42 protein-coding genes, 1 tRNA gene and 2 pseudogenes are annotated in these 43867 nt (G+C 39.9%); 17 read left to right on the top strand and 28 right to left on the bottom strand.

Annotated elements, in window-relative coordinates:
* A pseudogene (locus ACFINW_RS08075) lies at positions 1-303 on the bottom strand (ABC transporter substrate-binding protein); the annotation flags it as partial.
* A 1090-nt stretch (positions 304-1393) separates the two neighbouring features.
* Here ACFINW_RS08075 and ACFINW_RS08070 point away from each other — a divergent pair.
* A complete protein-coding gene (locus tag ACFINW_RS08070; RefSeq protein WP_375621636.1) occupies positions 1394-1675 on the top strand; it encodes a DUF6460 domain-containing protein in 282 nt (93 codons plus the stop codon).
* Positions 1676-1697: 22 nt separating this feature from the next.
* Here ACFINW_RS08070 and ACFINW_RS08065 read toward each other — a convergent pair whose 3' ends face one another.
* From ACFINW_RS08065 to ACFINW_RS08055, 3 genes are all read right to left on the bottom strand, one after another.
* Positions 1698-2507 (bottom strand): TIGR02186 family protein, encoded by an 810-nt coding sequence (locus ACFINW_RS08065; protein ID WP_273790722.1) that lies wholly within the window; start codon positions 2505-2507, stop codon positions 1698-1700.
* A 2-nt stretch (positions 2508-2509) separates the two neighbouring features.
* A complete protein-coding gene (locus ACFINW_RS08060) occupies positions 2510-3430 on the bottom strand; it encodes a sulfite exporter TauE/SafE family protein (RefSeq protein ID WP_375621635.1) in 921 nt (306 codons plus the stop codon).
* Between the two features lie 178 nt (positions 3431-3608).
* Positions 3609-4427 carry a hypothetical protein gene (locus ACFINW_RS08055; RefSeq protein ID WP_375621634.1) on the bottom strand — a complete coding sequence of 273 codons (819 nt, stop codon included), beginning with the start codon at positions 4425-4427 and terminating at the stop codon, positions 3609-3611.
* 513 nt (positions 4428-4940) lie between these two features.
* On the opposite strand from ACFINW_RS08055, the gene ACFINW_RS08050 reads away from it, so the two are divergent.
* From ACFINW_RS08050 to ACFINW_RS08040, 3 genes are read left to right on the top strand one after another with little or no spacing between them, the layout of a single operon-like run.
* The gene (locus ACFINW_RS08050) at positions 4941-5687 is read left to right on the top strand and encodes an electron transfer flavoprotein subunit beta/FixA family protein (RefSeq protein WP_375621633.1); all 747 of its coding nucleotides are present in this window, start codon (positions 4941-4943) and stop codon (positions 5685-5687) included.
* 51 nt (positions 5688-5738) lie between these two features.
* A complete protein-coding gene (locus ACFINW_RS08045) occupies positions 5739-6659 on the top strand; it encodes an electron transfer flavoprotein subunit alpha/FixB family protein (protein WP_375621632.1) in 921 nt (306 codons plus the stop codon).
* A gap of 3 nt (positions 6660-6662) precedes the next feature.
* On the top strand, positions 6663-8327 hold the full coding sequence (locus tag ACFINW_RS08040; protein ID WP_375674098.1) for a 4Fe-4S dicluster domain-containing protein: 1665 nt from the start codon (positions 6663-6665) through the stop codon (positions 8325-8327).
* 616 nt (positions 8328-8943) lie between these two features.
* Here the strand turns inward: ACFINW_RS08040 and ACFINW_RS08035 are convergent.
* The gene (locus ACFINW_RS08035; RefSeq protein ID WP_375621630.1) at positions 8944-9081 is read right to left on the bottom strand and encodes a hypothetical protein; all 138 of its coding nucleotides are present in this window, start codon (positions 9079-9081) and stop codon (positions 8944-8946) included.
* A 1313-nt stretch (positions 9082-10394) separates the two neighbouring features.
* Here ACFINW_RS08035 and rsmI point away from each other — a divergent pair.
* From rsmI to ACFINW_RS08015, 4 genes are all read left to right on the top strand, one after another.
* Complete coding sequence (rsmI, locus tag ACFINW_RS08030) at positions 10395-11282, top strand: 16S rRNA (cytidine(1402)-2'-O)-methyltransferase (protein WP_375674096.1); 888 nt, start codon at positions 10395-10397, stop codon at positions 11280-11282.
* Positions 11283-11286: 4 nt separating this feature from the next.
* Positions 11287-11655, top strand: a complete 369-nt coding sequence (locus tag ACFINW_RS08025; RefSeq protein ID WP_375612280.1) for a YraN family protein — start codon at positions 11287-11289, stop codon at positions 11653-11655.
* Positions 11656-11756: 101 nt separating this feature from the next.
* Positions 11757-12002, top strand: a complete 246-nt coding sequence (locus ACFINW_RS08020) for a hypothetical protein (RefSeq protein WP_375612261.1) — start codon at positions 11757-11759, stop codon at positions 12000-12002.
* Positions 12003-12058: 56 nt separating this feature from the next.
* Entirely contained in the window at positions 12059-12853 is a 795-nt protein-coding gene (locus tag ACFINW_RS08015; RefSeq protein WP_375621628.1) for a pyrroline-5-carboxylate reductase, read from the top strand.
* A 308-nt stretch (positions 12854-13161) separates the two neighbouring features.
* On the opposite strand, the gene ACFINW_RS08010 is transcribed toward ACFINW_RS08015, so the two are convergent.
* Positions 13162-14223: an Mrp/NBP35 family ATP-binding protein gene (locus tag ACFINW_RS08010; protein WP_375674094.1), complete on the bottom strand. Its 1062-nt coding sequence runs from the start codon at positions 14221-14223 to the stop codon at positions 13162-13164.
* A 604-nt stretch (positions 14224-14827) separates the two neighbouring features.
* Between ACFINW_RS08010 and rpmH the strand changes: the two genes are divergently transcribed.
* The 8 genes from rpmH (at position 14828) to ACFINW_RS07970 (ending at position 21542) form a co-directional block, all read left to right on the top strand.
* A complete protein-coding gene (gene rpmH / locus ACFINW_RS08005; protein ID WP_005864709.1) occupies positions 14828-14962 on the top strand; it encodes a 50S ribosomal protein L34 in 135 nt (44 codons plus the stop codon).
* Positions 14963-15079: 117 nt separating this feature from the next.
* Positions 15080-15472 (top strand): ribonuclease P protein component, encoded by a 393-nt coding sequence (gene rnpA / locus ACFINW_RS08000; RefSeq protein WP_375612257.1) that lies wholly within the window; start codon positions 15080-15082, stop codon positions 15470-15472.
* Complete coding sequence (gene yidC, locus ACFINW_RS07995; RefSeq protein WP_375612256.1) at positions 15462-17300, top strand: membrane protein insertase YidC; 1839 nt, start codon at positions 15462-15464, stop codon at positions 17298-17300. The genes rnpA and yidC overlap by 11 nt, the downstream gene beginning before the upstream one ends.
* On the top strand, positions 17297-17941 hold the full coding sequence (yihA, locus tag ACFINW_RS07990; RefSeq protein WP_375641029.1) for a ribosome biogenesis GTP-binding protein YihA/YsxC: 645 nt from the start codon (positions 17297-17299) through the stop codon (positions 17939-17941). Before yidC ends, yihA begins: the two co-directional genes overlap by 4 nt.
* Before the next feature lie 139 nt (positions 17942-18080).
* Entirely contained in the window at positions 18081-18773 is a 693-nt protein-coding gene (locus ACFINW_RS07985) for a glutathione S-transferase family protein (protein ID WP_375612254.1), read from the top strand.
* Between the two features lie 1108 nt (positions 18774-19881).
* Complete coding sequence (dapB, locus tag ACFINW_RS07980; protein ID WP_375621625.1) at positions 19882-20694, top strand: 4-hydroxy-tetrahydrodipicolinate reductase; 813 nt, start codon at positions 19882-19884, stop codon at positions 20692-20694.
* Positions 20695-20722: 28 nt separating this feature from the next.
* The gene (locus ACFINW_RS07975; protein WP_375630331.1) at positions 20723-21343 is read left to right on the top strand and encodes a 2,3-bisphosphoglycerate-dependent phosphoglycerate mutase; all 621 of its coding nucleotides are present in this window, start codon (positions 20723-20725) and stop codon (positions 21341-21343) included.
* 114 nt (positions 21344-21457) lie between these two features.
* A tRNA-Leu gene (locus ACFINW_RS07970) sits at positions 21458-21542 on the top strand.
* 102 nt (positions 21543-21644) lie between these two features.
* Here the strand turns inward: ACFINW_RS07970 and ACFINW_RS07965 are convergent.
* The 22 genes and pseudogenes from ACFINW_RS07965 to ACFINW_RS07860 form a co-directional block, all read right to left on the bottom strand.
* Positions 21645-22430: a DNA adenine methylase gene (locus tag ACFINW_RS07965; protein ID WP_375637229.1), complete on the bottom strand. Its 786-nt coding sequence runs from the start codon at positions 22428-22430 to the stop codon at positions 21645-21647.
* Between the two features lie 26 nt (positions 22431-22456).
* Positions 22457-22687, bottom strand: a complete 231-nt coding sequence (locus ACFINW_RS07960) for a hypothetical protein (protein ID WP_375637227.1) — start codon at positions 22685-22687, stop codon at positions 22457-22459.
* A 116-nt stretch (positions 22688-22803) separates the two neighbouring features.
* Positions 22804-23031 carry a hypothetical protein gene (locus ACFINW_RS07955; protein WP_375611041.1) on the bottom strand — a complete coding sequence of 76 codons (228 nt, stop codon included), beginning with the start codon at positions 23029-23031 and terminating at the stop codon, positions 22804-22806.
* Positions 23028-23690: a lysozyme gene (locus ACFINW_RS07950; protein ID WP_375630756.1), complete on the bottom strand. Its 663-nt coding sequence runs from the start codon at positions 23688-23690 to the stop codon at positions 23028-23030. Before ACFINW_RS07950 ends, ACFINW_RS07955 begins: the two co-directional genes overlap by 4 nt.
* Before the next feature lie 63 nt (positions 23691-23753).
* On the bottom strand, positions 23754-24083 hold the full coding sequence (locus tag ACFINW_RS07945) for a hypothetical protein (protein WP_375674091.1): 330 nt from the start codon (positions 24081-24083) through the stop codon (positions 23754-23756).
* Positions 24084-24092: 9 nt separating this feature from the next.
* Entirely contained in the window at positions 24093-28046 is a 3954-nt protein-coding gene (locus ACFINW_RS07940) for a hypothetical protein (RefSeq protein ID WP_375674089.1), read from the bottom strand.
* Between the two features lie 17 nt (positions 28047-28063).
* Positions 28064-28297, bottom strand: a complete 234-nt coding sequence (locus ACFINW_RS07935) for a hypothetical protein (protein WP_375674087.1) — start codon at positions 28295-28297, stop codon at positions 28064-28066.
* A 9-nt stretch (positions 28298-28306) separates the two neighbouring features.
* A complete protein-coding gene (locus ACFINW_RS07930) occupies positions 28307-29440 on the bottom strand; it encodes a phage tail protein (protein ID WP_375674085.1) in 1134 nt (377 codons plus the stop codon).
* A 7-nt stretch (positions 29441-29447) separates the two neighbouring features.
* Entirely contained in the window at positions 29448-30461 is a 1014-nt protein-coding gene (locus ACFINW_RS07925; protein WP_375621736.1) for a phage tail protein, read from the bottom strand.
* Between the two features lie 8 nt (positions 30462-30469).
* On the bottom strand, positions 30470-31474 hold the full coding sequence (locus tag ACFINW_RS07920) for a phage tail protein (protein WP_375621735.1): 1005 nt from the start codon (positions 31472-31474) through the stop codon (positions 30470-30472).
* A 12-nt stretch (positions 31475-31486) separates the two neighbouring features.
* Positions 31487-32137: a transglycosylase SLT domain-containing protein gene (locus tag ACFINW_RS07915; protein ID WP_375621734.1), complete on the bottom strand. Its 651-nt coding sequence runs from the start codon at positions 32135-32137 to the stop codon at positions 31487-31489.
* Complete coding sequence (locus ACFINW_RS07910) at positions 32134-34284, bottom strand: glycine zipper family protein (protein ID WP_375637171.1); 2151 nt, start codon at positions 34282-34284, stop codon at positions 32134-32136. The genes ACFINW_RS07915 and ACFINW_RS07910 overlap by 4 nt, the downstream gene beginning before the upstream one ends.
* Positions 34285-34292: 8 nt before the next feature.
* Positions 34293-35750, bottom strand: a complete 1458-nt coding sequence (locus ACFINW_RS07905) for a hypothetical protein (RefSeq protein WP_375628930.1) — start codon at positions 35748-35750, stop codon at positions 34293-34295.
* Between the two features lie 7 nt (positions 35751-35757).
* Positions 35758-36594 carry a hypothetical protein gene (locus ACFINW_RS07900; RefSeq protein ID WP_375632654.1) on the bottom strand — a complete coding sequence of 279 codons (837 nt, stop codon included), beginning with the start codon at positions 36592-36594 and terminating at the stop codon, positions 35758-35760.
* Position 36595: 1 nt separating this feature from the next.
* The gene (locus tag ACFINW_RS07895; protein ID WP_375610955.1) at positions 36596-37021 is read right to left on the bottom strand and encodes a hypothetical protein; all 426 of its coding nucleotides are present in this window, start codon (positions 37019-37021) and stop codon (positions 36596-36598) included.
* Positions 37021-38478: a hypothetical protein gene (locus ACFINW_RS07890; protein ID WP_375674082.1), complete on the bottom strand. Its 1458-nt coding sequence runs from the start codon at positions 38476-38478 to the stop codon at positions 37021-37023. Before ACFINW_RS07890 ends, ACFINW_RS07895 begins: the two co-directional genes overlap by 1 nt.
* 1 nt (position 38479) lies before the next feature.
* Positions 38480-39187 carry a hypothetical protein gene (locus tag ACFINW_RS07885; RefSeq protein WP_375674080.1) on the bottom strand — a complete coding sequence of 236 codons (708 nt, stop codon included), beginning with the start codon at positions 39185-39187 and terminating at the stop codon, positions 38480-38482.
* A gap of 11 nt (positions 39188-39198) precedes the next feature.
* Complete coding sequence (locus ACFINW_RS07880) at positions 39199-39579, bottom strand: hypothetical protein (protein ID WP_375674078.1); 381 nt, start codon at positions 39577-39579, stop codon at positions 39199-39201.
* A gap of 11 nt (positions 39580-39590) precedes the next feature.
* Positions 39591-39971, bottom strand: coding sequence for a hypothetical protein (locus ACFINW_RS07875; RefSeq protein ID WP_375637190.1), 381 nt, complete (start codon positions 39969-39971; stop codon positions 39591-39593).
* A gap of 20 nt (positions 39972-39991) precedes the next feature.
* On the bottom strand, positions 39992-41119 hold the full coding sequence (locus ACFINW_RS07870) for a N4-gp56 family major capsid protein (protein WP_375648013.1): 1128 nt from the start codon (positions 41117-41119) through the stop codon (positions 39992-39994).
* A gap of 92 nt (positions 41120-41211) precedes the next feature.
* Positions 41212-42105, bottom strand: a complete 894-nt coding sequence (locus ACFINW_RS07865) for a hypothetical protein (protein ID WP_375674076.1) — start codon at positions 42103-42105, stop codon at positions 41212-41214.
* 13 nt (positions 42106-42118) lie between these two features.
* Positions 42119-43384: pseudogene (locus ACFINW_RS07860) on the bottom strand (phage portal protein); the annotation flags it as partial.
* 175 nt (positions 43385-43559) lie between these two features.
* Here ACFINW_RS07860 and ACFINW_RS07855 point away from each other — a divergent pair.
* Positions 43560-43867, top strand: a 308-nt coding sequence (locus ACFINW_RS07855) for an Arm DNA-binding domain-containing protein (protein ID WP_375674074.1), incomplete at its 3' end; no start/stop codon positions are given.

Below are 43867 nucleotides of genomic sequence, written 5' to 3'. Positions count from 1 at the left end.
AGTAATCACCGTACTGTGATCATCACCTGAAACATCCCAATGTGTTGCTAAAGCGGGAACCATTTTAGCAGGATCATTTGTCGCAGTACTGACCAAATTATCACAAACATTGCGAACAATTTCACTTCCATAAACATCATTAAGTTGTGCGGGATCAAATGTACTAATTGCATCAAGATTCCAAGCCATCACAAGGGTATCAGCGGGTGTTTTTGCTGAAACTTGTTGTGCAACCATCGCCAATGCCATAAGAGCAGAAACAAGAGAGCTGCTATTTTGTAATATTTTTTTCTTCAAGTTCATAGACTTTTCCTTTTAAAGTTTACTATATAAATTTCCCACACAACAAGCACATGCTTAATAATAAGGTTAGATGATCCATAAGCGCCTCAAACAAAGTATTATTAAAACCTTCAAACAACACCACTTACCAACCACGGACTTCTACCCATGGCTACAAGCCAAGACAAACCAAAACATGCAACAACAAACACTCTGACATACAATGAATGCTCCCCATAACAGAGCCTATTCATGATGTCATAACGCCTACGATTGAAGACTATAAAACCACTATTTTCTCTCTTTTGTCGGGTAAGCTTGTCTCTTCTTTCCTCTCGCCTTTTTATGCCATCAAAAGACTCTTCTTTGTTAGCTTAAGCGCCTTAATAACAAAGAGCTCTACTAACAATTTGACATTTTAACAAAACAGGAAAATTCACCCATCAACCGACATGATCTCCTCCCCCTACAAGAGGAATTTTGAATTTTTCCATAATCCTCTGCCAAATAACAGCTTTTAAATTATATTTTATTTCTAAATAAAAGGAGCATAGGCTCCCCCTGATATTCCTTTACGCACCCACACATAACAAAACTTTTTTTCACATCGTATTTTTAATATCTTTGCTCCTTTAACAACACTCAATTCATTGCTTACATTTTTTCAGAAAAAAAGATCTTTTCAATGCACTAAGGTTGAAATATCTAAATATAATACCTATATAAGCACACCCTTATTAGAATAGATAGTCTTTTTTTAAGTAAACTGTCTTGAAATATTATTTCTATACACGACAATAATAAGTTCGTTACAAAATCTTCAATATACTAGAACTCTCACTCTGATAAGAAATGCTGAAACGTTATAAAATTTCTCTACAAATTCTCGAGACGAAAGGATATCCCTTCATTTAATAAAAGAAGCGCCATGAAAATATCGCAAAAAATGCAATAAAACATGTGTATATTTCAAAAACCAGCACCGTTAACCAGACTAAGGTGATAAACTCAAAAAGTAAGAAAAAATAAAAAAATGTTTTTCCTTTATGATAATAACATCGCTGTACCATGATAATACAATAAAAAACACGATCTTTGAAAGTATATTAAAATGAAGCGAAAAAAAAAATTATTAGATTCTTTTCATGCGTTTCTTGGAGGAAAATCACGCCGCGTTAGTCTAAAATTGCTTATCCTTTCATTCTTCATTGGTATCGTAATGAATTTTTTGGGATGGACACCTCGAAACCTCATACAAAAAATAGTCGATTTTTTTCAATCACTATGGGAAGCAGGATTTATAACGCTTACAAATTTCTTCCATATAACTATGACAGGAGCTATTGTTGTTGTGCCTATTTTTCTTATCTTACGAATTTTTCATAAAAAATAAAAGCCTTAACATTTTCCTTGCGTTAATCTTTTCGAAAAATCAAACGACACAAAAATCCTGTAGTAATAGCAATAATCACTGCAACAATACCGTATAAAAAACGATACTTGTGCGCTGCATAAAAAATTGTATAGGTGATATGTGCTTTAACAATTTCAAGAGTCGTTGTTGCACTATCAATAAACTGTCCATCACGAAAAAGATAAGCACGAACTTTATAATGTCCAACTGGGATATTTGCTGGCAAACGAAAATGCGCTGTGAAAAGTGTGTCAGAACCAAAACGAACCCCACCCACTTCCTCATAATAAAGGCTTTTAGCTTTTTGCAATTTTATAAGTTCATCGCGAAAGATTTGTATTTTTTTCTGATCTTGTTCATCCGTCTGCAATGGCAAATAGAGTAATCCTAACCCTAAGCGTTTATAATCTTCAATGCTCGTAATATCGTCAATTTCACGTGTTGTGACCATAGAGTAAAAAAGAGGAACCTTTTTAAAAATAAGAGAATCTGTATTGACCCATACACCGGCATTGCGTTTTTTTTCTCGCATCACCATTGTCCGATCTTGTCCCTCCAAGCTTACAACAATATCATAACGGTTCTGTCGAGAATATAACGGATCAATATTTTCTAAAACACCAGCAATATAAAGATCACGACCAGCAAAATTTGCATCCACAGTAATCGTATTCGTTGTTACAATAATTTGGACAGTTTCGTGGTCAACTTGATCAATGAATGTAGCTGGCGTCCCAACATGTGACCATGTAGAAAAAGAAATAAAACAAAAGCAACCTGTAATGATGTATAAAGAAAATAATCTACCCATTTTTATCTCATAAGAATATCCAGAGAGAAAAGATTATCAGGGCGTATAAATAATTGAAAAGCAAGACGCATACACACAATCAACACTAAAAATGCAAGTGCCATACGCAATTGTTCAGCCTTTAACTTCCGTCCAACCCGTGTTCCATATTGCGCACCAATACTTCCTCCAAGCATTAACAAAAAAGCCAAGACAATATCAACGGACTGATTAGTCATACTTTGCAAAACTGTCGTGAAAGAAGACACAAATGTAATCTGAAAAAGTGAAGTCCCAATCACCACACTGGTTGGAACACGCAGAAGATAAATCAATGCTGGGATCATAAAGAACCCCCCACCAATTCCCATAATAGAAGACAACAACCCCACGATGAGACCAATCCCTAAAACTGGAATAATGCTAACATATATCATAGATGTCCGAAAACGCATTTTTAAGGGTAAGCGATGAATCCAGTTATGTCGACCAGCAAGACGAATATTGGCTTTTCCTACCTTACGCTTGCGCATCATATCATACCAACTTTCAACGATCATCAAGCTTCCTACACTTCCAAGAAGAATCACATAAAGAAGCGAAATCATTAAATCTAATTGACCTAACTTTTTCAAAACAGAGAAAACCTGAATCCCGATTAAAGAACCAATCCCTCCTCCAAGCGCCAAAAGAATACCAAGTTTAATATCGAGCGTACGTCTTCTAAAATGTGTAATTGCTCCTGTTACAGATGACGCAATCATCTGGTTGGCACCTGTTCCAACAGCAATAGCAGGAGGAATATTATAAAAAATCAATAACGGCGTGATGAGAAACCCACCACCGATTCCAAAAAGTCCTGAAAAAAAACCAGCAACGACTCCCATACCAATCAAGATCAGCATATTGAGTGACATTTCAGCAATTGGTAAATAAATACTCACTTACAGAACCTTCAAGATAATTTGAGGTTTTTTTACAATTAGAGAATCCTTCTCCAATTATCCTCTTTTCCAATAATCTCTGTTGCGTGTTTAAAAGGATAATTTTAGTTGCTATAGCTTCCGCACAAACACGAATGCGCAATACATTTCACATCTATTAACATCAACATCATAAAAATTAAAAAAAACGAGCTCCTTTTAAAAAGCTATAAAAACATAACGTTATCGCTACCACAAATGCAACGGTTAAAAAACAAAGAACACCTTTTTTTAGCAAATAAGATAAAAACGACACATGTTCCCGAGACTGCGTCCTTAAAGAAGAAAAATCATTCTCAATGCAATGATTAGATGCCTGAGCACCCATCATCCCCTTTTCTTTTATCACAGCATGCTTCACTACTCCCTCAACCTTTTTAAAAGAAGATTGCAGAGCATCACTGGGCAAAGGGCTTCTATTTTCTTGCTGCAACGTATTTTCAACATTTGTTTGGAGTGAAATTATGCTGTTTTCTTTCGAATAATTTTGCACCTTTTGAAGTAATAAGCATTCTTGATTTCCCTCACATTCCATGTGAGCAAGTTTTTGTACAACAGAATCAGGTGATTTTGAACGAGACACCCGTCGTGTTACCGCTGCTTCTTCTAAGCTTTTTTTTTCACTCTGCAAACTTTGAACAATTGTTTTAATCTGCTCTAAAGACTGGAAAAGCTTTTTTTCTCTTTGACGTCGTATATAATGTTCAGCCAAAATGGCCCGACTAATATCATCTAAGTAAGATTTAAAATGCTCTTCTACAGAACTCTGCTGCATTAAAGAACGAGGCGAATGCTTCATTTGCATTTGCGCATAAACGGTGCGTAATTTTTGAGCAATATCCGACATCGTTACTTCTACAGAAGTATCCATTCTCTCTTTCTGTTCAACAAAAGAAAAGACTTTATCGTTCCTAACCTGTTTGGTCGCTTGGTCGATCGTATGACCCTTCGTATTCACAAACGCCTACCCCTCATTAACCTTTTTGAAAAGAATCGCAACAAATGATGAGAAAGTGTGCTCTATTTTAGTAAATAGAGCTTTAAGAACTCCCAAAAACTTTTTTGTTAGAAATATTTTCCCCAATCTTTATCTAAAATATTTGAAAGAAAGATCTTTAATTTTTCTGTCTTCAAGATTTGAAGAGCAAAATCATTCCCCCATTTTTATCTTTTTCACTTAATTTTTCATTGCATAAAGGACCTATTGCACCATCATAAATAAAGCATAAGAAACTAAAAAAGAATATTCTCACAAGACAGATTGATTTTTTTACTTTTTATTCAAGCAAATAAGGCAATTATGGCAATGCAAAAATATGAAGATTGAAAATAACGACGAGAAAGTACAAGTAAACATAAAAAAGCTTATACGAAAGAGAACACAAGTTATAAATTGAGACTTCATTCTAAACAATTTGGTTTCTTATGAGTATTGCTATAAACTTGTAACATACAAACAAAGAGGATCATTATGAAGATAATTGTCGCTGTCAAACGTGTTGTTGATTATAACATCAAGATACGCGTCAAACCGGATAGTACAGGCGTTGATCTTTCTCACGTAAAAATGTCTATGAATCCTTTTGATGAGATAGCCGTGGAGGAGGCCATTCGCCAAAAAGAATCCGGTAAAATTTCAGAAGTTCTTCTTGTTTCAATTGGCCCAGAAGCAGCTCAAGAAACTCTACGAACAGGACTTGCAATGGGAGCTGATCGCGCACTTCTTGTCACAACGGATCAAACACTTGAACCCTTAGCAATTGCTAAGATTCTCAAAACCATTGTTGATGAAGAAAAACCCGACATGGTCTTTTTAGGAAAACAAGCAATTGATGACGATAGCAACCAAACAGGACAAATGCTCGCTGCTCTTCTTGGGTGGGGACAAGCAACTTTTGCCTCACATCTTAACATAGAAAATGGGCATGCTACAGTTACTCGTGAAGTTGATAATGGAACACAAACCCTTTGTCTTCCCCTTCCCATGGTTATGACCGCCGATCTACGGCTCAATGAACCGCGTTACACCTCTCTCCCCAATATCATGAAAGCAAAAAAGAAAATCATTGAACAAAAATCTCTTACTGATCTTGGCGTCGATACGAAAGCACGCTTAACAATTTTAAGCGTTGAAGAGCCAAAACCCCGTCAATCCGGTATAAAAGTGGCAAATGTAGTAGAACTTGTCAGAGCCTTAAAACAGAAGAACTGCATTTAATATTCTCACCACTAGAGTAAAAGCAACACTCACATAAAAGGGCAAAAACTTATGGCAATTCTTTTATTGGCCGATCATAATACAGAAGAAACAGCAAAAGTACTCACCGCTGCACGCGTACTCAGTAATGATATCGATATTCTGGTTTGCGGAGAAAAAATCCAAACGATAGCGGAAAATAGTGCTAAACTTAATGGTGTGCGGCAAGTTCTTATTGCAAAAGCAGACTATTTAGCCCATCAACTTGCCGAGCCTATGGCAGATACAATTCTCATGTTAGCAAAGGATTATGATGTGATCATGGCAGCATCCAGCAGTACTGGGAAAAATGTGATGCCGCGCGTAGCAGCTCTTCTTGATCTTATGCAAATTTCAGATATTACCGCCATTCTTTCACCCAACACCTTCAAACGACCAATTTATGCAGGTAATGCATTTGAAACTGTACGCACCAATGATTATAAAAAGATTATAACAGTTCGCACCGCTTCTTTCACCCCAACGCCTTCCCAAAATAATTCTGCTCCCATTAAAACAATAACACCAGCTTCCAATCCAAATCTTTCTTCTTTCGTAAAAGCAGAAACAAACAAAAGTGATCGTCCTGAGCTCACCTCAGCACGTGTTATTATATCAGGCGGGCGTGGTCTTGGTTCTCAAGAGAAATTTATGGCCCTGCTTCTTCCTCTTGCAAACAAATTAAATGCTGCTTTAGGTGCCAGCCGCGCAGCAGTGGATGCAGGCTATGCTCCCAATGATTGGCAAATTGGACAAACAGGAAAAGTCGTTGCCCCTGAACTTTATATCGCCGTTGGCATTTCCGGTGCAATCCAGCATGTAGCCGGTATAATGGATGCACAAATTATTGTTGCCATTAATAAAGATGAAGAAGCTCCCATCATGCAAATTGCCGATTACACCCTTGTAGGTGATCTCCACCAAATTATTCCAGAATTGGAGAAAGCTTTATAAGCCATGAAAGCACTTCTGCATGACCAACGTGAAAGTATGGAGTTTGACATAGTCATTGTCGGAGCAGGACCAGCAGGGCTTTCTGCCGCAATTCGTTTTAAACAAATTAATCCTGAGCTTTCTGTCACAATTGTTGAAAAAGGGACCGAAGTTGGTGCACATATTCTCTCTGGCGCAGTTGTTGACCCCATTGGTATCGATACACTCTTACCAGAATGGCGAAATGATAACGACCATCCCTTTACAACCCCTGTCACACAGGACCAATTTTTTTTTCTAAAGCCTCAAAAGTCCACAATATTTCCCAATATTTTGCACCCTAAAATCTTATCAAATAACGGATGTTATATCGTTTCGCTTGGGAGCGTCTGCCGCTGGCTAAGCAAAAAAGCTGAAGCGTTGGGTGTTGAAATCTATCCTGGTTTTGCAGCAACAGAACCCATCATCCAAAAAGATAACGGAGCTATCATTGGTGTTCTCACCGGTGATATGGGGCTTAACAAAGATGGAACTCCTGGAAAAAATTATATGCCTGGGATGGCTTTATTGGCAAAATATACTCTGATTGCGGAAGGAGCACGCGGCTCAATTGCAAAACAACTGATACAACATTTTAATCTTAGCAAAAATCGAGAACCACAAAAATTTGGTCTTGGTCTCAAGGAGCTCTGGGAAATTGCCCCCAACAAACACCAATGCGGTTTAGTACAACATTTCACTGGTTGGCCCTTAGACAATAATACCGGTGGCGGTGGCTTTATTTATCACCAAGAAAACAATATCATTTCTGTCGGTTTTGTTGTGCACTTAGATTACAAAAATCCTTATCTTTCTCCCTTTGAAGAATTTCAACGTTTTAAAACACATCCAAAACTCTATAAAATCTTTAAAGGCGCAAAACGTCTTTCCTATGGTGCACGTGTTATCAGCGAAGGAGGTTGGCAATCTGTACCAAAACTCACCTTTCCTGGTGGGGCGCTTATTGGCTGCTCTGCTGGATTTGTCAATGTTCCTCGTATCAAAGGATCACACAATGCCATCTTATCTGGCATATTAGCTGCCGATAACATGGCTACCGCTCTTGCACAAGGGCGTGCCCATGATGAGGTTAAAGAAATCGAAGAACAGTGGCGAAAAGGGCTCATTGGCAAAGATCTTTATAAAGTGCGAAATGCCAAACCGCTCTGGGCAAAATATGGGACAAAATATGGAATTAAACTTGCTGGTTTTGATATGTGGTGGCAACAACTGTTCGGATTTTCCTTATTTAAAACACTCTCCCACGGAAAGGAAGATTATGCATGCCTTGAACCAGCAGAAAAATTTCAACCCATTTCTTACCCAAAACCAGATGGCGTTGTAACCTTTGATCGCCTTTCAAGTGTTGCCCTTTCCAATACGCATCATGAAGAAAATCAACCTTGTCATTTAAAAATAGCCTCATTAAAAAAGCAAAAGGACTCTGAATATGCAATCTATGGAGGACCCTCTACACGCTATTGTCCCGCCGCTGTCTACGAGTGGCTAGAGGATAATGATCATCTGACTTATATGATAAACGCTTCAAATTGCATACATTGTAAAACATGCGATATCAAAGATCCAAACCAAAATATCACTTGGATCTGTCCGCAAGGCAATGAGGGCCCCTTCTATCCCAATATGTAATTCCCCAATGTATAATCATTGTTCATTTTCCTAAAATTGAAATATACAAAACGCAATGGATAAAAATATTTCCCTCAGATCAGAAATCTATCAATCACCTTCCTGCATACGTTCTTTCACAATGTAAAAAGAACTCTATTCTCATATAAAATACTCTCTTCACCGTATGAATTTTTTCAATAGAAAAACATAACATATTTTTATCAAAATTTTTTTATTTAAATGACAAAACAATAATAAATATATTCTTGACAATTCTGCGATAAAGGAACAGCCGCGGTTCTCGAAAACCTGAAGGAAAATAAGCCCGTTCTACGTTACCCCCTCTCCCATATGATCCAAAATGCTTTTAGCCCTCTCATAAGAAACATCAATCGTTTTAACTAGCCAAGAGCCCCCTGAAGATGCGCTTCACATTTATTTTTTCTCCTACACTTTGCCAAGTAATGCTCACTCAAGAAAACCACGAATGAATGTAGAAAAAACATCGTGAGATAAAGAGATAAAGAGCATGCTCGTTCAAGCCCTTTATAATGTTTCTACTGATAATGACACGACAAAATCTTTAATCTCACATTAACCTTTTATTTTTGCATTAAAGATAATCGCCTTGCATCTAACCTTTACCAATATACTGCCCTTTACCAATATACTGCAATGAATGTGTACAAATACCGTAAAAATAAGCAGATGCCAAGCCATGGAGACTATCGCTATTAGCAAAACACCTGATAAAAAACAAAATAGCTTTCATGACCACTCTATGACGCGTTTTATAGAGTTGTTTTTTTATAAAGCTTGTGCTTTCGCTATTGCTTGTAAATCAACATCCAAATTGAACACAAGTGGTATATTTAAAAGAAAGATTAAGGTGAATGAAAGCTCTGCACGCCGTTCCAGCTTTTGTAGCTAGAGCAAAAATATTGCATATTCTATTTGAGTAATCTCTGAAACGAAAATACAGCTTCATTTAGCAAGAACATCAAATCTGAAAGGAAAAAACTGTTTTCCTCTTTACTATCATCTGTCCATTCGGTTTTAAAACTTTCAAAAGCATCACAATATCCTCTAAAAAGAAGAGATAACGTATTGTCCCCGCTTTTATTACTTACGTTTTTTTATGGGAGCATATCCTTCAGAAAAAATAAGGTATCCAAAATTAAAGCAGACTTGTGTTGTTCAGTCATGGGCTTGTTTTTAAGAGATAGCTCTCATATCAAACAATAATTTTGCGACACTATTCGAAAAAGATATAACGCAATCCTGTGAACGAACAGTTCCATATTTATGAAATAAAAAGTACAAGCTAACAGCATTATTTTCTCTGCGATCTCCAATGAGGCGATAATCTTTGTTTTAAGGAGGTTTCAAGATGCACAAAAATGATTTTGATTAATTGGCTATAAGAAGAGCTGAGATAATGTTACGATATTTAAAGCTCCTAATTAATAGGCAAAATAATAAATTTTCCATTATAAATCAAATCTTTAAGATAAAATTTAGCCTTAAACTTTTCTAAGGTACTCATTATACTGTTAAAGCTGTAGAGAATATGAAAAAATAAAGTATTTTGCTGATAAGAGCTTATATTTGATCAATAACAATACAGTCAGCTGCCAGTTAACTGTATGTGTTTCAAAAGGGGCTGTTTACATTTGCTCAGAAAAACAGTTTGGATATCAATAGATATATTTGAAAAATCGGCGTTATGGAAATAATCTAAAAAGCTTAGCTTTTCAAAGAGCACAAAGAAGCATGAGATTATAACATGAGTAAAGTTGTTTTTTGGTTCTCGAAGGAAAAACTTTATAGAAAATCATGGGGCTGATAGAATATTGGTTACATTTGGAATTTGTTTTACTGGAAAAAATAACGCGGATCAAAATAGATAATAATGTTAAATTAAGACGTTAAATATGAAATTATCTTATTGTAGTGTAATCGATTATTCGAGTAAGGTAAGCCTTTGTAATGATAAAAAATGTGCTGGTAAAAAATGAGCCAAAATGGCTTATGAGTATGGATAAAAATCTTGTGGTGAGGAGAATTTAATGAAAAGAAAAGAGCATGTGTGAAAAAGCATATTTTATAGGTGCGCATGCTTATTCTGCACCCGTTATAGAATCAGGGCTTTATCTTGTGGCAACACCTATCGGAAATCTTGCAGATATTACGCTTCGTGCTTTGCAAGTGCTTGCAGGAATTGATATTTTAGCGTGTGAGGATACGCGAGTAACACGTGTTTTGTTGGAACGTTACGGCATTCAAAAAAAACCTTTTCTCTATCATGAATATAATGCGCAAAAAGCGGGTCCGAAGCTCTTAGCGGCTTTAGCAGAAAACAAAACAGTAGCACTTGTTTCAGATGCCGGAACACCACTTATTTCTGATCCTGGATTTCGATTGGTAGAAGAGGCCCGTAAAGCTGGTCATAAAATTATTCCTATTCCTGGAGCATCCGCTCTTTTAGCCGCTCTTATACCGACAGGGCTTCCTACGGATAGCTTTTTTTTTGCAGGTTTTTTGAGTGCACGAAAGCTACAGCGCCGAAAACGGTTGGAACAATTAAAAGAGATTCCAGCAACTTTGATTTTTTATGAATCACCGCATCGTCTTGTTGAAACTTTACAGGATATGGTCACACTTTTTTCGGCTAATCGACCTGCTGCCATTTGTCGTGAATTAACAAAAAAGTTTGAAACAGTAGATGTTTCCAATTTGGGAAATTTGTTAGAAAATTACAGAAAACAAGCACATATTCGTGGGGAAATTGTTGTACTTATTGGAGAATCATCTTCTTCTTTAAATGTGATAAGTGATCAAGAAATTGATGAAATGCTATTAGAACGCGCACGGATACATTCTGCTGCTCAAGCGGCAGCTTTTGTTGCAAAAAAAACCGGTTTAAAAAAGCAAGAACTTTTTCAGCGATTAATCTTTTTAAAAAATGCGTAAAATAATACAAAAAAAACGCAGACAAAAGTCTTTTTATCGAGGGATTCGTGCAGAAAAATTGGCAGCTTGGTGGCTACGTTGCAAAGGGTTTCACATTGCCGAAAGGCGTTTTAAAACAAAATGTGGAGAAATTGATTTAATTGCACGACGCGGAAATCTTGTGTTAATCGTTGAAGTTAAAGCACGTTCAACGTTGGCTGAAGCAATGGAAGCGGTTTCCCGAATGAATGAAAAGCGAATTGAGGCAGCTGCCGATATTTGGCTCGCACGGCAAAAAGATTATGCCCTTTTGTCTGTACGCTTTGATTTAATTGCAATTTTACCTTGGCGTTGGCCACAGCATATCCCTGCATTTTTTACATCTGATCAATAAAAGGCCTCCCCGTTTTAACCATATTCAATAAAAAACATTTCGTTTTTATGTGCATATGCGTTAAAAAGTGTGTAATAATTGAGCGCTATAAGGAGCGAAATATGGATGATTATGAAAAGTTTGCAACAGGTTTGCTCATCATTTTTGGAGCGCTAATTATTGGTGGGTTAATGGCAATGCATATTGTGCTTATGAATAAACCAGGTTTTTTATTTGCATTAGCCGCAGCTGTTGTTGGTTGGTTTTCTGCTTTTGCCGTTCTCTTTGACAAGCCCAAAATCTATTTGGTTTTGATTATTCTTGCTATGTTATGTGTTGCTTCTTCAATTAGCGTTTATGTTAGTTAAAACACCTGAGATGTTGATTGAAATTCCTTTTAAAATATGAAACTGAGAAATAGATAATGAGACTTGGCTTTTTGGGAACGGGTACAATCAGTGCTTCAATGGTGAATGGCTTAATGACAAGCAACTTTGATGTTTCTTCCATTATTGTTTCGCCTCGCAATGCACAAACAGCAAAGCGCCTTTCACGTACTTATGATAAAGTTATGATTGCTGAAAATAACCAAGCGTTGCTCGATGTTAGTGATTGTGTTTTTCTTTGCTTGCCCAACCAAATTGCAGAAGACGTTTTGTGCTCTCTTCGTTTTCGTCCAGAACAGCTGGTTATTTCCGTACTTGCTATGGTAAAAGCAGCAGAAATAGAAGAGTGGATTAATCATAAAGTTTATCGTGCTGTTCCATTACCTTTTGTTGCAGAATGCAAAAATTTGACACCAATCTATCCCAATCATCCCTTTTTACGCACTTTATTTGATGCATTGGGGGGCACATTGGTGCTGGATAAGGAAGAGCAGTTTAATCTTTTTATGACAGCTGGTTCACTTATGGGAGTATATTTTAATTTTATAGAAACTGCCCATCAATGGTTTATAACACAAGGGTTAAAAAAACAACAATCAGCAGAATTCCTTACCATGATGTTTGGAAATCTTACAGATGAAATGCGTAAAACTATAGCAACGGATCGTTCTGTATCTCTCGATTTTTCACTGCTTGAAAAAGAGTTTTCAACAAAGGGTGGAACAAATGAATTTTTGTCAAATTACTTTTCTCAACAAGGGGGAAGGAATGCTTTAACAATGGCTCTTGAAGCTACTTTGCAAAAAATGAATGCTTCTAAAAAGAAATTTTAAGATTTATATCAAAAAAACTCGTATCAAAAAATGATTTTTAAAATATTTTTTACAACCTTTTACAATTTTTCTAAATTATTTTTATTGTCGGTCTTCTTCTTTTTGCCTCAAGTCCAATATTTTTTCTACCTCACGGCTCTAGCTCTTCAATTTTGTTCCCCTTCAGGTTATCCAAACGCATGAATAATTTTTTGTTTATTTAACCTATATATTCCATTCACACATTAAAACTTCCTCTTACAAAGAAGCGACTATTTTTATGTCTTTCATGATTGTGTTTTAATAAACTCTCTTAAACACCCCCCCATTCAAAAGAGTTGATTTTTTATTTGATCAACAATTTTACGATATAGTTTAGCATGCTCTTCACTAGGCTTAGCAACAAAAATAGGGATTCCCTCATCTGAAGAAAATCGTAAAGCTGCATCAAGCGGTATTTCCCCTAAGAAAGGGAGTTCTCGACGTTCCGCTTCTGCCCGTGCACCACCATAGCCAAAAATATCATAGCGTTTTCCCGTATCAGGAGCGATAAAATAACTCATATTCTCAATGAGTCCTAGAATAGGAACATTAACTTTCATGAACATTTCTATTGCTTTACGCGCATCCACTAAAGCAAGATCTTGGGGCGTAGAAACAACCAACGCACCTGTTAATTGTACCTGTTGGGCAAGCGTTAATTGTGCATCCCCTGTACCGGGCGGCATATCAACGACTAAAACGTCCAAAGGGCCCCATACAACATCTCGTAACAATTGCGTTACAGCTGCCATAACCATAGGACCGCGCCAGACCACCGGCTTTTCTTCCTCCACCAAAAATCCCATCGACATCAATTTCAGTCCAAATTTTTCAAGAGGTTGAAGCTTTTTTTCTCCAATAAGCTGTGGTTTTTGATTAACAAGTCCTGTCAAACGTGGCAACGAAGGACCATAAATATCAGCATCCATCACCCCCGTCTTGAAACCAGAATCTTGTAAAGCTAAGGCGATATTTATTGCCATCGTAGATTTCCCGACCCCTCCTTTTCCAGAAGCAACAGCAATCACATGCCTCACACCTTCTATGGGCATTTTGATCGGTAAGAGATTGGCTCTCCGACTAGGTGCTGTCTTTGTTATTTTTTCTGCTGTAAGTGTAACAACAGCAGATTTCACTCCCTCCAAAGCACATACCACCTTTTCAGCAGAACGACGCAATGATTCCCATTTTTGCACACCTCCATCAGGAACTGTAATGGAAAAGAAAACCTTACCATCAGCAATCAATATTTCTGAAAGAAGACCCAACGACACAATATCGCTTTCAAGATCTGGTCCTTTGATTGTACGTAATACGTTGCGGACAGCCTCACTTGTGATAAGATCCATGTTCTTTCCTCTCTATAAAAATACTAGCAAATATAAGCATAAGAACGAAAAATACTTACAAGGTTCATCACCTGATAATTTTGTTCATCACTTGATAATTTTCTACTTTACTCAGCATTATAAAGTATACATCTCTTATCTCTTTAAAAATATGAAACCATCCTTAAAATAAAGAAGCTCAAACATAAAATCTGCTATAAAATCCTATCAATCACGTTTGTGTTACAACCACTTTAATGAATATTCTGATAAAAATTTTGTAAAAATAAAAACTGAAAAAAACTCTTAATCTTAAAGGATATTTTAAATTGAGCATAGCAGTAATTAGTCACACCTTCTTTAATTATTTAAGGCCCTAGCCATTTATGTTCTGTAGATTCAATCGTTATTTTCTAACACTCCTACAGTATTGTAAAAAGCGTTACAGATAGTTATAAGGTGTTTTGTATTCTTTCAAGAGAGAGAAAAACAATCTAAGATTGACTTTTTTTATATTTTTCCTTATGGGTTAACAGCCATATGATAGGATAAAATTGTTTATCTCGCGCATAACTACTCATAAAACGAAGATTAAGAAGGGCCGCACTCCGCGGTATTTAAATAAATGAAACGTACTTACCAACCCTCTAAACTTGTCCGTAAACGCCGCCATGGGTTTCGTGCACGCATGGCCACAGCTGGAGGACGTAAAGTTATTGCTGCAAGACGTGCTCGTGGACGTAAGCGGCTTTCTGCTTAACCATTTAAATTTTCACAACCGTTGAGGATTGCTCATCGTTTCTTCGTTGTGAAACTTTTATTATGAACCTACAATGTCTGCTTGCAGGCATTTAATGAAATTGCGAAATATTCTTTTATGAAGAAAAAACATCCCTGCCGTATTCGCAAAAGAGCAGACTTTTTGGCTGTCCGTACAGGAGAAAAACGACGTGGTCCTTTATTTTTGCTCGAAGTTAAATCTCGTGAACAAACAACAGAAAGAAAAGATTCTCTTTTTGCACGTGTAGGCTTCACTGTTACCCGTAAAAACGGTAACGCTGTGAAACGTAATCGTATCAAAAGGCGCTTGCGTGAGGCCGTGAGAGTTGGTGTAACAAACCACATGGAAGCAGGAACAGACTATGTCATTGTAGCGTACCGTGATGTGTTACATGCACCTTTTACATCCTTGATTAGTGAATTAAATCGGCGAATAAAACCAAAAATTAAACATCAGCAACAACAACAAGGGTGTACGGATGGAATATAATCGCAATTTCTTTATCGCTATTGGCTTATCTTTCGTAGTGCTCATCGCATGGCAATTTCTTCATGTTGCTCCCAAACAAGCAAAGTTACAAAAACAACAAGTCATCGCACAGCAATTGTCAAAACAACAATCAGCCCTTTCTACTACCACGACAGATTTTTCTGATGATACCTCAACGTATCAAGCTACATCTATCATCGAACAGCCCATGACACCTGAAATCCGGAAAGCTGTATTGGACAAAACAGAGCGTATTGCGATCAAAACCAATGAACTGGAAGGCTCTATTAATCTTGTTGGTGCACAATTTGATGATCTTCACCTCAAAAAATATCGTTTAACAGTCGATAAAAAATCACCGGAAATCGATTTGCTAAATCCTAAAGGTTTCAAAACAACCTACCTTGCTGAATTTGGTTTTGCAAGTGCGTCTTTGCCAGCAAAAGCCTTGCCACAATCGGATACAAAATGGCAAATAGAGGGAAACAATACAATCCTGACTCCTTCAACACCCATCACTTTAATTTATAATAATGGACAGGGACAAATCTTCCGGCGGACCCTTTCTGTTGATAATCATTTCATGTTTACCATTGAGGATTCTATCAGCAATGAAAGTGATCAACCAATACATCTCTCGTCCTATGCCCGCGTTGCACGTGCTGCACCACCAGAACATACAAATGCAACCTATTTACTTCATGAAGGTATGATAGGTATTGCAGGAGATTCGCTCAAAACTGAAAAATATAAAACCTTAGCAGAGCTTGACCCAAATCCTGATAATGGGCAAAAAAGCATGACTTTTTCCAAAGTAACAGGAGGTTGGATTGGTATTACCGATAAATATTGGGCTGTAGCAGTTATTCCCCCGCAAAATAAAGAATATACAAGCCGTTTTATTTATTTTGATCGTTTGCAAACGCATTATCAGTCTGACTTGCTAGGGTCGCTTTTAACGATTGCCCCAAATGAAACAAAAACTGTTACAAATCGTCTTTTTGCTGGTGCAAAACAAGTTGAAATTATTAATAATTATCAAAATGACCTAAAAATAAAAAAGTTTGCTCTTTTAATTGATTGGGGCTGGTTTGATTTCATCACCAAACCAATGTTTTCCCTCATTGATATTCTTTATAAACAAACAGGGAATTTTGGTATCGCCATCCTTCTTGTCACAGTTCTCTTAAAAACTCTTCTTTTCCCTCTAGCCAATAAATCTTATAAATCTATGGCACGCATGAAGCTTTTACAACCGCGGTTGCTAGAAATAAAAGAAAAGTATCCCGATGACCAAACCAAACAACAAAAGGCAATAATAGATCTATATAAAACCGAAAAAATAAATCCCCTTGCAGGCTGTTGGCCAATGTTGGTTCAATTCCCAATATTCTTTGCTCTTTATAAAGTTCTCTATATCACTATTGAAATGCGCCATGCCCCTTTCTTTGGCTGGATTAAAGATTTAGCGGCACCCGATCCAACTTCTCTTTTTAACTTGTTTGGTCTCTTGCCATATACAACGCCAACATTTCTTATGATTGGTGCATGGCCTTTGATTATGGGAATAACGATGTTTTTACAAATGCGTATGAATCCTGCTCCTCAAGACCAAACCCAAGCGATGATATTCACATGGATGCCTGTTGTCTTTACTTTTATGCTCGCCTCTTTCCCTGTTGGTCTCGTCATCTATTGGGCATGGAACAATATATTATCAATCATTCAGCAAGGTATCATGATGAAGCGCCAAGGAGTTAAAATTGAGCTTTTTGATAATCTGAAAGCCATCTGGAGAAGATCACCCAAAAAAGAAGTGCATGAATGACAAGAGATTCTTCCCTTTCTGGAATTTTTTCTCGCAATTGGATTTTTATTCGTGGTGTACCAGAAATACGCTTTCTCCCCCCTGAAGGACCACCAGAAATTGCATTTGCAGGTCGTTCCAATGTTGGAAAATCATCTTTAATCAACGCACTCGTCCAACAAAAAAGCTTAGCACGTACCTCAAATACACCAGGACGGACTCAAGAGCTTAATTATTTTGTCCCCGATGGATTCAGTGGGCAACTAGGAGACCTTCCCCCTCTAGCATTAGTAGATATGCCTGGTTATGGTTTTGCTGCTGCTCCTAAAAATCTTGTTGATGCGTGGACAAATTTGATTTTTAGCTATTTACGGGGGCGCACAACGTTAAAACGTGTATATATCTTGATTGATTCACGGCACGGAATCAAAAATAATGATGAAGGTGTTCTTGCTCTCCTTGATAAAGCAGCTGTTTCTTATCACATTGTTTTGACAAAAAGCGATAAAATCAAATCAAATGCTTTGGAAAAATTAATTATGAGCACACAAACAAAGCTTCTTAAACGCCCAGCAGCTTATCCTGAGCTTCTTGTAACCTCTTCAGAAAAAGCTATCGGTTTAGAAGAATTACGTGCTGCCATTTTGCAAACCATCGCATAAGAGAACAATTCCTAGTCATTAACAATTTATTAATTATAATTACTAGCAACTACTAATGATCTTGTACTTCTAGTCAAGCATCTTTATAAAAATGATTACTTGAAAGAATTCTCTTCAACTCTATTTGATAGTGTAAATTATGCTGACACTTTTTCACTCTCCCCTATCCTCTGCCTCGCGCTTCATACGCCTCATTCTTGGGGAATATGGTGTAACCACTCAACTGATTGAAGAATATGAATGGGCAAGAAGACACGAATTTCTAGCCCTCAATCCCGCTGGTCATGTTCCTGTTTTTCTCGATGAACACGAGGTTCCATTATCAGGTCCTCTTGTTATCTGCGAATATTTAGACGAAACACATGGAAGTTTACGACAAGAAAATAAGCTCTTTCCAGAAAATCCTTTAGATCGTGCGGAAGTACGCCGTCTCAATGACTGGTTCTTAAATAAATTCGAAAATGAAGCAACGCGCCATATCGTACGAGAACGAATCCATAAACGTGAAATGCCACTTGCCATTGGCGGTGGTGCTCCTAATTCACAAATTTTACGCAATGCACGTGCCAATATTTTACCACATATGAACTATCTCAATTGGCTCTGTGCCTCTCGCGATAGCTTAGTCGGTTCTGCCTTGTCCTATGCAGATCTAGCAGCAGCAGCCTCTATTTCTGTACTTGACTTTCTAGGGGAAATTGACTGGGAACAATCTCCTGCTGCCAAAGACTGGTATATGAGAATTAAATCACGCCCTTCTTTTCGTTCTCTTTTAACAGATCGCGTCCGCGGAATTGTTGCAAGTGCTCACTATGCAGATCTTGATTTCTAGCCTTCTCTCACAAACAAAAATAAAAGTGATATTTTATCTAAAGGATATTTATAGGTTTATGAATTTTTATGCATGCGTATAAACAATATAATAATACATTGATTTATGATCGTATTAAACAGAGAATAAAACCCATTATAATTGAATCACAAAAATCACTTTCTTATCGTGTCACAAAAAAGATCAGCACAGGGATAAGAAATACTTAAGAAAGGATTTTAAAGACTCTCTTTAAATACAAGAGCTGTAGCATCATTAGAAGCTAGGCAAATAAAATAACAATACTTAACGCATGTTATACTCCATTCTCCCCAATATATGAAAAAACGCATTGCATAATATATATCCTATTTTCTTTATAATAAACAAAGCCTCATCATGCGTTTTTACAACATAACAATTTTTTCAACTGACTTTCCTAAAAGATGAAGAATCCGCCCAACTCTCGTGTGTAAATAATCCAACTTCTTGTTAGCCCCTTGTTTTTACCCCTTTTTACGTGATTTTATTTATGGATAACGTATTGATATACAATGATAAATAATCGTTTTCTTATGCGTCACAAATGGAATTGATGAGTGAAAATGACTAAGTTAAAACATTAAAGGCTAACAAAACGTATGATAATGTTGATTTGCTCTATTTATGAAGCATAAAGATAGTGGCGCAGAATAGATTTTATATTATTCATGGATATTCTCTCGTGATACCACTCACGAGCACTATCATAAAATAAGTTTAGAAGAATTGATAAATATTTCTTTAAGAAAAGCGCATGAATTGACAACATAGGTCTATTTTGTTTGGGAGATCTTATTTTGCATGAAGAACGCTCCCCTTTAAAGAACGAAAAAAAAGCGTAAAGTAATACACAATCTTCATAAGGTTTCATAAGCAAACCTTACTTAAGAATATTCATCTCACACTCTAACGAAAAACATCTCTATTTAAATTTGTAGATCTTATATCACTTGCTCTAAACAACAGTGTTTTACAGCACAACAAGATAAATTAAAGAAGGAAAAAATTTCTATAAAGAAAAAGAACCATTGGAAAGAAGGCAAGAATTTGCCTATACTGCACAGTAAAGTATCATAAGGAGATAAAAATGCGCCTTACAGTTGTTGGTGCAAATGGAAGAATGGGACGTGAACTCATTACAGCAATCCAGCAGAGGAAAGATGTAGAGCTTTGTGCTGTTCTTGTACGTAAAGGCTCACCGTTTGTAGGAAAAGATGCCAGTGCCTTAATTGGTTCAGATTCTCTTGGGATTAGTATCACTGACAATCCCGAAAATGCCTTTTCTAATACAGAAGGTATTTTAGATTTTTCACAACCAGAAGCCAGTATTCTTTATGCTAACTACGCTGCTCAAAAAAGCCTTGTCCATATTATTGGCACCACAGGATTTAGCAAAACAGAAGAAGAAAAAATTGCAGATTTTGCGAAATATACAACTATTGTCAAATCCGGAAATATGAGCCTTGGAATAAATCTTTTAGCCAACCTTGTAAAGAAAGCCGCTAAAGCATTAGAAGCCGATGATTTTGATATCGAAGTTTATGAAATGCATCACGCTAACAAAGTTGATGCTCCTTCTGGAACAGCCCTTCTTCTTGGCCAAGCAGCAGCTGAAGGCCGCAATGTTATGCTTAAAAATGTGTGTGTCAATGAACGCAATGGTCATATAGGTAAACGCAAAAAAGGCGCCATTGGCTTTTCCTGTTCACGTGGTGGGACAGTTGTTGGAGAACACAGTGTCATTTTTGCTGGTTCCAATGAGCGCATTGTTCTTTCACATACAGCGCAAGAACGCTCTATCTTTGCCAATGGCGCATTAAAAGCAGCTTTATGGGCACAAAATCATGAAAGCGGTCTTTATTCAATGTTCGATGTTTTGGGATTGAACGATGAATTTTAAACAATCAATAGAATAGAGGCAATTTATAATGGGACGCATACTTACACTAATTCGTCATGGACAAAGTGAATGGAATCTCAAAAACCTTTTTACCGGTTGGAAAGATCCCGATTTAACAGAAAAAGGTCATGCAGAAGCGATAGCAGCAGGAAAAAAACTGAAAGAATATGGTTTGAGGTTTGATATCGCTTATACATCTGCCTTACAGCGAGCTCAAAAAACCGCTCAGCACATTTTAGAGCAAATGGGACAATCAGATTTAGAAGTGATAAAAAATCCCGCATTAAATGAACGTAATTATGGTGATCTTTCTGGTTTAAATAAAGATGAAGTACGCCAACAATGGGGGCAGGAGAAAGTGCAAATGTGGCGCCGCTCCTATACGATTGCGCCGCCGAATGGGGAAAGCCTACGCGATACCGGTGCACGCATCTGGCCTTATTATCTTTACCATATCCAGCCTTATATTTTGCGCTCCCAAACTGTTTTGATCGCAGCACATGGAAATTCTCTTCGTGCTCTTATTATGGCGCTTGAAGGTCTCTCCGGTGAGGAAATTATATCTCAAGAATTAGCGACCGGCATTCCTATTATTTACACATTTAATCCGGATTCAACAATTTTATCAAAGACAGTCCTCACACCTTAAACTTCTAAAATCATGATCTCCCTCAAAAGTTCAATGCTATCGTTTTAAGCTGAAAAAATAAATTCTATAATTTTATTGACAGAGTTGCTTCATGCGCTTAGATGAATTTTATAAGCCCAAATGGCGGAATTGGTAGACGCGCAGGTTTCAGGTACCCGTGCCGTAAGGCGTGGAGGTTCGAGTCCTCTTTTGGGCACCATACTCTTTTTTATCCAAAATAATTTATTGATTTTCCATATATTTTTTACAGTGAGGGACGCGTAAATAAAAGTGAGGGAATAGGATTTTGCAACACGTCTCTCTAATTATTACGAATCAAGAGTTCTTTTCGGGGTGGTTTTTTAGCAAAACCAGAGGTCCAAAGGGTCTCTAATTCTAAAAAGTCAAAATCCTTAAAAATCTCTCGAACCGCATCACAATCATTCAGACTCAAGACAAATTTGCCTTGTATGCTTTTGAGAACTTTTGCCATACTCACAAAATCATCTTCAACAAAATTCCCAGAGCTGTAACACTTCTTCTTTACAAGATAAGGCGGGTCTAGGTAAAATAAACTGTCGGGTGCATCAAATAGCTCGATAACCCGTTCCCACGACAAATTTAAGATTGTTGTATCAAGAAGCTTCTGTCTAACACGTCTCATCCTTGATAACAGCTTTTCGGGATTAAATGCTATAGGCTTTTTCCTTCCAAAACTAAAAGAGACATAATCTTTTTTCCCATACATCACACAACGTTGGAGAAACAAAAAACGGGCGGCTCTTTCAACTTTGGAAAGGCTTTCTGGTTCAATCGCCGCAAGTTCAAAAAACAACTGTCTTGAACAAACAAACCACTCCAATCGTTTAGCTAAATCATCAAAGTCATTTTGAACGCATTGAAACAGATTCGTGATCTCTCCATTCAAATCATTAATGACAGAATATTTTGCTGGTCTTTTATTTAGGAAAATAACACCAGAGCCTAAAAACGGTTCAACATAGGTTTCGTGGTCAATATTATTTAAAATCGGTATAATTTTCTTACGCAGATAGTGTTTACCACCCATCCACGCAAACAATGTTTGTGTAAATTCTTGTTTCGTCATGTTTTAAAGGAAAGATTTTGTGAGTTCTAACTTTTTGTTATCCATCTTTTAAGATGTGAGAAGCTATTCTCTATGGCGTCCACGCAACGGGAAAAATCGATAATAAACATAAAGAGAATGAAGGCAATCCACTTCATAAAGCGTGACATCATCTTTAAGCCTTGATAGGTCTCTATCATCTCGTGAAGGAGCTGTTGTTCTGTTTCTGTAAGATCTTTATCTTTGCTGCTTCGTTTCTTGACCATCTTTCCAACCACATAAATGGGCTCCCTGCTTGTTATGCTTCAAAATATCTCTTGCAAGGTTGGAACTGATGACCGCAACATCCTTATTATCCAAATAAATGGGCAACCAGCCACCACAAGAAACAGACCTATTTGCCGCGCACCCAACGAGAAAGTTCAGAGCGCACACCAGCATCACTTTTTCGATTAACTTCATTTTCTACCTCAAGACGGGTTGTTGCTGTCTTTAAAGCATTCTCTGTTTGCTTTTGCCGTTCGCTTTGCTTGCCAAGCTGAAATGCCTTGGCTAAAGCCATAAAAAAAACGGCTAAAGCCGCTGTAAACATAAGAGAATATTTCTTTAGCCAAAAAATCATAAGCGTTGCTCCCCAAACCGCTTGGCGACAATCACTATGCCCGTTACAGCCGCTAAAACCATGATACCTGCTAAAGCCCATTGCACCGGACCATTGCCAACCAACAAGCCTCCAAACCCCGAACAAGACCCTATAATCGGGGCAAGTGCTTCTATCTTTAAAAGACCGCTTGCTGTTTTCGTTTCTACCCTTTGATAATTCGAAGAAACATAAGCCCCTTTTACCCATAATCCCGCTTCTGCTGCTCGACGGTTGGCTAAACCCGCAAGAGGCTTCCCACCGACCTTATTCCATTTCTGTAATTCTAAGGGTACGGCTTCATAATCCCCTTGATTAAGCTTCTTCAATAAGGTTGACTTGCGAAAAGCAGCTGTTCCTACATTATAGCAAAATGAGACCAATGCCGCGAATTGGCAATCCGTTAACGAAACCGTCACCGATTCCTCTACCGTCTGCTCAAATTGCTTTAAGTCTTCACAAAGGATTTCTTCTGCTTGCTTTTGGCTAATACACATGCCTTTTTTGACAAGGGGGTGACCCGCATTGCTGGTGTGACCATAACCAATCGTCCAGACACATGCCGTATCTCGATATGCCTCTAAACGCAAACCTTCCCATTGTTTGATAAGCTCTAATCCTTCTTGCGATATCTTTCTCATCTGACGCTCCATAAAAAAAGCCCCACAAAAGTGAGGCGGCATAAAAATGTTTTCTTATGATCTCTATTGGCTATGCTCTTTGATCAGCTGCTCGACTTCTTCAACACGAAAGCCAAGTTGAAAGAGCGGCGCATAGTCGCTTTCCTGTAATTCATACTGACAACGCTTTTCTACAAAATCACCATTTGAATCAAACGGCATGGTTGTTGTTAGACAAACCTTATGCGTGTCATCTTCAATCCCCTCTTCTCCCTCTCCAAGCTCTTTAACAAAAACCCAATAAAAACGTGTTGTTAAAAGATTCCCTAGCCTTCTTACTGTTTCAACTTTGTCAAAAGAAAGCATGTTCAGATAATCTTGCTTGCTATTTAAATGTTCTGGATATTCTATCATCTCTCCCTCCTAAACAAAATGACGCGTATGGCTACATCCACGCGCCGCAACTTGTTCATTTCCACCATTGACGATCATGGTGGCTCGAGTAAAACGCCCATTATCCGTTGTATTACTCCAGCTACCACCCCCTAAAAATGCTCTCATTTCAAACGTATTTTGCGTACGGCTTATGGGTATAGGAAACGTGCCCGATAAAAATTGCCAAACATAACCGCAACCATCCTCACAACCGATATGCGAGATCATTCGACGATTCGCCGTATCCTTATATCCACCTGAAACCTTAGAGGTTGGTTCTTTCTTGCCAACAATATGTGTCTTTTCATTGCTTCCATACATAGCAGAAGCAAACGCTTCATCACTCAGTAAAGATTTTTTAACACGCGCCATATCTGTTACATGTTCGGTATAATTACGGTTTGTTGTTATATTGGTACGATACATTGATTTCGTATTTTCACCCGTCCCTGACTGAAGATAAATATCAACCCAAAGATCTGTAGAGGGGTCATAAACCATACCTTCTGGTGAACTATGCGGACGGTGATTGAGACACCAAACTGAATTGGGTAAAATATCCCCTGCTCTATAACCAGACAATGGATGACCGGAAATCGTACCAACATCCGCACAAAGCGTATGAAACCCTCCTATCTTTCGCGAATTACTCACTGTGTAATTCCTTGGATACGTAGAGTTTTCTGATAAAACAAATTTATGAGACTGTCTTCCATCAGAAACCAAATAAACATAATAATCCTTCCCCGCCGAAATAGAAGAAACGTTTATTATTGTATCTTCCGTATAACTTGCAACCAAAGTATCATTGCCTAATGCCAAGGTTATACGCGTTCCTTTCTTCAATGTGAGTTGTTTTTTCCCTGTTGCAATAAGAAACGGCGTGGAAATTGAAAGAACCGTTAAATTGGACTGTTTCAGTAAATTGTTTACCTCTTCCGCTAGCGCTTTTGCCTGTGAAGCTACTGTATGAGCTGTTGTCGCTGTTTCCAGAGAACTCTTGATACCACTAAGCTCTTTCTTCATTGTATCGGCGGTTGTTTTGGCTTCTTCTGCTGTCCTTTTCGCTCTATCGGCTACTTCCTTGGCTTTTTCGGCTTCGCTCTTGGCTTGATAGGCTTGTGAATCTGCCGCCTCGGCTTTTTTCTTGGCTTCTTCGCCTGCCGTTTCTGCTAAACTTGCTGTAAGCTTAGCACTATCTGCTGTTTCATTCGCTTTGTGGGCTTTATTCCACGCTGCATTCGCTGTGCTTTTTGCATTTTCCACCTCACTACGCGCTTGCGTCGCATCATGTCTTGCATAACCAGCAGACTCCTTGGCTTCCTTGGCTATTTTTTGTGCCTCTTCCGCTTCTTCTTCTAAAGACGCGGCTTTCTTACCCGCTGTTTCGGCTGCCCTCTGCGCCTCTCCTGCTATATATTTTGCATTACTCGCTATTTCCTTGGCTTTTTCTACTTCATTCTTGGCTTCATACGCTCGGTCATCGGCTTTCTCTGCTATTTTCTTGGCTTCTTCACCTGCCATTTCTGCTAATCTTGCTATAGTCTTAGCGTTATTGGCTGCTTCATTCGCGTCGTAAGCTTTACTCCACGCTTCATTCGCTGTGCTTTTTACTTTTTCCACCTCACTACGCGCTTGCTCCGCATCATGGTTAGCATAACCTGCTGTCTGTTTGGCTTCTTTAGCTATTTTTTGTGCTTCTTCTGCGGCTGCTTCTAAAGACGCGGCTTTTTTACCCGCTGTTTCAGCTGCCTTTTGCGCCTCTCCTGCTGCATATTTTGCACTATTAGCTATTTCCTTGGCTTTCTCTACTTCACCCTTAGCTTCATACGCGTAGTCATTGGCTTTCTCCGCTATTTTCTTGGCTTCTTCACCTGCTGTTTCCGCTAATCTTGCTATAACCTTGGCGTCCTTCGCTGTTTCATTCGCGCTGTGGGAATTACTCCACGCTTCATGAGCTTTGTTGTCTGCTGCTTCGGCTTTTTTCTTGGCTTCGTCTGAATACATCCGCGCTAAACTTGCTATAGTCTTAGCGTCACCTGCTACTTCCTGCGCTTTATTGGCATTACTCCATCCTTCATGAGCTGTACTTTTTGCCTTTTCTACCTCACTGCGCGCTTGTGCCGCCTCATGGTTAGCATAACCTGCTGTCTGTTTGGCTTCTTTTGCTATCTTTTCAGCTTCACCCGCTACTGTCTCTACCTGTGATGCCTTCTTTTGTGCACCATCAGCTACCTTCTTTGCCTCTTCGGCTATAGACTTCGCACTACCTGCTACTTGTTTTAGACCATCCAAAGCACCTTTCGTTTCTTCTGCTACCTTCTCTGCTGCTTCCGCTTTACTCTTTGCTGCTGTAGCTATACCCTTCAACGCCTCCACACTCGCTTCACCTGCCGTTTCTCCTGAACGCACCGATGCTTCTGCTGCTACCTTCGCTTCGTTGGCTATTCGTGTTGCTTCTGTTGCACTCTGTTGCGCTTGCTCGGCTTTCGTCTGTGCACTATCCAACGCACTTTTGGCTTCTAAGGCTGTCGCTTTGGCGCTCCTTGCTTCTTCTTTTGCTTCTTCTGATAAGCTTTTTGCACTAGAGGCGGTTTGACTTGCTTGTTCACTCGTGGATTTCGCCTCAGTCGCAACAGTCTCTAAATTTTCTGCTTTAGATTTCGCATCGCTAGCCTCTTTTACAGCTTGCTCTACTTTCCCTGTCGCCTTATCAACGGCGCTTTTCGCTTCCTCCGCCAAACCCTTCGCCTCAGATGCCGTACTCTTAGCTTCTCTTGCTTCTGTTAATGCTGTAGTCGCTGTAGATTTTGCTTCATTCGCAACTGCCTCTACACTTTCGGCTTTAGCCTTTGCTGTTTCTGCTGTCTCCTGTGATGCTGCTGCCAACCGTTTTGCTTCTTCTGATAATGTTTTAGCTGCCTCAGCAATCCCTTTCGCATCATTGGCTATACTAGATGCCCCGCCCGCTGTTGTTTTCGCAGAAGTCGCTTCTCTTAATGCCTGTTCTGATGCCTTTTGCGCCTCTGTAGATGCCGTATTCGCTTTTTCCGCTAAACCTTTCGCCTCTTCTGACGTGCTTACAACTGCCTCTGATTGTGATTTGGCTTCTCTTGAAGCTGTTAATGCTGTCTCTACTCCCGCTTGTACTTGTGAGGCTGTTTTTGTGAGTTCTGTAACAGAAGATGTCGCACCTTCTGATAACTCTTTTGCTTGTTCTGCAATATCCTTGGCATCATCGGCTGCCTGTTTGGCTCCATCTGCCTTTAGACTTGCTTGCATGGCTACAGTCTTAACTTCATGACACGTTGCTACCGCCGTCGCTGCTACTTGCGTCGTCTCTGTTGCTGTTTGTGAAGCTTCTCTTGCTGTTTGTTCTGCACGCGTTGCAATGGTCTTCGATTCATCGGCTAACCTCTTGGCTTCGGTCGATAAATTAACAGCATTCTCACTGCTCTGTTTGACCTCTTCAAAACGTTGTAATGCCGTAGAAAGGGAACCTTTCGTACTATTGATTTCCCCTGAGGCTCTATCGACTGCTGCTTTTGTCTCTTCTGCCATGCGCTTCGCTGCATCAGAAGTATTCTTGGCTTCTTCTGCTAATCCCTTGGCTGTATCTGCTGTATCTTTTGCACGATTAGCCGTTGTTGTTACTGCTGTAACCGCTTCACCCGTTTTGGTAACTTCGCTAAGCGCTTGTTCCGAAATCCTCTTCGATTCTTCTGCAACCTGTTGCGCACCATTCGCACGCGACATGGCTTTTTCTGCTTCTTGACGTGCATTAACAACCTGCTCTAACGGCGCAAAGGTTTCATACGAATACAAAGATGCCGTCCCTAAAAGCTTCGGAACAACAACGCTGTCTTGAGAAGTCCCTTCTCTGATTTCCTCTTTCGTTGCAACAGGTATCAAATATTCATGTTCATGATCGGGTATCTTCATCTGCTTTATTCCTTCATTCAGAGGGCTTCATCCAATGAACACTCTTTCAAATCTTCAAACTCTTCTCTTAAGGTCTCTAAGCGCTTCTCTAAATCTTTCAGTGAACCATCAAGCTCTGTTTTCAAAGCGGCTTTCAGTAAATCAAAAACGCCAGTAAGCGGCGCATGCACAAAACCTCCCCCAGAATACAAAACGACCCGTATTTGAGACGGGTCGCTAATCTCTGATATCGCAAACGGTTTTAATGACATTTCAACTCCTCATGTCTTGATCCCATAAATTACACTCACATTAACGGGGCGCGTTTCAACACCACCAACCCTCTCTGCCATGAGATGATGTTCATGATGCTCTCTGTCATTCAGACCTGCCGTTATAGGCGTTGAATAATATAAAAAATTAGCAAAGGGGCTCCTGATAAACCAAGGTAAACGCGGCGGCTTGTCTTTTTCTGTAAACCAAAAGGGAGTCTCTACCTGTGGACTTCCTGCTATTTGGTCAAATTCTTGATTACACTTGTCCAAAGCATCCCCACTCAAACCTACACACTCTTCGTCTATAGCTCTCTTGCGCCTTTGCAAGTGAGCTTCAGAAGAAGAAACATCCCGTTTTTTTCGAGAAGAAAGACCTTCTGATGACGCTGGACCTATAAAATGCTCATGCGCTTTTAAAGAACAGGGTTGTATACTTGCAAAAGAACGCCAAGGGTCTAAATTGCGTTCATTATCAAGTCCCCGTAAAAATAGCCCCCGAAAATCGGGAACATTAAACGTCGTGGCGCCATCTCCTTCTCCCCACGTCGTTCCTATGACACAAAATAAATCCCAATAAACATACCGTGAATAAGCACTTCCATCACATGGCAACCAACCATCCGGCAAGCGCTCCATTGCAAACGGTCCTATCAGACCGGAAGGTAAACGTTTTAAGGAAGAAACTTTGCCCCTTGTCGGGTTGAGAACTTGCCAACCCGTAAGCTCTTCATCATACACAAGCGTATAAAGACAGCCATCTTGTATCTCTCCTCCCGATAAGGCTAATAAACCGGTTTCTGTTGCCTTATAAACGGGCTTATCGGCTAAATTATTTAAAGCAATTGTTGTCGCCCCAACATTCTTGCCCTTCGCTTTAAAACAAACCGATATGCCATTCTTATACTCTAAAAATGCCGATTGACTTAGAAGCCTTATCACGCTCGTCTTTTGGTTATTATCAACCGTCACAATCCCTTCAAGCACCCCCCCCGTATCCGATAAATACTCACTTACCCGTTGCATCATAAAACGAGCGCTATTATTAACCGTGTTAGGGTGCTGTCCCTCTGACCAATTAATTAAAGCATCAGCACCACCATTCTCAGATGCCGTTAAAGACCAATCATAAATCGTGGACATCTAAACCTCACGTCTTGATTCCAAACACAACACTCATATTAATCGGGCGCGTCTCACTTATACCTGAACTTGCCAATGCAACATCACGCATGTGAAGGTGGGAATGGGGAAAGGCGAGCTTATGGTGCACGCGTATATCCTCTGCTCTCACGCCCAAACGTTCAGCAAGCTTCAATCTTTGCTGGTCATTCAACACATATCCCCAGATGATCGTCATATCACCATGCCAACTCTCTTCCTGATTTTCATCATTCAAAATCGTAAAGGATTGACCCCCATGGTCATGCTTTCTCATTGCGTCATTTTGTAAAGTGCCAAGATAACGAAAGCGGTCTATCTCGCGGTCATCATCAACACCTCGTAAAAAAACACCACGCAAATCGGGAACATTAAACTTCGTCCAACTATCAGCGCCTCCCCACCTGATCCCTATCGCTTCATAAAGAGCAGGATAATCACTACGCAAATAAGCCTTCCCATCACATGGTAACCAGCCATCTGGCAAAACTTGCATCCCAAAAATCCCTATCGTCCCTAGTGGATAAACAGGGATAACCGGCTCTTGCGATAAAGAGAGAGGCGTAGGATTTAAAACTTGCCAAGCATGATCCCTATAAACCAAGCTATAAATGCACCCCCTTTGAAGCTCGCCTCCCGATAAAACACGGAGACCTAATTCCGTCGCCTTGTAAACAGGTTTAGCCGCCAAATCATTCAAGGCAATTGCGGTTTCCCCAACATTCTTGCCCTTCGCTTTAAAATAAATTGATATCCCATTCTTATACTCTAAAAATTGCGATTGGCTTTGAAGTCTTATCAACGTCGTCTGGTGTTCAGCATCAACCGTAAAAGTGCTTTCAATCACACCACTCGTATCCGATAAATACTCACGCACACGTTGCATCATCACACGAGCACTATTATTCAGACTACTAGGACGTTGTCCTTTTGACCAATCAATCAAATCATCACAATAGGCATTCAAGGAGGCATTTAAAGACCAATCATAGATCGTCGACATCTTACACCTCATGTCTTAATCGCAAACAGAACACTCACATTAACTGGACGCGTCTCGCCTTCACCAGTGCTCTCCAAAACAACCTCTTGGTTCTCATCAAGAGTATGAGAACTTACAATGTAGCCCCCTAAATTCTCACGCTCTATGCCCATAAAATTCGCTAGAGAGCTCCCCCCAAACAAGCCTAGACGATAGCCCAACACATCCGTCGTATTCCCATCCCAAAAGTTTTCGTTGCTGGTAAAATGAGACATCGAAAGGCTCTGTCCTTGATGTTGATGCGACTCGATTAAATCTGTTTGCACACTTGCAAAAGAACGCCCCTCATCAATATTGCGCCCTCCATCAAGCCCTCGTAAAAACATCCCTCGAAAATCGGGAACATTAAATGTCGTGGCGCCATCACCCTCTCCCCAAACCGTTCCTATCGTCTCAAATAAATCACCATAATCACGACGCAAATAAGCCTTCCCATCGCAAATTAACCAATCCTTTGGAATCCCGCGCATTCCAAACGTTCCTATAAAACCCGTGGGATAAAGACTGCTTTCTTCTTCTTCTAAAGGGAGTGGGGTAGGATTAACAAGATGCCAATGATCTCCATTATAAAACAATGTATAAATGCACCCTTGTTGGATTTCCCCTCCTGATAATGCACTGATGCCTAATTCCGTTGCCTTATAAACCGGCTTGCCATCTAAAGCATTTAAGACAATCGTGGTCGCTCCAACATTCTTACCCATAGCCATAAAGCGCAAAACGATACCATTCTTATACTCTAAAAACTGTGAAGTGCTTGCAAGTCTTATCACACTCGTTTGTTGGACAGGATCATTTGTAACAATGCCTTCAAGCTCTCCACCCGTGTCTGACAAGTATTCCTTTATGCGCTGCATCATCACACGGGCGCTCGTATTCACACTGCTAGGATGCTGTCCTTCGGACCAATCAATCAAATTATCAGAACGCGTATTATCCGCCGCTCTAAGCGACCAATCATAAATCGTTGACATTTCTCGTGAATCCTAGCTTCTGTAAAATGGTCCGTAAAACGCCCGCATGAATTGCGTCATCAAAGGATTATCATCATCATCACTCTCTTCTTCTTCCGAAGCCTCTTCTTGTGATGCTAATAATGCCCTTAAAACCTCTAACAAGTTGTCTCTATTTCTAATGCCACCCTGCGCTGTAGGACTTGCTCTATGAGGCTGCCCCCCATACATCTGTAATACACGGTTGACAAAATCACTTGCACGCATAGCGTTGTTTCCACCATTCAAGCCAACCGCATTGCTCCCAACAATTTGCGCCGCATTGGCATGGGGATTTTGAAGAAGCCGCGCGGCTCCTCCTGCTCCTTGTTGATGGGCTAAATACAATTCCGCTTCACTAGGCGCTCTTCCCAACAGGCGGCTTAAATGATTGCGATTATCAAGCGTCAACCGCCCCATGGCATCAGCCGCTTGCATGGGATCAAAACGATCCTGCAAACCATATTGCTTGGCGGTGCTGTCTATAAATTGGTACAACCCACCCGCAGAAGAACGGGGATTCCTTGCATTCGGATTGCCTCCACTTTCCACTTGCGCAACACGGTACAAATAACTCTCTGGCAAACCATAACGCACTGCCGTTTGCCGTATTGCTTGATTAACAGCAGGACTATAACGGGTCATTTCGCATACTCTATTGAAGCACTAGGACCTAACCCTTTTGCTACAGCTCTAGAAACAATCTTCAAGCCTTCATCCGTTATCACACCGGCTTTATGCCACTTCAAAGCACTTTGAATCAATTTGGCAATTTCATTGCGCTCCATTCCTTTAACGCCAAAAGTTGCTAACTTCGCTATTCCGCGCTCTAGCTCTTGTCTTGCTCGTAGCGCCTCTGGTGCATTCGGATGAAAAAATATGTTTCGTGCTAATTTTAAGCCTTGAGCTGGTATATCAGGAATACTATGTGGTACACGAACTCCATCAAAAACAGAAAACTCAGGAGTGCCTTCAAATTTGCTAAAACCCTCTTTTGCTGCATCAGAATAGAATTGCTCCTGATCTACTGCCTTTTTAAAAGTAGAAAACCGTTCCGGTCCTATGGTCCTTTCAAGATTCTCAGACGCAAGATTTTGTTTTAAAAGTTTAGAAAATTCATTAATAGGGTCATCATTTTTTCTGAGTAAATCATCTAAGGCATCTCTCATACCCATCTGATAGGTATTATTTTGTTTTGTCCAATTCCCTTTAGAAAGATTTTCCTGAACTGCATCCCTTTCAAAACTCTTTTCAAGCTTTGTTCCAAAAGCTTGTCTACCTTCCTCAAAGCTATCTGCAAAGTTTTTGAATTTTGCCGCACTACCGCGTGCTGCTTTGTACGTAGGAGAGATTTCGTCCATTATTTTTACCAAATTTTGTTTGAGGACTTCGTATCCTAAAATCTTTTGGTTATCGCCATGTTTCTTACTTTTTTCGATTAAATCATCAAGAGACTGCTTAGTTTGATCTAATAACTCTATCGTAGGTTTATAGTTTATACTACTAAACCTTCTATCATAAAATCGTCTAGGATTTATACTGAGGGGGTGTTCCTCTAAAGTATTGACAGCTTCTTTAAGAGCTTTTTGAAACCCTTTATTTTCAAAAAGTTTATTAAGAGCCGGATAATACTCTCGTCCTATCGGCGTTTGCCTTGCTTGTTCATAAAGATGATCATGCGCTTCTTTCCCTTGCTGTTTAAGCGTCCTGCTTAAAGTATCGCTATGCTGGTATGGAACAATTGTCTGCTCCATCATATCATCAAGACGTTGAACAGAACCGCCTAATCTTTTCTCATGCGCTTGTTTCAAGAGATTATAAACATCTTCATTTGTTTTAGACGCATTCCACAAAGTCTGTCGTAGTTTTTCATTAATATCTGTCAAAAATACTTCGTGAGGTTCTGAACTAAGACGTTCCGTGATCTTTTGGGTTTTATTATCGTAAAGTTGCTTGGCAACTTCTCTCAAAGCTTTATTTGAAACCTCTTTACGAGCAGGATTAAAATAATTCCTCACGACAGGAGGTGATTTTAAAGAATTTCCTAAACTACGAACTGCCTTAGAAATACCCATACCTCCTAAAGCAGCAACCGGCGTCAAAACTGCCCCACCAACACCACCGGCTAATGCCGAATTCACCGTATCATTGTAACCTTTTCCTGCACCAGAACCATGTAAAGCTCCAGAACCTGCCCCAACAATAGCTCCCCTACCTAAACTTCCTAAAGTCGAGCCTGCTCGCAAAAAATTTAATGCGGGAATACCCAAAGATGCTAATGTTGGTAAAATCGAACCAGCAATATAAGCACCAGAAGACAACCATGGATATTTTTTTTCTAAGGCTTTTAGGTAAGCGCGCTCCTTGGCTACTCTTCTGTTATAAACCTCTACTGCTTTCTTATCACCACGCCAATAATCCGTAAAACCTGCTTCATTCGCCGCTTGTATCTCATCACTATACCCTGCTGTCAAACCAGATATCCCATGACTCCTTAGTGCATCCCACCACGTAAGATCTTTATCATCAAATGAAAAATCATCTGTTGTAGTTTTGGGGTCTTGACTGCCATGAAAATCTGCAAAAGATGAATGATTTGGAATATCTTGGGGTAGACCAATTACCTTATATTTCCTAGCCCATTCTGGAAGAAGTGATTTATCATAATCTTTATATTCAGGATAATCTGTAGCTGTTTGAATATTTGAAATATCTTGGGGTGGACCAATTACCTTATATTTCCTAGCCCATTCTGGAAGAAGTGATTTATCATAATTCTTATATTCATACATAGCACAACCTATTTTATAAAAGGAACCGCTTTACCATTGGCATCAATAATAAAAAATTTTTGTCCTTTTGGTAGAGCTGCAATCTCTTCTGTACTTTTCACTATAGGAATATTTTCACTACCTCCTTGTGACATCGGCGAATCTGCGAAATATTGATCAGAGATTTCTTTAGGCGTATTGATAGGCTGCCCTGTTACCCAATTATATAATTGGGTCTCATCAAGTTTATTTAAAGCAACTAATGTTTTTTCAAGCATTCCTAAAGTTTTTAATAATCCTTCTTCCTTACGTCCAGCATCCAAAGAACCAAAAGTTGCTATCATATTACGGCTTTCTTGATCTGATATAGGACCAACACTAAGATTTCCTTTAGGATCCATCGATTTTAAGCTCTCAAATACCGCCTTTAAAGCACCACCCTTAATCGTATCAAATAATTTTTCTAATTCATATGCAGGAGATCCTCCAACATTTCTCGATCCCCACCCAACAAATCCTGTCGCAAAGCCTTCTTTTATAATTTTAATAGCATCCTGAATAGCATTTATTCCTATGCGTGCCTGCTGTTTGGTGAGAAGCATATTTTTTCTCTTTTTATGCTCCCACTCTTTCTGGGCTTGTAGTTTTTGATTATACTCAAGTTCCTGCATCGACCCCTTAACCGGTCTCGCTCTACGTTCACCTAGTTGTGAATTGGGATCCCATTCATAACCTTTATCTAACTGAGGTTTATCACCACCTGTTAGCATCGCACTAAGCATTTGCGGATTACGTGCCATAATAGCAGCTTCTTCTTCACTGTACCCTTTAGATTTTAGGTATTCGACGGTCTGATTAACCTGTCCTCTTTTTTCTCTTTCCATATCACCACGACGAAGATTCATAGCTGCATTCGCTAAACTTTGTGCTATCGTCCCATCTGATAATGCATAACCAATCCCATAATCTGATAATCTTTGTAAAAACTCAGGACTACGCAAGTAATCCCAAAAACTCTGTTGAGAACCAGTATCTTGGTGAGGAACAGTACTCTGTTGTGGCTGTACAGACTTCTGTGGTTCTACAGATGAAATAGGCTCTGGTAATTGAGACTGCTTTGGTTTCAATGATGCCAAATCTGAAGTTTCAATTGCATTAGGCAAAGGTTCAATACCTAAAGGATTTGGTTGTGAACCAAAGGTCGCTACTGGTAAAGAAGGGACTGAAGACGGTACATACGGTTTTCTGCCTGCCGATCTTAAAGACGAACTTACATCTGGTAAAGGTGAAGTATTTTTAGCTAAACCTAAAGGATTTGATTGTGAACCAAAAGTTGCTATAGGGGAAGAAGGGGTTAAATAAGGTAAATTATTTGCCTGTTGTTTGGCGTCTTCTAGATCGTTGAAACGTATACGTGGTACATATTGGCTCATTACATGCATAGACTTAAGAAGTCTTGATAAAATGTTATCGTTACTATTTTGCATAACTACCTCACTTTTTTCCTGCAAAATTAGCAATACTAGCTAAAATCCCTATAGCGTTCTTCCAAGGGTCGTTACCATGCATCTTAGATTCTGACACATTATTCGTTGTCGTACCGTAATTTCTTGCAAAGCCATGACCGGCGTTCATAAGCATATTCAACCTATTCCAACCGCTATTGTCTTGTTCCAGCCAACGTTCTCTATTGGCATCAACAAGGCGTTGATTGTGGGCATCAAGCACACCTCCCCCTTGTATGGCATTGGAATAGGCATTCCCATAACCCTGTAAGAAGTTATTTGAGGCGCCCAATTGATTTTGATTGGCTTGGTCTATCATGGCATTGGCTTGCATCATGCGATCCGCATCACGATTATACTGGTCTGCTGTAGCACTTGTGGACAAAGCACCAAGTTCATTTGCTAATACACCTGCATGTGCACCGGACCCATAACGACCCGCACCTGCAAAAGAGCTGTTAATCGTATCTCTTACACGGTCTAAGCTATTTTGAAGGGCGGCATTAAAAGACGGATTCTGTCCAACCATATCACCAGAAGCCACTCTTCCAAGATTGCTTGCTGTCAACGTTGGATTGTAAATCGTATTCATCAAAGAGCGATTTTGATAATGCTGTGGAATACTTCCAAGACCACCAATTCCATAGCGCGTTTGATCACTTAACGGCGCTACACGAGGACCGCCATAAACATTCCCACCCGCCCCTGTATCATACAGATTATACGCATCCGCACCACCTCGCTTAAAGACATTCTGCATCCAAGCAGGAGGGGCACTTGTCTGCACCTGCTTCTGTTCTGTCGTTGCTGGTCTACTGCTCCCCATGTCACAATTCCTTCCTATAATAAAGCATATCTATGCCATAACCTTGTTTGTTCAGTGCACGTTTCCAACCTAAACGCCCTAAAATCTCTATCTCAAAAGCCCCATTCTCACGCGCCCAATCCTCTACAAATGTCAAATTATCAACTTGATCAAGAACGCCCTTGCCACTACATTCACAAATCAGAGCGCGCTTCTTTCCTAAAACTGTCTGTTGTATCTGGGTCGTGAATGCCGCTAAAAAGCGCTCGTCATCATCCAAAACAAGCCATAACTGTTTCTTGCCACTGCAAATCGCTTCAAGGAGCTCTTGCAACGTGATTTCATGTTTAAAACGTTCCACATACTCGCGAAACGACGCAATGATGTCTTCAAGGTATGGTGCTATACGCTCCATATCCCAAGACGTGGTCAAAAAGACTTTTGCCATTACCCTCTGCCTAAAGGACGTAAATCCACGTTAAACCCCGTAATTGCCGTCCAAGGTTCATTTGTAGGAATACGCAATTTAAAGCGGTGATAACGATTGCGCGAACGACCATGATAAGCACCCGTGACATATGAACATGCCCTCTCTTGGTGCCATGTAATCGGCGTCTGATGATTGCGAAGCCGACGCTCTCCTATGCTTAAAAGACCTTCCGTCGTATCAACTTCAGCAAACATCTTCGTGATAAAGTTAAAACTTCCATCTGGTGCTCCCAATTCTTGCGAAACAACCGTTGCCTCCATCGGTGCTCCCGTAAACATAACAAGCCGATTTTCATCATCAAAAGCACCAAGCATTGGGGCGCCACTTTGCCAACGAGGGCTGTCTAAAGAAGCCAGCAATGTCTCAAGATTGATCGAGATCTCATCTAACTGTTCTAAAGTATAACCTGTCGTAAATACTGGAAACAACGTGAAAGGTTTTCCCTGTAGCGTCGACCATTTCTGCAATCCCCAATCATAAACAAAGGTCGTTTGCTCGTTATTGCCTCTCTTTAAGGACCAGTAAATCCGGTTATCAATGGGATCTATAACCCCTTGCATCTCATCAAGAGCAAACTTATCAAAGGTTTTAAAAACTGTTCTATCAACTTTCTCAAAGCCTATCGGCAAAAGTTGACCATCCAAACTCATCTGATAAAAACCACCATCACTCGCAAAAAAAGCATCACTCCCTCGACATGCTATAGAGGACGCACTACGGGCTCCGCGCTTGTCTTGTATCTTTTGAAACGTAAACACAATCTTAGAACCCGCAACAAAGGTTCCTGCATAAATAGCAGAACGCATAAAAATGAGGGGATTAGTCGATTCCGTAGACCCTTGAACATATTCTCCATCTGGAAAATCTTGAAAATCGCAATCTTTCTGCTTAACTGTCCAATGGGTTGCATCTTCCAAACCTGACCAATGAATGCGATTGGGGTGATCTGTCAATTGCATCAAACAAACAAAAGGTCCCCAAACCTTCACCAAGCCTGCTTTCGGGGGATTGCCTCCTAAATCTTCAAATCGTTCAGAACTATGGGTATTAAAAACTTGTGGTTTATCATTTTTATTCACCGCAATAATTCTTTGACCAAACAAAGCGAACGACCATTGATTATCTTCATGCGCATGATAAGTCACACCACTTTGACTTATGTCCTTCCACCCCTTCGTTTGACTATCATAACTGTAAAGCTTTTGCTTGCCTCCTACGATTATCTTAACACCATTGCCACTTCTAAACGCTATGCACCCCAAAGGCTTTTCTTCCAAAGCATGAGACACAACCATTGCACTAGGCATGGGTATATAACCGCCATCTGCTGGTAAAACATTCACAAGGCTATCCGTAAAGCTGCCGTTGACAACCGCAACATCTGGTCTGTAATCGGCTATAGGAAAATAAACCATCTTAAAAATCCGTTGGTATTATTCTGGTCACGTTATGACGTTGAGACGTCTCTGCACGCAATTCATTCAACTGTTCGTTAAAGTCATTGTAAGCTGCCGTTGCACAATCGGGGTCTTTCAAGATATTCTTGTAAAGTTCGTATTTTGCACGCGCCTTAATCAAATCAAACGCGTGCACAAACCATGGATGCTCCTCATCGACACTTTCTATTTCTGATAAACGCAAGGGAGAGAGAATGAGTTGAATCTGATAGGCTTTATCCGGCGTGGGATAAAGATGTAATTTCCTATCAAAATAACTGTAACAAACCGGCGTTCCTTGCTGCTCTGATGATAACAAAGGCTCTAAAGAAACATGATCCTTACACTCCAATGCAAACTTATGATGTTGATCAGAGCTTAGATAAACGTTTTTTATTTTAACAGCTGTTTCAATAGGGCGGGTAGTGCTTGCATCATAAACACCTTGTCCCGCCCGTGTCTCAAACACCACATCACGGCTTTCGTTAAAGTAAAAGGTCTCCCGTTCACAAAAACGAATAGCTGCAAAAATGCTTTCTTGGATTTGTTGAACATACTCATCGGCTATGTCATCAATCTCATCTTGAATGACCGACACTAAGTGCGAAAGTGTTCTCTTATGACGATAAACATCTCGCTTTACTGGTATCGGTCCTCCGGTTTTAACCCGAATATAATGACGTGTCATCAAAATACCTCTCAGTGATTAGTCACAAATTCAACGACTATACTTGCTTGACCAGCTTGTACTGTTTTGTCCGCTTTAGCATAGAGAGTGACCTCTTCATCATAAGGGACAAATTCCTTCTGATTGGTGGGCTTAACCTCTTTTACTGCCTGTTGTTTGATTTCTGCTTCACCAAACTCATTGCCGCCAGCAGTGCACCCTATTTTTACCTTCGTGTCCGAAAATGCTGTCTTAACAAACACTTTAATTGAAGTAATCAAAGCACCACGAGGTAGCGTACCTATTCTCATAGCGTTTTCTTTATCTTCATAGCTAAAATTAAGCCGCAAAAAGCTTACCTGCTGGGTATGAAGATTTCTCCCTTGCAAGGGCTGTGGTAAATAATCTGCCATCTCTTATCCCCTCAATGATTTGTCACGAATTGCACAACCACAATACATTCACCAGCATCGGTGGTTTTATCCCGTGTTGCATAAAGGGTCATCTCCTTATCATCTGCAACAAAAGACTTTTGATCTGTTGGCGTAAAATCTTGCGTGCCCTGGGCTTTGATGTCTTTTTCACTGAACTCATTGCCTCCATAGGTGCTGCCTATCTTTAATTTTGCCTCAGAAAACGCGGTCTTGACAAAAGCCTTCATCGAAGTGATCAAAGCGCCACGAGGTAATATCCCTATTTTCGTTGTGAGATGCTTATCTTTATGCGAGATATTCAAACGTAAGAAACTCACCTGTTGGGTGTGAAGATTTCTCCCCTGTAGTGGAGGTGGTAATTGATCTGCCATGTCTTGCTTCCTCCCTATGATTAATTATCAGGTTCACCACTGTAGGTGGGGATAACAATCGTTCCAAAATCTTGCGCTGCTTGAGAGCTATTTGGAAATTTGAAACGGGTTTTCTTCATGCCAATCAGTGTTTTCGCAGACAAACCATAGTAACGTTGATAGTCGAAATGCTCTTCCACCAATTTATAGCGATTGACATTGCGATTATTTCCAAAAGCCATAACGATACTTTGTGCTCCAAGAAAAACAGCACGACGCACACTTTTTTTCGCTGTATGATCGGTAGATTTAACCCCATGAGTGACATGTTCAGATTCACGTAAAATCACACCATTATACATGCCAAGAGAACCATCAAAAATCGGGTTCTTCGCGCGCGAACCCGTATAAGCAGCTTTCTGAATATCAAGCCACTGTCCAGTCTCTGTATTGGTGCGCAATTGCATCACTTGTGTTGGGTGCAAATAGAGAACATAAACACTCTCCCCATTCACACGTACTGGTCGAATTTTGGGATTAGCAAGTTTCGCCATTTTTACAGCTTCGTCAATAAGCTTCAAACTAAAGCTGTGTTTTGGCGCTTCACTGAGATCTTCATCCTTGGTTTTACCATCTGGACGGATAATTCGCTTACTACTTGGTGCCAGAGGTTCATTAAATCCATAATGCACATTCTCGATATCTATCATCCGATCTTCAAAAGAGATTGTCCTTGCTGTATATCCGCAAGCTTGAATGAAAAACATCAAGCTTAAGCGATCTGCATACCAATCAACTAAGCCATCTTTTGCTTCGTCACGCAAATCAAACGTTGTACGTTGTTGCGCTATACTACCTTCATTTTCTACACGAACTGCATGCGAAAGCTCGTCAATATAGAGTCTGTCATGAAGGAATTGTAATGCCTCTTCATTCCCCTCAAGCGTCTGTCCTGAGGTAACTCCCCGTCCCAAAAGCTGTGTACGTAAGCTAAATGTAACACAATCCCCTCTGCCCTTCTGTGTTTCAGTTTTAAGTTGAATAATGCTGTTTGAACCCCTGCCTATAAGAGGGGCAATAGGTATCGCCTTTGAAACTTCTGTATTTAATAATTTTGACCACGTGCTTATCGCATGAGGATCATCTGCTCTAACTGTTGTTAATGCCATTGATTTTACCTTTCTTTGCTGTAAAAAAAAACCGGCTTAAAAGCCGGATCATAGCCCTGTATAAAACAGACTAATTTCTATAAAATGCACTCTTAATACCCGTTACCTGCACCGTGTAATTGCCGAAAAATCGCTTTATTTTTCGGATTGGATATCCAAACGTCAAATTCTTCTTCTGACATCCTATCAATGCTTGCTAAAGTCATTGGTCCAGTACTCCCTCCTCCACCAGATGCTGTCAAAGTCCGCGCAGAATTCTGCCGACTTTGAAGTTCTGCAACTTGATTATTCGCTTGCACTGCTTGGTTCTGATAGCCAAGATTTTGTGCTATTCTATAAATTTCTTCTGCCGGATTGAGATCTCTTTGTGCACAAGTCGCTACAAGCGCATGCAATTGATCTCTTATAATCGCATCTATTGTGTTTTGTTGTCCATACTCAGGATAAAGTGATGACCAAGAACTCAATTCCTTTGCGCGTGCCTCATAAAGAAAATTTGCCGCGGCATCAAAATCACTGGATTTATTTTGAAACGACTTAACAGAATTATTAAAAAATTCACCAAGACGCATATCGTGCTGCTGCTGTTCCTCAGCTTGTCTTAGCGCTTCTTTCTGTTCCCTAATATACGCATCTTGCTTTTGAATCTTATCTAACATCCACGCCACTAAACGAACAGGGTCCTCACGTAGGTCTGGGGGTGCATTTTCACCTTCAACCATTGGCGTCTGGGATTGGGGTTCATAAAACTTTACAAGCGCTTCACGGGCTTGTTTGGCTTGTTGCTCCATACGCTGCTGTTCTATACTAGGAACAATCTCTGAAGGCTTTTCAACGGGCTGCACAACCGGCTCTGGAGACGTAATGTCATCATTATCAATCGTTTCACCATCATAAGTGCCAGCATCAAAAGAGCTCTCATCATCAAAGACCGGTGCTCCAACTCTGTAATCTTCATTCCTACCTTCATTCATTTCTGCATTCATTCTTTCACCTCTCTCAACTATGCATACCTCTGTGTAATGCTATTCGCTCTCGCATGATCTGATTGTGTGCCTGAGTATTGAGAAGCTTCTGCCGTTCAATCTCATAGCGTTGCTTCATCAGTTCCGCGTCTGTTTTTGCTCTCTCTTGATGCACAAACAGATCAATCTGCTTTTGTTGCAAATCCATCTGATGCATCTGTGCTTTCGTCTCTAAGTCTTGTTGCTTTTCCTGCAACTTCATTTCCTGCTCGGGGTCCATCTGCTGTTGTTGTGCCATTTGTTGCTGTTGGAACTTCTCACTGACGCGATTAAGCAATGACGCCGGCAATGGAGAATAACGAAGTAGATCAAGCATAATATCCGGCGTAATCGCATTTTGAAGCAATGGAAGCAGTTGTGTGATGATACCGAAGGTGCGCTCTTTCTCATTCGGGCTGGTTGGCGCATCATCAACAACAATGTCATACTCGACACTCGTTACTTCTTCACGTGTCAATGGAATATATTGCGCATTCTCCTCACCAGATATCCGTACCAAACGCCCATCGGACAAGTAATTCTGTATCAAGTGCAAAATAATCTTACCTTGCCGCTTGCGGTACAAACGTAAACCATCAAACAGACAAGCAAGCAGATTTAAACTGGATTGGCGTCGTTGTGCCTCCAAAATACCCGCTTGTGTCACTTCCCTTGTACCAATGAATTCGGGTGATAAACCCGTCACCTGATTAATTGCTTCCTTAGCTTCATTAAACAGCTGGAAAAAGCCCTCTGGAAACTGTGCTACAGGCTTTGGTTGTATTTTACCACCTGCCAATGCGTTAGGTTTAACCCATGTAATACTGTCTGATCGGCTTAAACTTTTTGCTGCTTCTCTCTCATCCTTAAATGCACCACTCTCTGCCATTATCCCGCCTTTGGATTGGCTATTAAGGATATACATCACTTGACTAAAGTACTTATTCGCCCACCGTTGCGGGTCTTTTGTAGGACGCACAACCCCATAAAATTGCCGTTCTATCTTGTCAAAATACCCCGTTATACACTCCCAACCCAATTGACCAGCTGGAACTAAAGGTTGATCGGGGGATTCAAGCAATTTCCTCCCTAAAAAAGCACGCCTTACAACCTTTTTATTAAAAGCCGCTCCTTGAATATTAGGCATCATACATTGAAGCTGTTTAAATTCTTCCTCGCTATAATCACGAAATTCTCCAGTGCTTAAATCGGGCGCTTTGTAATATCGCTCGCTTTCAAACCAACGGCATTCAACAAGCGTTCAAGGCATTGATTTATAATCATAATCTAGCGTTATTCATATTGAATGAGAACCCTGAATAACGTAAGATTCTCTCATCTTAAATCTGTGTATCTTGAATCAATCAAAATCACTTGCTTGCACGTCACAAGCGGGGTTGATGTGTGGGTAAAAACTATAGCAGAAAGGAGTAAAAATGGTTCTTATGAATCGTCTTAATGCAAGATCTGTCGCAACATTGGGAACTGGCAAATATAATGATGGTGCCGGCTTGCTTCTTCATAAGCGTAAAGATGGAGGTGCTCAATGGCTGTATCGTTATACCATTCATGGGCGGCGTCGCGAAATGGGCTTGGGTGCTTTAAGAGATGTCTCTTTAAAACAAGCCCGTGAATTGGCAACTGGGTGGCGGGCTGTTTTACGTGAAGGGCGTGACCCTATTAAAGAACGTGAAAAACAAAAGCGTGAGGCAATAAGCAATCTCCATTACTTAAAAGATATTGC

It is taken from the genome of Bartonella sp. AA18HLJMS, assembly GCF_042197245.1.
In the GTDB taxonomy this organism is placed as follows: domain Bacteria; phylum Pseudomonadota; class Alphaproteobacteria; order Rhizobiales; family Rhizobiaceae; genus Bartonella.
This window is presented reverse-complemented; position numbering and strand designations above follow the sequence as displayed.

Excerpts from the sequence above, each read along its gene's own strand:
- ACFINW_RS08070 (WP_375621636.1), top strand. The coding sequence starts at position 1,394 with ATGAAGCGAAAAAAAAAATTATTAGATTCTTTTCATGCGTTTCTTGGA.
- ACFINW_RS08065 (WP_273790722.1), bottom strand. The coding sequence starts at position 2,507 with ATGGGTAGATTATTTTCTTTATACATCATTACAGGTTGCTTTTGTTTT.
- ACFINW_RS08050 (WP_375621633.1), top strand. The coding sequence starts at position 4,941 with ATGAAGATAATTGTCGCTGTCAAACGTGTTGTTGATTATAACATCAAG.
- ACFINW_RS08045 (WP_375621632.1), top strand. The coding sequence starts at position 5,739 with ATGGCAATTCTTTTATTGGCCGATCATAATACAGAAGAAACAGCAAAA.
- ACFINW_RS08040 (WP_375674098.1), top strand. The coding sequence starts at position 6,663 with ATGAAAGCACTTCTGCATGACCAACGTGAAAGTATGGAGTTTGACATA.
- ACFINW_RS08035 (WP_375621630.1), bottom strand. The coding sequence starts at position 9,081 with ATGAAAGCTATTTTGTTTTTTATCAGGTGTTTTGCTAATAGCGATAGT.
- rsmI (WP_375674096.1), top strand. The coding sequence starts at position 10,395 with ATGTGTGAAAAAGCATATTTTATAGGTGCGCATGCTTATTCTGCACCC.
- ACFINW_RS08020 (WP_375612261.1), top strand. The coding sequence starts at position 11,757 with ATGGATGATTATGAAAAGTTTGCAACAGGTTTGCTCATCATTTTTGGA.
- ACFINW_RS08015 (WP_375621628.1), top strand. The coding sequence starts at position 12,059 with ATGAGACTTGGCTTTTTGGGAACGGGTACAATCAGTGCTTCAATGGTG.
- ACFINW_RS08010 (WP_375674094.1), bottom strand. The coding sequence starts at position 14,223 with ATGGATCTTATCACAAGTGAGGCTGTCCGCAACGTATTACGTACAATC.
- rpmH (WP_005864709.1), top strand. The coding sequence starts at position 14,828 with ATGAAACGTACTTACCAACCCTCTAAACTTGTCCGTAAACGCCGCCAT.
- rnpA (WP_375612257.1), top strand. The coding sequence starts at position 15,080 with ATGAAGAAAAAACATCCCTGCCGTATTCGCAAAAGAGCAGACTTTTTG.
- yidC (WP_375612256.1), top strand. The coding sequence starts at position 15,462 with ATGGAATATAATCGCAATTTCTTTATCGCTATTGGCTTATCTTTCGTA.
- yihA (WP_375641029.1), top strand. The coding sequence starts at position 17,297 with ATGACAAGAGATTCTTCCCTTTCTGGAATTTTTTCTCGCAATTGGATT.
- ACFINW_RS07985 (WP_375612254.1), top strand. The coding sequence starts at position 18,081 with ATGCTGACACTTTTTCACTCTCCCCTATCCTCTGCCTCGCGCTTCATA.
- dapB (WP_375621625.1), top strand. The coding sequence starts at position 19,882 with ATGCGCCTTACAGTTGTTGGTGCAAATGGAAGAATGGGACGTGAACTC.
- ACFINW_RS07975 (WP_375630331.1), top strand. The coding sequence starts at position 20,723 with ATGGGACGCATACTTACACTAATTCGTCATGGACAAAGTGAATGGAAT.
- ACFINW_RS07965 (WP_375637229.1), bottom strand. The coding sequence starts at position 22,430 with ATGACGAAACAAGAATTTACACAAACATTGTTTGCGTGGATGGGTGGT.
- ACFINW_RS07955 (WP_375611041.1), bottom strand. The coding sequence starts at position 23,031 with ATGATTTTTTGGCTAAAGAAATATTCTCTTATGTTTACAGCGGCTTTA.
- ACFINW_RS07950 (WP_375630756.1), bottom strand. The coding sequence starts at position 23,690 with ATGAGAAAGATATCGCAAGAAGGATTAGAGCTTATCAAACAATGGGAA.
- ACFINW_RS07945 (WP_375674091.1), bottom strand. The coding sequence starts at position 24,083 with ATGATAGAATATCCAGAACATTTAAATAGCAAGCAAGATTATCTGAAC.
- ACFINW_RS07940 (WP_375674089.1), bottom strand. The coding sequence starts at position 28,046 with ATGAAGATACCCGATCATGAACATGAATATTTGATACCTGTTGCAACG.
- ACFINW_RS07935 (WP_375674087.1), bottom strand. The coding sequence starts at position 28,297 with ATGTCATTAAAACCGTTTGCGATATCAGAGATTAGCGACCCGTCTCAA.
- ACFINW_RS07930 (WP_375674085.1), bottom strand. The coding sequence starts at position 29,440 with ATGTCCACGATTTATGATTGGTCTTTAACGGCATCTGAGAATGGTGGT.
- ACFINW_RS07925 (WP_375621736.1), bottom strand. The coding sequence starts at position 30,461 with ATGTCGACGATCTATGATTGGTCTTTAAATGCCTCCTTGAATGCCTAT.
- ACFINW_RS07920 (WP_375621735.1), bottom strand. The coding sequence starts at position 31,474 with ATGTCAACGATTTATGATTGGTCGCTTAGAGCGGCGGATAATACGCGT.
- ACFINW_RS07915 (WP_375621734.1), bottom strand. The coding sequence starts at position 32,137 with ATGACCCGTTATAGTCCTGCTGTTAATCAAGCAATACGGCAAACGGCA.
- ACFINW_RS07910 (WP_375637171.1), bottom strand. The coding sequence starts at position 34,284 with ATGTATGAATATAAGAATTATGATAAATCACTTCTTCCAGAATGGGCT.
- ACFINW_RS07905 (WP_375628930.1), bottom strand. The coding sequence starts at position 35,750 with ATGCAAAATAGTAACGATAACATTTTATCAAGACTTCTTAAGTCTATG.
- ACFINW_RS07900 (WP_375632654.1), bottom strand. The coding sequence starts at position 36,594 with ATGGGGAGCAGTAGACCAGCAACGACAGAACAGAAGCAGGTGCAGACA.
- ACFINW_RS07895 (WP_375610955.1), bottom strand. The coding sequence starts at position 37,021 with ATGGCAAAAGTCTTTTTGACCACGTCTTGGGATATGGAGCGTATAGCA.
- ACFINW_RS07890 (WP_375674082.1), bottom strand. The coding sequence starts at position 38,478 with ATGGTTTATTTTCCTATAGCCGATTACAGACCAGATGTTGCGGTTGTC.
- ACFINW_RS07885 (WP_375674080.1), bottom strand. The coding sequence starts at position 39,187 with ATGACACGTCATTATATTCGGGTTAAAACCGGAGGACCGATACCAGTA.
- ACFINW_RS07880 (WP_375674078.1), bottom strand. The coding sequence starts at position 39,579 with ATGGCAGATTATTTACCACAGCCCTTGCAAGGGAGAAATCTTCATACC.
- ACFINW_RS07875 (WP_375637190.1), bottom strand. The coding sequence starts at position 39,971 with ATGGCAGATCAATTACCACCTCCACTACAGGGGAGAAATCTTCACACC.
- ACFINW_RS07870 (WP_375648013.1), bottom strand. The coding sequence starts at position 41,119 with ATGGCATTAACAACAGTTAGAGCAGATGATCCTCATGCGATAAGCACG.
- ACFINW_RS07865 (WP_375674076.1), bottom strand. The coding sequence starts at position 42,105 with ATGAATGCAGAAATGAATGAAGGTAGGAATGAAGATTACAGAGTTGGA.